Annotated in this window: 47 protein-coding genes and 4 other RNA genes (1 of these 51 only partly in view); 37 read left to right on the top strand and 14 right to left on the bottom strand. The window is 65.9% G+C overall.

Features of this window, described 5'->3' with window-relative positions; translation table 11 throughout:
- Window positions 1–222 precede the first annotated feature (222 nt).
- Window positions 223–687 carry a hypothetical protein gene (locus XdyCFBP7245_RS14160; RefSeq protein WP_146091676.1) on the top strand — a complete coding sequence of 155 codons (465 nt, stop codon included), beginning with the start codon at window positions 223–225 and terminating at the stop codon, window positions 685–687.
- A 394-nt stretch (window positions 688–1,081) separates the two neighbouring features.
- Complete coding sequence (locus XdyCFBP7245_RS14165) at window positions 1,082–1,381, top strand: hypothetical protein (RefSeq protein WP_104616225.1); 300 nt, start codon at window positions 1,082–1,084, stop codon at window positions 1,379–1,381.
- Between the two features lie 62 nt (window positions 1,382–1,443).
- Here the strand turns inward: XdyCFBP7245_RS14165 and XdyCFBP7245_RS14170 are convergent, their stop codons facing one another.
- Window positions 1,444–2,430: a rhamnogalacturonan acetylesterase gene (locus tag XdyCFBP7245_RS14170; RefSeq protein ID WP_104616226.1), complete on the bottom strand. Its 987-nt coding sequence runs from the start codon at window positions 2,428–2,430 to the stop codon at window positions 1,444–1,446.
- 83 nt (window positions 2,431–2,513) lie between these two features.
- On the opposite strand from XdyCFBP7245_RS14170, the gene XdyCFBP7245_RS14175 reads away from it, so the two are divergent.
- A non-coding RNA gene (locus XdyCFBP7245_RS14175) (sX9 sRNA) lies at window positions 2,514–2,588 on the top strand.
- A gap of 150 nt (window positions 2,589–2,738) precedes the next feature.
- Here the strand turns inward: XdyCFBP7245_RS14175 and XdyCFBP7245_RS14180 are convergent.
- Entirely contained in the window at window positions 2,739–4,358 is a 1,620-nt protein-coding gene (locus tag XdyCFBP7245_RS14180; RefSeq protein WP_104616283.1) for a carboxylesterase/lipase family protein, read from the bottom strand.
- Window positions 4,355–5,407 (bottom strand): alpha/beta hydrolase, encoded by a 1,053-nt coding sequence (locus XdyCFBP7245_RS14185; RefSeq protein WP_104616227.1) that lies wholly within the window; start codon window positions 5,405–5,407, stop codon window positions 4,355–4,357. The genes XdyCFBP7245_RS14180 and XdyCFBP7245_RS14185 overlap by 4 nt, the downstream gene beginning before the upstream one ends.
- A 138-nt stretch (window positions 5,408–5,545) precedes the next feature.
- Between XdyCFBP7245_RS14185 and XdyCFBP7245_RS14190 the strand changes: the two genes are divergently transcribed.
- From XdyCFBP7245_RS14190 to XdyCFBP7245_RS14245, 11 genes are all read left to right on the top strand, one after another.
- Window positions 5,546–6,367 carry a 2-keto-4-pentenoate hydratase gene (locus XdyCFBP7245_RS14190; RefSeq protein WP_104616228.1) on the top strand — a complete coding sequence of 274 codons (822 nt, stop codon included), beginning with the start codon at window positions 5,546–5,548 and terminating at the stop codon, window positions 6,365–6,367.
- Window positions 6,368–6,404: 37 nt separating this feature from the next.
- Window positions 6,405–7,403, top strand: coding sequence for a TRAP transporter substrate-binding protein (locus tag XdyCFBP7245_RS14195; RefSeq protein ID WP_104616229.1), 999 nt, complete (start codon window positions 6,405–6,407; stop codon window positions 7,401–7,403).
- Window positions 7,404–7,413: 10 nt separating this feature from the next.
- Complete coding sequence (locus XdyCFBP7245_RS14200; RefSeq protein ID WP_055853860.1) at window positions 7,414–7,935, top strand: TRAP transporter small permease; 522 nt, start codon at window positions 7,414–7,416, stop codon at window positions 7,933–7,935.
- A complete protein-coding gene (locus XdyCFBP7245_RS14205; protein ID WP_064507995.1) occupies window positions 7,935–9,218 on the top strand; it encodes a TRAP transporter large permease in 1,284 nt (427 codons plus the stop codon). Before XdyCFBP7245_RS14200 ends, XdyCFBP7245_RS14205 begins: the two co-directional genes overlap by 1 nt.
- 216 nt (window positions 9,219–9,434) lie before the next feature.
- Window positions 9,435–11,018, top strand: a complete 1,584-nt coding sequence (locus XdyCFBP7245_RS14210; RefSeq protein ID WP_104616230.1) for a family 43 glycosylhydrolase — start codon at window positions 9,435–9,437, stop codon at window positions 11,016–11,018.
- A 141-nt stretch (window positions 11,019–11,159) separates the two neighbouring features.
- Window positions 11,160–12,218, top strand: a complete 1,059-nt coding sequence (locus XdyCFBP7245_RS14215; RefSeq protein ID WP_211287704.1) for a LacI family DNA-binding transcriptional regulator — start codon at window positions 11,160–11,162, stop codon at window positions 12,216–12,218.
- A 586-nt stretch (window positions 12,219–12,804) separates the two neighbouring features.
- A complete protein-coding gene (gene kduI / locus XdyCFBP7245_RS14220) occupies window positions 12,805–13,659 on the top strand; it encodes a 5-dehydro-4-deoxy-D-glucuronate isomerase (protein WP_104616232.1) in 855 nt (284 codons plus the stop codon).
- 181 nt (window positions 13,660–13,840) lie between these two features.
- Window positions 13,841–14,596: a 2-dehydro-3-deoxy-D-gluconate 5-dehydrogenase KduD gene (kduD, locus tag XdyCFBP7245_RS14225; protein ID WP_055853846.1), complete on the top strand. Its 756-nt coding sequence runs from the start codon at window positions 13,841–13,843 to the stop codon at window positions 14,594–14,596.
- Between the two features lie 285 nt (window positions 14,597–14,881).
- Window positions 14,882–15,538 carry an RpiB/LacA/LacB family sugar-phosphate isomerase gene (locus XdyCFBP7245_RS14230; protein WP_104616233.1) on the top strand — a complete coding sequence of 219 codons (657 nt, stop codon included), beginning with the start codon at window positions 14,882–14,884 and terminating at the stop codon, window positions 15,536–15,538.
- A gap of 658 nt (window positions 15,539–16,196) precedes the next feature.
- Window positions 16,197–17,321, top strand: a complete 1,125-nt coding sequence (locus XdyCFBP7245_RS14240) for a GDSL-type esterase/lipase family protein (protein WP_170068652.1) — start codon at window positions 16,197–16,199, stop codon at window positions 17,319–17,321.
- Between the two features lie 201 nt (window positions 17,322–17,522).
- Window positions 17,523–19,259 carry a M61 family metallopeptidase gene (locus XdyCFBP7245_RS14245; RefSeq protein ID WP_104616236.1) on the top strand — a complete coding sequence of 579 codons (1,737 nt, stop codon included), beginning with the start codon at window positions 17,523–17,525 and terminating at the stop codon, window positions 19,257–19,259.
- A gap of 222 nt (window positions 19,260–19,481) precedes the next feature.
- Here XdyCFBP7245_RS14245 and XdyCFBP7245_RS14250 read toward each other — a convergent pair whose 3' ends face one another.
- Both XdyCFBP7245_RS14250 and phhA read right to left on the bottom strand, forming a co-directional pair.
- Window positions 19,482–20,126 carry a DMP19 family protein gene (locus tag XdyCFBP7245_RS14250; RefSeq protein WP_104616237.1) on the bottom strand — a complete coding sequence of 215 codons (645 nt, stop codon included), beginning with the start codon at window positions 20,124–20,126 and terminating at the stop codon, window positions 19,482–19,484.
- A 310-nt stretch (window positions 20,127–20,436) separates the two neighbouring features.
- Entirely contained in the window at window positions 20,437–21,327 is an 891-nt protein-coding gene (phhA, locus tag XdyCFBP7245_RS14255; RefSeq protein WP_104616238.1) for a phenylalanine 4-monooxygenase, read from the bottom strand.
- Between the two features lie 129 nt (window positions 21,328–21,456).
- On the opposite strand from phhA, the gene XdyCFBP7245_RS14260 reads away from it, so the two are divergent.
- Window positions 21,457–21,939, top strand: coding sequence for an Lrp/AsnC family transcriptional regulator (locus tag XdyCFBP7245_RS14260; protein ID WP_104616239.1), 483 nt, complete (start codon window positions 21,457–21,459; stop codon window positions 21,937–21,939).
- 353 nt (window positions 21,940–22,292) lie between these two features.
- Window positions 22,293–24,494 carry a TonB-dependent siderophore receptor gene (locus tag XdyCFBP7245_RS14265; RefSeq protein WP_104616240.1) on the top strand — a complete coding sequence of 734 codons (2,202 nt, stop codon included), beginning with the start codon at window positions 22,293–22,295 and terminating at the stop codon, window positions 24,492–24,494.
- Window positions 24,495–25,105: 611 nt separating this feature from the next.
- Here XdyCFBP7245_RS14265 and XdyCFBP7245_RS14270 read toward each other — a convergent pair.
- Both XdyCFBP7245_RS14270 and XdyCFBP7245_RS14275 read right to left on the bottom strand, forming a co-directional pair.
- The gene (locus tag XdyCFBP7245_RS14270; protein WP_104616241.1) at window positions 25,106–26,143 is read right to left on the bottom strand and encodes a patatin-like phospholipase family protein; all 1,038 of its coding nucleotides are present in this window, start codon (window positions 26,141–26,143) and stop codon (window positions 25,106–25,108) included.
- A gap of 561 nt (window positions 26,144–26,704) precedes the next feature.
- Window positions 26,705–27,724, bottom strand: coding sequence for a TIGR00266 family protein (locus XdyCFBP7245_RS14275; RefSeq protein ID WP_104616242.1), 1,020 nt, complete (start codon window positions 27,722–27,724; stop codon window positions 26,705–26,707).
- Between the two features lie 315 nt (window positions 27,725–28,039).
- On the opposite strand from XdyCFBP7245_RS14275, the gene XdyCFBP7245_RS14280 reads away from it, so the two are divergent.
- A non-coding RNA gene (locus XdyCFBP7245_RS14280) (sX9 sRNA) lies at window positions 28,040–28,116 on the top strand.
- A 4-nt stretch (window positions 28,117–28,120) separates the two neighbouring features.
- Here the strand turns inward: XdyCFBP7245_RS14280 and XdyCFBP7245_RS14285 are convergent.
- Window positions 28,121–28,957, bottom strand: a complete 837-nt coding sequence (locus tag XdyCFBP7245_RS14285; protein ID WP_104616243.1) for an ABC transporter ATP-binding protein — start codon at window positions 28,955–28,957, stop codon at window positions 28,121–28,123.
- A gap of 150 nt (window positions 28,958–29,107) precedes the next feature.
- Between XdyCFBP7245_RS14285 and XdyCFBP7245_RS14290 the strand changes: the two genes are divergently transcribed.
- The 4 genes from XdyCFBP7245_RS14290 to XdyCFBP7245_RS14305 all read left to right on the top strand — a co-directional run bounded on the left by XdyCFBP7245_RS14290 (window position 29,108) and on the right by XdyCFBP7245_RS14305 (window position 32,953).
- Window positions 29,108–30,313: a DesA family fatty acid desaturase gene (locus XdyCFBP7245_RS14290; RefSeq protein ID WP_104616285.1), complete on the top strand. Its 1,206-nt coding sequence runs from the start codon at window positions 29,108–29,110 to the stop codon at window positions 30,311–30,313.
- 67 nt (window positions 30,314–30,380) lie between these two features.
- Window positions 30,381–30,698, top strand: coding sequence for an EF-hand domain-containing protein (locus XdyCFBP7245_RS14295; protein ID WP_104616286.1), 318 nt, complete (start codon window positions 30,381–30,383; stop codon window positions 30,696–30,698).
- 48 nt (window positions 30,699–30,746) lie between these two features.
- On the top strand, window positions 30,747–31,484 hold the full coding sequence (locus XdyCFBP7245_RS14300; RefSeq protein ID WP_104616287.1) for an ATP-binding cassette domain-containing protein: 738 nt from the start codon (window positions 30,747–30,749) through the stop codon (window positions 31,482–31,484).
- Complete coding sequence (locus XdyCFBP7245_RS14305; protein ID WP_104616244.1) at window positions 31,481–32,953, top strand: ABC transporter permease/substrate-binding protein; 1,473 nt, start codon at window positions 31,481–31,483, stop codon at window positions 32,951–32,953. Before XdyCFBP7245_RS14300 ends, XdyCFBP7245_RS14305 begins: the two co-directional genes overlap by 4 nt.
- 117 nt (window positions 32,954–33,070) lie before the next feature.
- Here XdyCFBP7245_RS14305 and XdyCFBP7245_RS14310 read toward each other — a convergent pair whose 3' ends face one another.
- Window positions 33,071–34,252 (bottom strand): aminotransferase class V-fold PLP-dependent enzyme, encoded by a 1,182-nt coding sequence (locus tag XdyCFBP7245_RS14310; protein ID WP_104616245.1) that lies wholly within the window; start codon window positions 34,250–34,252, stop codon window positions 33,071–33,073.
- Between the two features lie 65 nt (window positions 34,253–34,317).
- Here XdyCFBP7245_RS14310 and egtB point away from each other — a divergent pair, with 65 nt between their 5' ends.
- The gene (gene egtB / locus XdyCFBP7245_RS14315; protein WP_104616246.1) at window positions 34,318–35,607 is read left to right on the top strand and encodes an ergothioneine biosynthesis protein EgtB; all 1,290 of its coding nucleotides are present in this window, start codon (window positions 34,318–34,320) and stop codon (window positions 35,605–35,607) included.
- Entirely contained in the window at window positions 35,604–36,590 is a 987-nt protein-coding gene (egtD, locus tag XdyCFBP7245_RS14320) for an L-histidine N(alpha)-methyltransferase (RefSeq protein WP_104616247.1), read from the top strand. The genes egtB and egtD overlap by 4 nt, the downstream gene beginning before the upstream one ends.
- Window positions 36,591–36,648: 58 nt before the next feature.
- Here the strand turns inward: egtD and XdyCFBP7245_RS14325 are convergent, their stop codons facing one another.
- The 3 genes from XdyCFBP7245_RS14325 to XdyCFBP7245_RS14335 form a co-directional block, all read right to left on the bottom strand.
- Window positions 36,649–37,926, bottom strand: coding sequence for a type II toxin-antitoxin system HipA family toxin (locus XdyCFBP7245_RS14325; protein ID WP_104616248.1), 1,278 nt, complete (start codon window positions 37,924–37,926; stop codon window positions 36,649–36,651).
- Window positions 37,923–38,540: a helix-turn-helix transcriptional regulator gene (locus tag XdyCFBP7245_RS14330; protein ID WP_104616288.1), complete on the bottom strand. Its 618-nt coding sequence runs from the start codon at window positions 38,538–38,540 to the stop codon at window positions 37,923–37,925. Before XdyCFBP7245_RS14330 ends, XdyCFBP7245_RS14325 begins: the two co-directional genes overlap by 4 nt.
- A 143-nt stretch (window positions 38,541–38,683) precedes the next feature.
- The gene (locus XdyCFBP7245_RS14335; RefSeq protein ID WP_104616249.1) at window positions 38,684–42,376 is read right to left on the bottom strand and encodes an indolepyruvate ferredoxin oxidoreductase family protein; all 3,693 of its coding nucleotides are present in this window, start codon (window positions 42,374–42,376) and stop codon (window positions 38,684–38,686) included.
- 195 nt (window positions 42,377–42,571) lie between these two features.
- Here XdyCFBP7245_RS14335 and XdyCFBP7245_RS14340 point away from each other — a divergent pair, with 195 nt between their 5' ends.
- From XdyCFBP7245_RS14340 to XdyCFBP7245_RS14400, 11 genes are all read left to right on the top strand, one after another.
- Window positions 42,572–43,207 carry a tetratricopeptide repeat protein gene (locus XdyCFBP7245_RS14340; protein WP_104616250.1) on the top strand — a complete coding sequence of 212 codons (636 nt, stop codon included), beginning with the start codon at window positions 42,572–42,574 and terminating at the stop codon, window positions 43,205–43,207.
- A gap of 585 nt (window positions 43,208–43,792) precedes the next feature.
- Window positions 43,793–44,710: an AEC family transporter gene (locus tag XdyCFBP7245_RS14350; RefSeq protein ID WP_104616252.1), complete on the top strand. Its 918-nt coding sequence runs from the start codon at window positions 43,793–43,795 to the stop codon at window positions 44,708–44,710.
- 66 nt (window positions 44,711–44,776) lie between these two features.
- Window positions 44,777–45,841: a hypothetical protein gene (locus XdyCFBP7245_RS14355; protein ID WP_104616253.1), complete on the top strand. Its 1,065-nt coding sequence runs from the start codon at window positions 44,777–44,779 to the stop codon at window positions 45,839–45,841.
- Between the two features lie 152 nt (window positions 45,842–45,993).
- The gene (locus tag XdyCFBP7245_RS14360) at window positions 45,994–46,626 is read left to right on the top strand and encodes a ParA family protein (RefSeq protein WP_104616254.1); all 633 of its coding nucleotides are present in this window, start codon (window positions 45,994–45,996) and stop codon (window positions 46,624–46,626) included.
- A 15-nt stretch (window positions 46,627–46,641) separates the two neighbouring features.
- Window positions 46,642–47,118 (top strand): SixA phosphatase family protein, encoded by a 477-nt coding sequence (locus XdyCFBP7245_RS14365; RefSeq protein WP_104616255.1) that lies wholly within the window; start codon window positions 46,642–46,644, stop codon window positions 47,116–47,118.
- A 3-nt stretch (window positions 47,119–47,121) separates the two neighbouring features.
- Complete coding sequence (locus XdyCFBP7245_RS14370; RefSeq protein WP_104616256.1) at window positions 47,122–47,694, top strand: YceI family protein; 573 nt, start codon at window positions 47,122–47,124, stop codon at window positions 47,692–47,694.
- Window positions 47,691–49,706, top strand: coding sequence for a phospholipase D family protein (locus XdyCFBP7245_RS14375; protein ID WP_104616257.1), 2,016 nt, complete (start codon window positions 47,691–47,693; stop codon window positions 49,704–49,706). Before XdyCFBP7245_RS14370 ends, XdyCFBP7245_RS14375 begins: the two co-directional genes overlap by 4 nt.
- Before the next feature lie 73 nt (window positions 49,707–49,779).
- A non-coding RNA gene (locus tag XdyCFBP7245_RS14380) (sX9 sRNA) lies at window positions 49,780–49,855 on the top strand.
- A 269-nt stretch (window positions 49,856–50,124) separates the two neighbouring features.
- Window positions 50,125–50,553: a hotdog fold thioesterase gene (locus XdyCFBP7245_RS14390; protein WP_104616258.1), complete on the top strand. Its 429-nt coding sequence runs from the start codon at window positions 50,125–50,127 to the stop codon at window positions 50,551–50,553.
- Between the two features lie 21 nt (window positions 50,554–50,574).
- Window positions 50,575–51,474, top strand: a complete 900-nt coding sequence (locus tag XdyCFBP7245_RS14395; protein ID WP_211287705.1) for a lysophospholipid acyltransferase family protein — start codon at window positions 50,575–50,577, stop codon at window positions 51,472–51,474.
- Between the two features lie 63 nt (window positions 51,475–51,537).
- Window positions 51,538–52,524, top strand: coding sequence for a YheT family hydrolase (locus XdyCFBP7245_RS14400; RefSeq protein ID WP_104616260.1), 987 nt, complete (start codon window positions 51,538–51,540; stop codon window positions 52,522–52,524).
- Window positions 52,525–52,526: 2 nt separating this feature from the next.
- Here XdyCFBP7245_RS14400 and XdyCFBP7245_RS14405 read toward each other — a convergent pair.
- A non-coding RNA gene (locus XdyCFBP7245_RS14405) (sX9 sRNA) lies at window positions 52,527–52,603 on the bottom strand.
- Between the two features lie 133 nt (window positions 52,604–52,736).
- Here XdyCFBP7245_RS14405 and XdyCFBP7245_RS14410 point away from each other — a divergent pair.
- The 3 genes from XdyCFBP7245_RS14410 to XdyCFBP7245_RS14420 all read left to right on the top strand — a co-directional run bounded on the left by XdyCFBP7245_RS14410 (window position 52,737) and on the right by XdyCFBP7245_RS14420 (window position 56,179).
- Window positions 52,737–52,955, top strand: coding sequence for a hypothetical protein (locus XdyCFBP7245_RS14410; protein WP_244907817.1), 219 nt, complete (start codon window positions 52,737–52,739; stop codon window positions 52,953–52,955).
- Window positions 52,956–53,104: 149 nt separating this feature from the next.
- Window positions 53,105–55,183: a tetratricopeptide repeat protein gene (locus XdyCFBP7245_RS14415; RefSeq protein WP_104616261.1), complete on the top strand. Its 2,079-nt coding sequence runs from the start codon at window positions 53,105–53,107 to the stop codon at window positions 55,181–55,183.
- 384 nt (window positions 55,184–55,567) lie between these two features.
- Entirely contained in the window at window positions 55,568–56,179 is a 612-nt protein-coding gene (locus XdyCFBP7245_RS14420) for a YbhB/YbcL family Raf kinase inhibitor-like protein (RefSeq protein WP_104616262.1), read from the top strand.
- A gap of 673 nt (window positions 56,180–56,852) precedes the next feature.
- Here XdyCFBP7245_RS14420 and XdyCFBP7245_RS14425 read toward each other — a convergent pair.
- Window positions 56,853–57,042: the 3' portion of an META and DUF4377 domain-containing protein gene (locus XdyCFBP7245_RS14425; RefSeq protein ID WP_104616263.1), read on the bottom strand. It continues 617 nt past the right edge of the window; only the last 190 of its 807 coding nucleotides appear in the window; the start codon falls outside the window, past its right edge; it ends in the stop codon at window positions 56,853–56,855.

Here is a 57,042-nt window from a genome sequence, read left to right on the forward strand (position 1 = left end):
GAAATGGCGAAACTCCGAAGATCCAAACGAGACTCTCCGGAACGATGCGGACATTCCGCACTCTCAGGCATCGTTATTCAGACCTTCCCTAGCGTGGCGGGCGCCGCCATGCGATGGTAATACCATCGGTTCTCGGGATGATCGATGCGCATTCTGATCAAACTATTGAAGCGTCTTGTGCTGGCATGTGGGGTCGTCGCAGCAGCGGGCGTGCATCTGTGAATGGTATTAGGACTACAGCAACGCCTTGATGCCATCGTCAGCATGCACGAACAGTTGCAGCGCAGTGGACTCGGGCAGGTCACGTCCTTGCGCGGGATACCGCAAGTCTGCGGGAAAACCGATTACTTTTTCGGAGACATGTACTACTTCTACGCTGTCGATGTGGCAAGCATTCCAGACACGTTCTGGGAAAGTCACGCGGCGCGCGGGATTTGGTTCCGAGGCCTTGACAAGTATGACGAATTTTATCTATTTAAATTTGAAATGCCGTTCGATGACTTGCAGGGATGTCCGAAACCCCCTGAAATGAATTCCTCACGCTTTGTCTTCGCCCGGGTGTCGAACCCAGCGGATTATGCTGGTCCGAACTTGCCATCTTCTTTGAATGCAATTAACGTCATGGCCTACGACACCGAGACGTCAAGGCTTTACTGGGTGTACCAGCGTTTCTCCGGTTTTCCGTAGCGCCGCCCCAGGTGTGGGGTCCATTCCCCGGCTGGAGAGGATTGGCCGCGACGATGGATTTTTCGAAGAAAAATCATCGGTTCCCCACGTGAAGCCCTAGCAGACGCCGCGACCAGGAGCCTCCGCCATCGACTTGCTGACAAACCAACACTGTGCTCGATGGAGATTGTCTCGGTTGTCGGCTGAAATCTCACGGAAGCGTTGCTCAGATCTTTCCTGGAGCGTGTTACGACTGTTGAGAGAGCGTTGCTGCATTCTGTGCCCGCTCCTGGCCGGTATAGCCCTGATCTACAAAAGCAATCTTGATCGCTTCGCCAGCGTATCGATCGCCATGCGTGCATCAAGTCGGAGCCACCGACGCTTCACGTAAGAGTCCGCAATCGCGGCGGGCGCCATGATCGACCTTGAGGACACGCGCCATGTGCAGCGCACGCAGGCCGATGCTATCGCCGAAGCCATGATGCTGCCGGAGACGCGTGCGCGGCTGCAGCGCGAACACATGCATGCCGCGCAGGCACGCGGCGCTGCCCAACGCCGCGTGGCGGCGGGAATCTCGCTGCCATGCATGGCGATCGCTGCGCTGGTGGCTCACTTCAACGGCCAGGGTGTTGCCCATGGCATCGTGGTGGGAGCTCTGATCGGCGGGGGGCTCGGCTTGGCGCTGTGCTGGTTTCGCGAACGGCGTACCGGCTGAGCGCCACGCCGGGTCGGGCAGTCGGTGTGCAGATGCGGGTTCGCCCTGGCTGGTTTGACGCCCTAGGGAATCAACAACGGCCGCAGCGCAGGCAGCTGCTGCGCCAGTTCGTCGGCCACGATCGCGGCAAATAGATCCGCGCCGTCCGGGCCGAGATGGGTGTAGTCGAACGCGAGCTTGGCCTGGCCCATCGGCTCGACGCTGGCGTTGTCCTGCGCGGTGGCGGACACCTTGGCCATTGCGGTGCTCTTCGATGCTGACGCTGAGGCAGGCGCCGCAGATGGCGCAATCGCTTGCGCCGGCGTCTTGCCGATCGTGGTGCCCGATTGCGCGGCGACGATCTGCGCCGGTTCGGCGGGGCGCTGCGCCAGCCGCATCGCCAGCACCGGCCCCATGCCCTGCACCAGGGCGCGGCTGCGCGCATGCAGATCCACCAGCGGCACCTGCAGCTCGCGCGCGACCGCACGCGTGGCCTGCGCCCAGGGGCCCAGGTCGTCCACCAACTGGCCGGCCTCGAACTGCCGCCGCGTCAATGGCGTCACCAGCACCGGCACCGCGCCGGCGGCCCGCGCTTCGGCCACGTAGCGGCGCAGGTTGGCCGGAAACTCGCTGGCCAGGTCGGTAGAGCGCCCCGGCTTGCCGGGTTGATCGTTGTGACCGAACTGGATCAACACAACCACCTGCCGATAGCCGCCACTGCGCAGCTCCTTCAGCGCGATGTCCCACGCGCCTTCGGCGCGATAGTTGGAGGTGCTGCGTCCCCCGCGTGCCAGGTTGAGGCAGCTCAGAAACGAGGTCACATGCTGCGCGCAGAAGCTCGGCCCCCAGCCGCCTTGCACGGCCGTGGTGGAGTCGCCCACCAGCACGATCTTGCTGGCCGCAAACGCAGGTGTGGTGGCCGGCGCGTTGCTGCTTAAGGTGTTGGTGGCGGATGCCGTGGAGGCGAGCGTTGTGTCGACCACGGCGGCAGCGGTGGCATCAGCGAACGGAAGGCAGCTAACTGCCAGCGCAGTCAGCAGCAATGATGGGGCAAAGCAATACCTACGCATGGATCACCTCAAGATCGAATAAGAGCAGCTAACAAACCGACTGTGCTCACCGCCAAGCGGGTGCAGCTGGTGCTCAGTGCGGCATTTACCACTCGGACACTCCGGTTCCTCCGCGCCGTCCACACCCACCTGACACCTGCTCGCGACGTTTTTTAGCCGCTGTAAAGACTGCAGCGCGATCGCAGCAAGCGTGCGGGCGGTGCCCGAGTCGGTCTGTAGCGCTCGGATCCCGGTGTACCGAGCGCGCCATACGAATCCGAATGGCGACTGCCTGGCACGCCCTGTTTGTTGCTCAATAGAACAAGCGCTCAAAACGTGCCACGTTGGATAAACGGTGCTTGCTGATACAGCCGACGTTCGCCACCGCGCGGGTCGTTTTCCATCCGGCTCGGCACATCGAACAGCAACGTCTCGCGGCGCTGCAACGAGTACTGCCGCCAGCGCGGGGCACCGCGATGCGTGGGGTCGCCATGCCGCGCGAATGCGATCAACGCAGCGCTCATCTGGTCGGCCATGCGCTGCGCATCGGCGCTGCTGCCGGTGCGCGAACCGGGCTGGCCGATGGTGTCGAACACCAGCGGAATATCCAGCGTGTGGAAGGCGCCGAACTTGCCGCCATCCAGCGGCGAGCCCCAGTCCAGTTGATACACCCAGGTCGGTGCGCCCTGGCGTGCGCGCGCTTCGGCTTCTTCCACTGCGCCGCGCCACGAGCGGCCGGCGGTGGTGGCGGCAAAGAACACCTCCGATGGCGAATAGTGCGGATACAGCCGGCGGTATTCGGCAATCACCACCTGCGGCAACAGGTCCACGTATTGCTGCGCTTCCAGCTTGGCCGGCAGCGTGTCCCAGGTGAGTGCGAAGTTGGCCGCATCGTTGCCGAGAAACGCGCGCGTCTCATCGCGGGTATTGCCGATCACCATCGGAATCGTCGCCGACTGCAGCGGTGCGCTCGGCCAGAACGGATGCACCGGCAGGTTGCGCGCATCCAGCACCGGGCCGAAATACAACGCGCTGTTTTCCACCCGCGACGGGTCGCGCACCTGCGCGGCGGCCAGCAGCTGCGCCACCGGCACGCTGCGCAGGCGCGCGAGATCGGCCGGCGCAATCTTCAGCGCCTCCAGCAGCAATTGCGCGCGCTGGGTGGCCGCGCGCGGCCCGGCCGCGGTGACCTGCTGCCCGCTCATGGTCCAGGCGCGATGGAACAGGCCGCGCGCGGCGGGCATGGCCATCAGCGTGGCGATCTTGGCGCCGCCGCCGGATTGCCCGAACACGGTGACATTGCCGGCATCGCCGCCGAATTCGGCCGCGTGCTGGCGCACCCAGTGCAGCGCCTGGATCAGATCCAGCTGGCCAGCATTACCGGAGTCGGCAAAGCCGGCATCGCCTAGCTGCGCCAGCGACAGATAGCCGAACAGGTTGAGCCGGTGATTGACGGTGACCACCACCACATCGCCGCGCCGGCACAGGCGCACGCCGTCGTAGAGCGGGTCGCTGCCGGAGCCGGTGGTGTAGCCGCCGCCATGGATATAGAACAGGATCGGCCGCCTGCCGCCATCGCGCAGGCCGGGCGTCCAGACATTGAGGAACAGGCAGTCCTCGCTGGTGGGTTCGCTGGCCTTGGGCTGCGGGGCGGCGGCGCCGACGCCGGTGGCATCGCGCACGCCGCTCCACGCGGTCTCCGCCACGGGCGCCTGGAAGCGCCGCGCGGCGGTGTCGCCGCCGTACGGAATGCCCTTGAACACGCAGATGCCCTGCTCGCGATACCCGCGCAACGCACCGCAACGCACCTGTGCCAGCGGTGCGCTGTCCTCGCGCGGCGGTGGCGCCACGGCCGCGGCGACAGCGGGTAACGCGACGGCGGCACTGGCGAGCAATCCACTGCGCAGCAGCGTGCGTCGGCGCGCGTCGGGCGTGGATGGCGCCGTCATCGCGCCGCGTCCTGCGCGGCAGCCGATGGCTTGCTGACGTGCGCAATCCACGCCTGCGCCAGCTGCGGCCACACCGCCACGGTCAACCCGCTGGCGGCGGCGATGCCGAAACCATGCCCGCCCTGCGGAAAGACATGCAGTTCGCTGGGCACGCCGGCGCGCAGCAATGCGTCGTGCATCAGCAGGCTATTACGCACCGATACCACGGTGTCGTCCTGGGCGTGCAGCAAGAATGTCGGCGGGGTGCGTGCGTCCACGTGCAATTGCGGCGAATACGCACTGACCTGCGCAGCACTGGGCGTCTTGCCGAGCAGGCGCTCGCGCGAGCCCATGTGCGCATTGGCGCTGTCCATGTCGATCACCGGGTAGATCAGCAATGCGAAGTCCGGCCGCGCGCTCAGCGCATCGGCGGCGTCCTGCGCCGGGTACACCTGCGCGGCGTAGCGCGTGTCCAGGCTGGCGGCGACGTGGCCGCCGGCCGAAAACCCCATCACCCCGACCCGCTGCGCATCGATGCCATAGCGGCCCGCATTGGCGCGGATCAGCCGCAGCGCGCGTTGCGCATCGGCCAGCGGCACGTCGGCGCCATTGGGGTGGCCTTCGCCGGGCAGCCGGTAGCGCAGCACGAACAAGGTGATGCCGGCCTGGTCGACGAAGCCTGGCACCAGCGCGCTGCCTTCGTTGTCCAGCACGATGCGCTGATAGCCGCCGCCGGGGGTGACCAGCAGCGCGGTGCCGTTGGGCCGCTTGGGGCGGTAGACCACCAGATAGGGCTGGCCGATGTTCTGGATATAGCGGTCGGGCAGGGCGGCATCGCTGCTGCGGTCCACGATGCGCTGCGGCTGCGGCAACGGCGTGTCTCCCGGTGCCATTGGCTGCGGCCAGAGGGCGATCCGGCTGGCCTGCTCGGCGGCGGTATCGGTGCTGGGGCGCTCTGCCGACCGGGCCGGCGCACCAGCCAGTGCCAGGGCGGCGACGGTGACTGCCAGGCAGCGGCGCAATGCCTGCAATGCCCGGTTTCCAACATGTTTTTGGCGTGTCTGCTGCATCTACCCCTCCCAGGGCCACTTCGGTATCGCGGTCACAATGTCGCACTGCACATTGCCAATGACACCGGTTTACCATATACAGCACACCGTGCCGCTGTCGATTGGCAGTGCAACAAAACACCTATCAGGGAGACACCCTTGAGCAACGACGCCGCCACCCCGCAAACGTCCACATCCACGCTGTCCGACATCGCCCAGCGCTTTGTGGAGGCACGCCGTGCAGGGGCCTCGCTTCCCGACTTTCCCGGGCAAATCCCCGACGATCTGGTCACCGCCTACCAGGTGCAGGATATTGCCATCAGTCAGTGGCACGACCACGTGGTCGGCTGGAAGGTGGGCTATATCGCCGCCGAGCGCCGCGACGCCTCCGGCGACGAGCGTCTGCTCGGCCCGATCTTCTCTCAGAAGCTCTGGAATGCTACCGGTGGAACAACCGAGTTTCCGATCTATGAAGGCGGCTTCGGTGCGGTCGAAGCCGAGTACGTGTTGCGCCTGGACGCCGACGCGCCGGCCGACCAGAGTCACTTCACCCCGGAGCAGGCCGCGGCCCTGCCGGCGACGCTGTTCATCGGCGTGGAGATTGCCAGCAGCCCGCTGGCGACCATCAACAAGCTGGGCCCGCGCGTGGTGATTTCCGATTTCGGCAACAACAACGGGCTGATTCTGGGCCCGGAAGTGAGCGACTGGCTGGGCCGCGACGAAGCTGCGCTGAGCGCCGAAACCCTGATCGACGACCAGGTAGTGGGCACCGGCGGCGCCACCACGCTGCCCGGCGGGTTGCGCGCGGCCTACGCATTTGCGCTCAGCCGTTCTGCCCAGCGCGGGCGTCCGCTCAAGCGCGGTGATCTCATTGCCACGGGCAATGCCACCGGTATCCATGACATCGAAGTGGGACAGCGTGCCCTGATTCGCTTCGCCGGCATCGGCGACATTTCCTGTACGGCTGTGTCCGCCAAATAACGGTGGACCCCGTGACCAGACGCTTGGGAGGGCGCCAATGATCACACGCAGACATTTCCTCGGTGCCGGGTTTGGCGCCGCCGCAGCCGCTCCTTGGCTGGGCGCTGGCGCCACCACACCGATTCCCGGCGGGCAGTTGCTCACCGCTACCGACGTCCACGTCGGCGATTACCCCACCGTGGAGGCGGTGCGGTGGTTCGGCAAACAGCTCGAAGCGCGCACCAATGGCCGGCTCAAACTGCGCCAGTACCACTCCGGCCAGCTGGGCCGCGAGTCGGAGGCGATCGACATGGCGCGCTTCGGCGCCATCGACATCACCCGCGTGTATTCGGGTGCGTTGAACAACGCCTTTCCGCTCACCCAGGCGCTGTGCCTGCCGTATGTGTTCGACTCGGTGCCGCATCTGCGCCGCGTCATCGACGGCCATGTCGGCGACAGCATCCTGCGCAGCTTCGAGCAGCGCGATCTGGTGGGGCTGGCGATCTACGATTCGGGCGCGCGCTGCTTCTACAACACCAAGCACCCGCTGCATCGCCCGGAAGATCTCAAAGGCCTGAAACTGCGTGTGGCCTCGTCGGACATCTTTCTCAAGCTGATGCGCATGCTGGGCGCCAACCCCACGCCAATGTCGTTGGGCGAGACGTTTTCGGCGATGGAAACGCACATGATCGACGGTGCGGAAAACAATATGCGCAGCTTCCAGTCCAGCCGTCATTTCGAAGCGGCGCACTACTGGTCGCAGAGCGAGCATTCCTACGCGCCGGACATTCTGGTGATGTCGCGCAAGAGCTTCGAATCGCTCAGCCCGGCCGATCGCGGCCTGGTGGTGGAACTGGCGCGCGCGTCGGTGCCGGTGATGCGCAACCTCTGGGATGCGTCGGAGGTGGTCGCACGCAAGCAGGTGATCGATTACGGCGTGAAGCTCAACCAGGTTGACATGCCGGCGTTCCGCGCCGCCGCCGCCCCACTGCTGGCCGAATACCGCAAGCAGCCGGAGATCGAAGCGCTGTACCGCCGCATCCGCGATTTCGCATAGAGGTATCCCGATGACCGTACCCGAGACCGTCGCCGTCCCGGCCGCGCCGTTGCAGCGCGCGCTGGACCGCGTTTCCGATATTGCCATTGGCGTGGCGTCGCTGGCGCTGCTTGGCCTGGTGGTTGTGCAGGGCTGGCAGGTATTCACCCGCTATGTGCTCAACAATTCCCCGAGCTGGACCGAGCCGGTGACGCTGTTGCTGCTGAGCACCGCGCTGAGTCTGGCGGCCGCCGCCGGTGTGCACACCAATCGCCACTTCGGCTTCTATCTGCTGGGCGACCATGTGCCACCGCTGGTGCGCAAACTGTTCGATCTGATTCGCCCGTTGATGATCATGGCCATCGGCGCCGTGCTGGCGTGGTGGAGTGCGGCGCTGCTGATCGATGGCCTGGACATCAAGATGGCCGGCGCGCAGATGCCGCAGAGCATCAACTACCTGCCGTTGTCGGTTGGCGGTGCGCTGATGGTGGTGTTTGCCTTGTACAAGTTGTGGCGTGTGCTGCGCCCGATCCACACCGGAGGAGTGCGCTGATGGGCATCGCCATGTTGTTGGGAACCTTTGTGGTGCTGCTGCTGATCGGCGTGCCGGTGGCCTACGCCTTGGGCGCGGCCGCACTGGCCACGTTGTTGTACCTGGACCTGCCCACCGTGGTGCTGGTGCAGCAGATTTCCGCCGGTAGCGGCTCGGCATCGTTGATTGCGATTCCGCTGTTCATCTTTGCCGGCGAGCTGATGTTGCGCGGTGGCATTTCCGAGCGCTTGATCGCGCTGGCGTCGTCGTTGGTCGGGCGCGTGCGCGGTGGCCTGGGGCAGGTCAGCGTGCTGTCGTCGCTGTTCTTCGGTGGCGTGTCCGGCTCGGCGATCGCCGACGTGTCGGCGGTCGGCGGCACCATGATTCCGCAGATGATCAAACGCGGGTACGACCGCGATTACGCGGTGAACGTGAGCATGACCGCCGCACTGGTGGCGTTGCTGGTGCCGCCCTCGCACAACCTGATCCTGTTTTCGGCAGCGGCCGGTGGCGGCCTGTCGATTGCCGATCTGTTCGCGGCCGGCATCGTGCCCGCGCTGCTGATGACCGCCGCGATGATGGTCACCGGATATGCGGTGGCGCGCCATCGCGGCTACGGCACCGAGCCGTTCCCGGGCTGGCGTGCGGTGGCCTTGCGCCTGTTCGGCGCATTGCCGGGCCTGGGCCTGGTAGCGTTGATCTTCATCGGGATCCGCGCCGGCATTTTCACCGCGGTGGAAAGCGCCGCCATCGCTGTGGTCTATGCGTTGATCGTCACCGCGCTGCTGTATCGCCAGTTGCGCTGGGCCGAGTTCTTCGCCGCCGTCACCCATGCCGCGCGTACCACCGGCGTGATCCTGTTCGTGATCGCCACCGCGGCGGTGTTCGGCTGGTTGCTGGCCTATTTGCAGGTGCCGGCAGCGGCAGTGAAGTTCCTGCAGGCCATCGCCGACAGCAAGAACACCGTGCTGCTGATGATCGTGGTGATGCTGCTGTTGCTGGGCATGTTCATGGACCTGGCACCGAAGATCCTGATCTGCACGCCGATCTTTCTGCCGGTGGTCAAGGCCTACGGCATCGACCCGATCCACTTCGGTCTGGTGATGGTGCTGGCCGGCGGCATCGGCCTGATCACGCCGCCGATCGGCTCAGTGCTGTTCATCGGCACCTCCATCGGGCAAATCACCGTTGCCCAGAGCATGCGCACCATCTGGCCGTTCTGGCTGGCGGCACTGTGCGTGCTGTTGATCGTGGCGTTTTTCCCGGAGCTGTCGTTGTGGCTGCCACGCGCGCTGCGCGCGTGAGGGCATGACGCACTGAGCGATCCGGTGCCTGGTGGACGGGTGTGATGGATGCGGCAGGCGATGCCGCGTCGATCGCCTCACCTGCCGGGCGCGTGCGACGCCTTGCCGAGCGTGCAGGACGTTGCTGCTGGCGGGAGGTTTCCGCCTCATTCGGTTAACCGGTGGCATTGCCTGCCGGTGACCGCATCGCCCCACTTCCGGGGCCTAGGAGACAGCATGCGTGTCCGTATCACTTCGCCCCGTCTGCGCTGGTTGGTCGCCGCCGGATTGCTGCTGTGCGCCGGCCTGAGCGGCGCGGCCGACTGGAAGCGCGGCATTGAACATCAGCGCATTGCCGACCAAGGCAATGGCACCTTCCTCAACCCGGTGCTGGCCGGCGATCACCCCGACCCGTCGGTGCTCAAGGACGGCGACGATTACTACCTCACGCTGTCCTCGTTCGACGCGTATCCGGGCCTGCCGATCTGGCATTCGCGCGATCTGGTCAACTGGCAGCCGCTGGGCCACGCCATCACTCAAAACGTCGGTGCGATCTGGGCGCCGGACCTGATCAAGCATGGCAAGCGCTATTACATCTATTTCCCGGCACGGCGCGGCGACCAGGGCGAGCGCAGCAACTTCGTGGTGTGGGCCGATGACATCACCGGCCCGTGGAGCACGCCGGTCGACATCGGCCTGGGCAAGTACATCGACCCCGGTCATGCGGTGGGCGAAGACGGCAAGCGTTATCTGTTCCTGAGCGGCGGCGATTACGTGCAGCTGTCCGACGACGGCCTGACCGTGGTCGGCACGCCCAAGCACGTCTACGACGGCTGGAAGTACCCGGAAAGCTGGGACGTGGAAGGCTACGCGCAGGAAGGCCCCAAGATCACCCGCCACAACGGCTGGTACTACATGACCACCGCCGTGGGCGGCACCGCCGGCCCGCCGACCGGGCACATGGTGATCACCGCGCGCTCGCGCTCGATCCACGGTCCGTGGCAGAACGCGCCCAACAACCCGATCACCCGCACCAAGAGCGCCGACGAGCCGTGGTGGTCGCGCGGCCACGCCACCCTGGTGGAAGGCACCGACAAGCGTTGGTGGATGCTCTACCACGGTTACGAACACGGCTTCTGGACGCTGGGTCGGCAGGCCTTGCTGGACCCGATCGAATGGACCCCGGACGGCTGGTTCGTCGCCAAGGGCGGCGATCTGGGCACCCCGCTGAAAAAACCCAGCGGCCAGGCGCTGGCCCACGGCCTGGCGTTGTCGGACGACTTCCGCGCCAGCACGCTCGGCCCGCAGTGGGCGTTCTTCAACCCGGCGGCCGACGAAGCCAAGCGCCTGCAGGTGGGCGATGGCGTGTTGCGCCTGCAGGGCAAGGGCACCGCCCCGCGCAACGCCTCGCCGCTGACGGTGATCGCCACCGACCAGGCCTACCAGTTCGAGGTGCAGATGACCGTGGCACCGGGCGGGCAGGGCGGGGCGCTGCTGTTCTACAGCGACAAGCTCTACGCCGGCGTGGGCAGCAATGGCGAACACTTCGTCATGCACCGCTACGGCGAAGAACGCCCCGGCACGCTGGCCCCCAGTGCTACCGGTGGCACCTTGTGGCTGCGGGTCACCAACAACCGCCACATCGTCACCATCCACAGCAGTACCGACGGCAAGACGTGGACCAAGTACCCGGTGCAGATGGAAGTGTCCGGTTACCACCACAACGTGGCCGGCAAGTTCCTGGCATTGAAGCCGGCGCTGTATGCCGCCGGCCCGGGCCAGGTGGAGTTCCGCAACTTCCGCTACCGCGCCCTGGACTGACCGTTCTGCATCGCCGGGCATGCCGCCGCGATGGCCGCTGCGGCGTGCCTTGCGCGGCGGGTCCGGGGTGGCGGCAGGCTTCGCTCAGGTCTGCCGGCCGTCTGGCCGGTAGAATCCAATCAACTTCACTGGTTGACCGCTATGCCCGCCCGCAAGATGCCTGAAGAGGGAATGCCCGGCCTGCCGAAGGGCAAGGTAGCCACGATCAACGACATCGCGCGGATGTCGGGCGTGTCCAAGAAGACCGTGTCGCGGATCATCAACAACTCGCCGCTGGTGCGCCAGGACACCCGCGAGAAGGTCGAGACGTTGATGCGCGAGGTTGGCTACTCGCCCGACCCGCTCGCGCGCGGGCTGGCGTTCCGGCGCTCGTTCCTGATCGGCATGGTCTACGACAACCCCACCGCGCAATACATCGTGGACATGCAATACGGCGCGCTGGACGCGCTGCGCGGCTCCAGTTTCGAGCTGGTGGTGCACCCCTGCGACAGCCGTAGCCCCGGCTACATCGAAGGCGTGCGGCGTTTCGCCCAGGCGCAGAAGCTGCACGGGGTGATCCTGGTGCCGCGCGCGTCCGAAGATCAGGCGCTGGCCGATATGCTGGCCGAGATCGGCTGCCGCTACACCCGTATCGCCTCGGTCGCGCTGGATACCACCTCGCAAACGGTGATCACCCACGACCGCGACGGCGCCGCCGAGGCGGCCGACTACCTGCTCTCACTCGGCCACCGCGACATCGCCCTGGTCACAGGCCCCAGCGCCTACCGCTCCTCGATCGAACGCACCTCGGGATTTGCCGACGCGCTGACCCGGCGCGGCATCGAACTGCCGTCCGAGCGTATCGTCGAAGCCGGCTACACCTTCGAATCCGGCGTGGCTGCCGCCGAAAAGCTGCTGCTGGGCAAGAAGCGCCCCACCGCCATCTTCACCGGTAACGATGAAATGGCCGCCGGTATCTACAAGGTCGCCCTGCGCGCCGGCATCAACATCCCGCGCCAGCTGTCGGTGATCGGCTACGACGACAGCTCGCTGGCCTCGCGCCTGTGGCCGCCGCTGACCTCGGTGCGTCGCCACACCCGCGACACCGGTCGCACCGCCGCGGCCATGCTGATCCAGCCCGACAACGCCCCGCAACTACCCACCGCCAGCGTGCGCCCGCACCTGATCGTGCGCGACTCCTGCCAACCGCCGGAAGATTGAGCACCGCGCGCCGCGACCCCAAGCGGCGCGGGCCTTCCGCTCCACCTTGCAGGACGTTGTGCCGGTCAAGGTGAGAACAGCTGCCTCGATCGGCCAACGGCTGGCCCCCATCCGCCCTTCGGGCACCTTCCCCCGCAGGCGGGGGAAGGGAGTGCGCCGATCGCTGCGGTGAAGCCCCTCTCCCGACGCCCCTCTCCTGCTTGCGGGGGCGAGAAGGCATGGCTTGCGCGCCACGGGCGCGCGTGCCTTGGAGCGCCCGCGCCGCACGCGCGGGCCGGGGCGCGGAGCCGGGGTTGGGGTGAGGGCATGGCGGCAGATAGGCACCTGAGAACAACGTAGGCATGCGCAAAAAAACGCGGTAGGACACCACTTACCACTCAGGCCGCGTCTCCAAACACTGCGCGCCGCCTCGCACCCTCATCCGGCGCTGCGCGCCACCTTCTCCCGGTGGGAGAAGGGAGCAGGCAGTCCCTCAGACCCACCCACCCCCACTATCGTGCACTGCGCAATGACACCGGTTAACCAGAGCCGGTAGACTACCCACGGAGCAAGCCCTCTTCCCCCCCGCTTGCCACGGAGATCGCGCATGTCCCTGTACTGCAAGACCCACTACGCCACCCACCCGGATGCCATCAAGGGCGCCAGCAACGACGACCTGCGCGCGCTGTATCTGCTCGACGGCCTGTTCGTCGATGGTGCGGTGACGCTCAAATACACCCATTACGAGCGCTTCGTGCTCGGGGGCGCCGCACCGCTGGGCACCGCGCTGGAACTGCCCAAGCAGACCGAGCCGGCCTCCGCCGCCGGCCACCCGTTCCTGGAGCGCCGCGAGCTGGGCGTCATCAACGTCGGCGCCGGCACCGGCACCGTGACCGTGGATGGCACCGCCTACACGCTCGGTCCCAAGGACGGCCTGTACGTGGCGATGGGCAGCACCGATGTCAGCTTCGCCTCGGACGATGCCGCCAACCCGGCCAAGTTCTATCTGGCCTCGACACCGGCGCATGCGCGCTTCGAGACCAAGCAGCTGTCGATCAAGGATGCGGTGGCGCTGGACCGTGGCGCACTGGAAACCAGTAACGAGCGCACCATCTACCAGTACATCGTGCCGGCCACCTGCCAGTCCTCGCAGCTGCTGCTGGGCTTGACCGTGCTCAAGCCGGGCAGCGTCTGGAACACCATGCCGCCGCATCTGCACGACCGTCGCAGCGAGGTGTATTTCTATTTCGACCTCGGCGCCAACGACCGCGTCTATCACTTCATGGGCGAGCCCGAAGCACAGCGTCACATCGTGATCCAGAACAACGAAGCGGTGGTGTCGCCGCCGTGGTCCATCCACATGGGCGCCGGCACCAGCAACTACGCCTTCATCTGGGCGATGGGCGGCGAAAACCTGGATTACACCGACATGCACGTGCTGGATATCTGCCAGCTCAAGTAAGCCCGGTTTCGATCCATTGTTCGCTCCAGTGACGCTGTCTTTCCAGGCGAGCGCCGGCAACGTCAGCGCGCCCCGACGCGGCGTTGGCGAAGCACCAGTTCAAACAGCACAAACGCACTCTGCCGCGCACTGCGCGGCTCACTCATCACAACGTGGCACATCCAGCAGGAGCGATAAGGTAATGAGCAATCCGTTCAGTCTCGAAGGCAAGGTCGCATTGGTCACCGGTGCCAACACCGGCTTGGGCCAGGGCATCGCGCTGGCATTGGCCGAAGCGGGCGCGGACATCGCCGCCGCCGGCATCCAGGCGCCCACCGAGACCGAAGAAAAGGTCAAAGCGCTGGGCCGCCGTTTTATCGCCATCGAAGCCAACCTGATCAGCATCGAGCCGGTGCAGCGCATCGTCGATGCCACCATCGCCGGTCTGGGCGGATTGGACATTCTGGTCAACAACGCCGGCCTGATCCGTCGCACCGACGCGGTCGATTTCAGCGAGCAGGATTGGGACGACGTGCTCAACGTCAATCTGAAGTCGGCGTTCTTCATGGCGCAGGCCGCCGGCCGTCATTTCATCGCCCAGGGCCGCGGCAAGATCATCAATATCGCCTCGATGCTGTCGTTCCAGGGCGGCATCCGCGTGCCCTCGTACACCGCCAGCAAGTCGGGCATCGCCGGCATCACCCGCCTGCTGGCCAACGAATGGGCCAGCAAGGGCGTGACCACCAACGCCATCGCGCCGGGCTACATGGCCACCGACAACACCGCGCAGCTGCGTGCCGATGAAGACCGCAACAAGTCGATCCTGGATCGCATCCCGGCCGCGCGTTGGGGCGTGCCGGCCGATCTCGGCGGCACCGCGGTGTTCCTGGCCAGTAGCGCCTCGGACTACGTCAACGGCGCCATCATCCCGGTCGATGGCGGCTGGCTGGCGCGCTGATCCAGATCGCATGGCGATGGCGCGCACTGTCAGACGCGCGCAGCCGCCCCTGGCGTCCCGCGATACCACGTCCTTCTCCCGCGAGCGGGAGAAGGTGCCCGCAGGGCTGATGAGGGCAGTAACTCGTCCGGGACGGTCATCAAGGGGTGCGCAGAGTCTTGGTCACGTCTTGTTCGTTTCGCGCCGAAAGCCCCGGATGGGGACCGCAATCGAACGCACCACGCGGCAGTCCCTAGCCTCCATCCTTTTCCGAACCACTCTTCCCCAACCAATCGGAGCATTCCCATGAAAATTGCACTCATGAATGAGTTTAGTCAGGCCGCCAAGAACCCGGTGATCCTGCAGCAGCTCAACGACGTCGCCGGCGAACAAGGCCACAGCGTGTTCAATGTCGGCATGGACGGCGACAACGATCACCGCCTGACCTACATCCACCTGGGCATCGTCGCCAGCCTGCTGCTGAACTCGAAGGCGGTCGACTTCGTCGTCGCCGGCTGCGGCACCGGCCAGGGCGCGATGATGTCGCTCAACGCCCACCCGGGCGTGTTCTGCGGCTACTGCATCGAGCCGACCGACGCCTACCTGTTCGCCCAGGTCAACAACGGCAACGCGCTGTCGCTGGCATTCGCCAAGGGCTACGGTTGGGGCGCGGAAATCAACGTGCGCTACATCTTCGAAAAGGCCTTCAGCGGCGAGCGTGGCCTGGGCTATCCGGCCGAGCGTCGCGAATCGCAGGCGGCCAACGCCGGCATCCTGACCCAGGTCAAGCAGGCCACCGCCAAGTCCTACCTCGACGGCCTGCGCGCCATCGACCCAGAACTGATCAAGCAGGCCATCGGCGGCGAGCGCTTCCAGCAGTGCTTCTTCGACAATGCGCAGGATGCGGAGATTCGCAACTTCGTCGCCGGCCTGCTGGGCAAGAGCGAAGCCGCTGCTGCCTGAGTGCAGCCGCATGCGCATGCCTGTGTTGCTGCACCGGGAGCAGGCATGCGCCGCAAGGTGAGTGCGTGAGACGTCGCTGACGCGTCAGGCATCGCACGGCGTCACCCACTGCTGAGAGAAGCAGTGGGTTACAGTCGCTGCACACCCTGCCGTGACTGACTCCGATGCAGGCGCCCCAAAAGCGTCAGTGCATCCGCTGCGAATAAAGAGCGTGCGTGGACGCGAGCAGAAACACATGTGCATTCGTCCAGAAGCACTCGTGCATTTAACCGAAAGCGCGCGTGCATCTAGCCCCTCTCCCACCGAGGCGAGAAGGCACGGCTTACGCGCCATAGGCGCGCGTGCCTTGGAGCGCCCGCGCCGCAAGCGCGGGCCGGGGCGCGGGGGTTGGGGTGAGGGTACGGCGGAAGGCAGCCAACCGGCAGTCAAGCGCAGGCATCGGACCCGCTCAATAATCAGCAAGTGCCGATGTTGACGATGACCCACCGAAGCATCACGCCACCCGTTCTGGATCCAGCCAACGCGCGAAGTACGGATGCCAGTCGCATCGAAATCACGCATCAAGCGTGCAGCCATGCGTCGGTACCGCACTGCAGATAGCAGCAAAACCAGATCCAAAAGCAACAACAACAAACACCGCACTCACCAGGAGCTCCACATGCGTCGACTGCTCATCGCCATGCTGCTGCTCTGCACCGGCATCCCCCACGCCCATGCTGCGCCCCATCGCATCTTTATCGCCGGCGATTCCACTGCGGCCGAGTACGGCGCCGATCGTGCACCGCAAGCCGGCTGGGGCCAGATGTTGCAAGCGTGGTTCGACCCCGCGCAGTGGCAAGTGCACAACCACGCTAAAGGCGGCCGCAGCACCCGCAGTTTCATCGCCGAAGGGCGCCTGGACGCCATTGCCAAGGAGTTGCAACGGGGCGACATCCTGCTGATCCAGTTCGGGCACAACGATGCCAAACGCGAAGACCCCACACGCTATACCGACCCGCAAGGCGACTACGTGCGGTTCCTGCGCCAATACATCGCCACCGCGCGCGAGAAGGGCGCCACGCCGATCCTGATCACCCCGGCCGCGCGCCTGCTCTACGATTTCGGCGCATTGCTCGATACGCACGGCCGCTACACCCTGGCCATGCAGCAACTGGCGGCCGACCAACACGTCGGCCTGATCGATCTCAACGCCAGTTCCAGCGACTGGATTCGCGCACTTGGCGAACAAGCCGCCAAGCCGTATTTCCTGTTCGTGCCCGAGCAGAACAAGGCAGATGGCACCCATTTCAGCCGTGCCGGCGCCACCGCAGTGGCCTGCCTGGTCGTGCACGGCTGGGTGCAGCTACAGCCTGAGTTAAAACCCCAGCTGCGTCGCGACGCCGATTGCGGCGCAGCGCCCGATACCGCTACGCAACGCGCCACACAGGCGCATCCGTCGCTGGTTGTGCACGAGCGCGATCTCGCTCGCGAACAACCCGGTCCGCACGGCGGCGCCGGCCCCACTACGGCGTACCCGTTCTTCGCAGACACGCCGGAGCTCAAGTTCGTGCTGCGCAAACGCGTGTTGCACAAAGGTGCCGGCATCGGCCTGCATCTGCACGACAAGGACGAGATCTATTACATCGTCAGCGGCCGCGGCCTGTATGCGCTGGATGGCAAGCAGTACGACGTCGCAGCGGGCGATGCACTGCTGACGCGCCCGGGCAGCACCCATGCATTGCAGCAGACGGGCGATGCACCATTGGTGCTGTTGTTGGCCTACCTGCCAGCGCCGGCAGGGTGAACCGTCGGCGCGATGCAGCGCAGGTATGGGCGCCGCCGACGCGCCACCCAAGCGATGCCCCGCCGACCTTTCGCTGCAACCCCGGTGTCACTCTGCCCAGGCCCGCAGACAGAGCCGTGCATTGCGCCGCATGACCTTCGGCATGCTGGCAGGCGGTCTCGACCGGCGGCATGATCGGCGATCCCAAACCGCTCGGCGCGCATGAAAACTCCCTGGTTGCTTCTGTGTGTGCTCATCGCGCTGGCACCTGGCGCACTGGCCAGCCCGGCATCGGCCGTCCCTGCTCCGATTGCGCTGGACCTGGAGCTTGCACCGCATGCAACCAAGGGCGAGGTGGACACGTTAGAGGTGCGTCTGCGCCTTGCCGCGCTGACCGTGGCCCGCGGCGGCATCGTGGCGCAGCTGCCGATGCAAGAGGGAAACGTGGATAGCGCTGCCGAGCACATCGTCTCGATCGAAGCCACCGATGCGCAAGGGACGGTGCAGCTCGCCGGGCGCGCGGCCACCGCGCAGGAACGCGGCGATCAAGGCCCGTTGCGCGTCTGGACTGCGCCACGCGCGCTCGGCGGCCCGCTCAGCCTGCACTACAGTGTCCCGGCCAATGCGACTCGGCCGCCACGCGGCCCGGCGCCGCCCATTTCGTTCCGTAACGATGCGCATGCGTTTTCTGCAGTGTCGAGCATGTTTCTGGTGCTGCCGCCGCAGACACAGATGTACGCGCTGACGATTCGCTGGGATCTGTCGCGGCTACCCGATGGCGCCAAGGGGGTGAGCTCGTTCGGCGAAGGGACGGTGCAGGTCGCGCAGATCGACAACGACAGTTTGTCCGGGGTGTTCTTCATGGCCGGGGAGGTCGGACGCTGGCCGCGCGTGCCGCGTGCGGACGGGTTTTCGGTCGCCTGGCAGGGGCAACCGCCCTTCGATGCCAATGCGTTATCCGCGTGGGTGGGCAAGCTGCACGAGCAGTTCGAGCTGGCGTTTCCGCAGCCCGCGTCCAGGCCCTACACGATCTTCCTGCGCTACAACCCGGTCAACGCGGGCGGCGGCACCGCACTGAACCAGTCCTTCGTCACCACCTATGGCGCAGGGGGCGGCGCCGACGTGAACCTGATCAAGCTCACCTTGTCGCATGAAATGTTCCATACCTATCAGCCGCGCCTTTCCGGGCACGGGCCCGAGTCCACGACCTGGTTCAGCGAAGGCTCGGCGGTGTTCTACGAGGCGTTGCTGCCGTTGCGATTCGGGCTGCTCACCCCACAGCAGTTTCTGGATTCGCTCAACATGACCGCGGCGCGTTACTACACCAATGCGCTGGGAAATCTGCCCAACGCACGCATCGATGAGGGATTCTGGAAGGACACCCGCATCCGCACGCTCGCCTACGACCGCGGCATGTTGTATCTGGCCACGGTGAACGATGCGCTACGCAAGCGATCGCAGGGCCAGCGTTCGCTGGACGACCTGCTGCGTGCGCTGCTGGCGATCGGGCAGCAGCGCGAGGCGACGCAGGCCGATTGGGAGGCTTTGTTGAAGGCAGAGCTGGGCGCGGCGGCGGTGCAGGACTTTCATGCCTTCCTGGCCGGCACGCCGCCGCTGCCGGCGTCGGACGCGTTCGGGCCGTGCTTTCGCAGGACCAGCAAGCCGCTGCGGCGGTATGTGCTGGGATTCGAGCCGGCGGTGCTGGCCGAACCCAAGCGCGTCGTGCGCGGGCTGATGGCAGCGTCGGCGGCCGCGCAGGCAGGAGTGCGCGATGGCGATGAGATCGTGCGTCCGGTGCCGCAGGACGGTATCCAGGGCAATCAGACCGAGCGCCTGCAGTTGCGCCTGCGCCGCGACGGCAAGGAGTTCGATGTGGACTATCTGCCACGCGGCGAGCAGGTGGACGCCTGGCAATGGGAGCGCGTGCCTGGGGTGGACGATGCGCAATGCCGGCTGTGAGCCGGCGCTGATGCGCGCAGGCGTGCCTGTCTGCGGATAGGCACCCGGCCATCCGGTGCGCCGTTGCGCACGTGCAGCTATCGGTTCCGCTGCCGGATCACTGCGTTGCTGAGGTGGCCGCATGCGCGACGGGGATTGCATTCGCATCCCGCGGTCGCGGCGCGTTCGTCTGCAACCTTGCGTGGCCAGTGGCATCTGCGGCGGCAGCGCATGAATGAAAGCTCAGGCCTTATCCACCCCGTAATGCACCAGGCCCAGCCGCGCCAGGTCGCTGGAGCGGCGGTAATAGACTTCTTCCCAGCCTTGCACGCGTTGGCGGTCGGCCTCGTTCATGGCATCCAGGATGTCTTCGATGCTGAGCAGGTCGGGGTCTTCTTCCAGCCGTTCGAACACCGCGCCCAGGCCTTCGATGGCCTGCCGGGTTTGCGCTGCGCCCATGGCCGCCAGACCGCGCACCGCGTCGCTGCGGGTCGCGGCATCCCACTGGTCGAAGTAGCGGGCGTAGCCGCTCTCAAGCATGTCCGCATCCAGCCGGGCGAGCGCGACCAGCTCGCGTTCGCCCGGCGATAGCGCGTCCAGACGTCCGCGTAACGTTGCCAGTTTTGCCTGCGCGCGTGCGGTGCGACGGCGCCACAGCAGCTCGGGCATGTTGAGCAGCCCTTCCGCTGTGGGCGGTGCGATCGCGGGCCAGTTCACGCCATGGCCGTCCTCGGTGATCTGCCAGTGCGCGCGCTGCGGCGGGGTCGCCTTGAGCAACAAGCGATGCGCCTGGATCGGCTCGTCGATGCGGATGCCGTTGGCCAGGGTGAACAGCAGGCGGGTGTCGTCCAGCTCCAGGCGCCGGATGCGCAGATGCGTCAGTTCCATTGAGCGAAGGCGATGTGGGGAATCTCGACCATAGTCCGCGCTGGCAGTGGTGTCGAGTCGCTGCGCACTGCGTTGTCCCGCAGCGCGAACGGCACGTGCGTCGCATCGCCTTGCCAGCGCGACGCCGCCGTCTGGCCAAGGCACAACAGGGCAGCGCAATGCAGCGAAGTACCACGGCGCGTGGCTTTCAGCCTCGCATCTCACCGTGTCCGACACGCAGCGCAGGTCACACGAACGTACAGTCCTTCGTGGCGTTAATCGCGTTGCACCGCTGCATTGCACCGCGGCGGGCAGCGCCAACGTGGCTGCTTTACACGTCGCCCTCGCGGCTCCAGCCTTCGCCACTGCCGCGCTGGATCACCGCATCGCTGCTCAGCACATCGCCGGCCGGCACCTGCGCCTGTTGCGCCAGTGCCGCGTAGATCGGCGTGAAGTCCGGGCTGGTCGCGTCCATCAACTGCGCAAAGCTGCCGATGACGAAATAGGTCTTCTGAAAACTGTCGATGCGGTAGCGCGTGCGCATGATGCGCTGCAGATCGAAGCCGATGCGGTTGGGTGCGGGCGAGTCCAGCGAATACAGCGATTCGCCTTTCGACGACACGATGCCGGCGCCGTAGATGCGCAGACCTTGCGGCGTGGTGATCAGGCCGAATTCCACCGTATACCAATACAGCCGGGTGAGGTTCTGCAGCGCGTCCGGGCCGATGCCGTGCGCCTTGACCCCGCCACGGCCATAGGCCTGCATGAAGTCGGCAAACAACGGGTTCATCAGCAGCGGCACATGCCCGAACAGGTCATGGAACAGGTCCGGCTCGGCGATGTAATCGATCTGATCGGGGCGGCGGATCCACCAGGTCACCGGAAAACGCTTGTTGGCCAGGTGATCGAAAAAATCCAGTTCCGGCAGCAGGCCTTCCACGCCCACCAACGTCCAGCCGGTGGCCGCCTGCAGCACCGCGTTGAGCGCGTCGAAGCGCGGGATCTGGCCGTCGTCCATGCCCATGGCGTCCTGCGCCTGCAGGAACTCATCGCAGGCGCGGCCCACAAGCAACGCACGCTGGCGGCGATACAGCGTGCCCCAGGTGGCATGGTCGTCGCTGCTATAGCCGTCCCACGGCTGGTCGACCACGGCCGTGGTGTAGACCGGCACATACCCCTTGTCGGTAAGCTGGTTTTCGACGCGGCGCGGGGCAGTGTTCATGCGGCAGGACTTCCGTAGCGACCAAGGATTCACCTTAGCCGGATCGCTGCGCAACAGGATTGCGAATCTTGCGCAGTGCCGGCACTTACGCGCAAGATTTGTGCGTCTTAATCTGATGCTGCGCAACATATGGACCAACCAATCGCCCTGGACCGCACCGATCTGCGGTTACTCGCCCTGTTGCAGACGCAGGGGCGCACCAGCAACGCCGAGCTCGCCGTGCAGGTGAATCTGTCCGCGTCGGCCTGCCTGCGGCGCACGCAACGGCTGGAGGCCGTCGGCATCATCGCCGGCTACGGTGCGCGCCTGGATGCGCGCGCGCTGGGGCTGGGGCTGCAGGCTTTCGTGCGGGTGCAGCTGGAGCAGCACGGTCAGGCCGATATCGCGCTGTTCGCCGACGGTGTGCGCGGTTGGGACGAAGTGGTGGCGTGCTGGGCGCTGACCGGCGACATGGATTATCTGTTGCAGGTGCAGGTGCGCGATCTGGAGCATTTTTCGCGGTTTCTGCTGGATCGCTTGCTCAATGCTACCGGCGTGTCCGACGTCAATTCCAGTTTCGTCCTGCGCACGGTCAAGACGCCCGAAGGCCTGCCGCTGTCGCATCTGGCGTGAGGCGTCAGTCGCCTGGGCCGGCTGCGAAACGCGTTCTGCCGGCGGAATCGGGCGCACCCGGTCGCGCGTACAGCCTGTTGCGATCAACTGATCTGGCTGACCTGCGAGGTCCGGCAGCGGGCGCCGTCGCGCGGATCGCGCCGGCAGTAGCAGACGCTCCCAGGTAGACCGCACTTGCTCGCCAAACGATAACGATTTACATTTACGTAACGTCTGGCCGGCTCCGGCCATGTCCTGTTCGTCGATCCGCCAGCCTTGCCAGGCCAGCCAGCTCGTCGCCCGAGCAGCACGCCGACGCCTGCCTGCTTCCTGTCGCCACGCCCTAGCGTGCGCCCACGATCGATGAGAGACCGATGCCTGCACTGACCCACCCACTGACCACCCTGTCTGTCGCCCTGTTTTGCGCATTGACCTGGCCTGCCGCTGCGCGAGCAGCCGACCTGGCCGATGCCAAGACGCTCGACCAGGTCACCGTCAACGGCACGGTGAGCCGCGCGCAGCCGGCCACCACCACGCGCCTGCCGCTGACCCTGCAGGAGACGCCGCAGTCGGTGAGCGTGATCGGATTGCAGCGCCTGGAGGACGAGTCGCTTTTCAGCATCGATGACGTGATGCGCAACGTCACCGGCGTCAACGTGTCGTTCTACGACACCCAGCGGCCGCTGTATTTTGCGCGCGGTTTCCAGATCACCGACTTCCAGGTCGATGGCTTGCCCACCTATAGCGGTGCGACCAATCAGGAATACGACACGGTGTTTTACGACCGCATCGAAGTGATCCGCGGCGCCAACGGCCTGCTGACCGGTGCGGGCATTCCCTCGGCCACGGTGAACCTGTTGCGCAAGCGCCCGGGCAAGACGTTCGACGCCTCGGTTGCCGCAAGCGCCGGCACCTGGGATTTCCGCCGCACCCAGGCCGACGTCAATGCACCGCTCACCGACGACGGCCGCTTCCGCAGCCGCGTGGTCGCGGCCTGGCAAGATCGCGACTACTACTACGACCGCTACCACGACAACAAGATGTCCGGCATGGCGGTGCTGGAAGGCGATCTGACCGACAGCACCACACTCACCGTGGGCTACCAGCGCCAGGACAACAGCCCGGTCGGTTCGACCTGGGGCACGGTGCCGTTCTTTGCGGCCGATGGCAGCTTTGCCAATCTGTCGCGCTCGACCAACATGGCACCGGAATGGACACGCTGGCAGCGCGAAACCAGCACGGCATTCGCCAATCTGGAACAACGCTTCGGCGAGGACTGGTTGCTGCGCGTCAACACCGCGCACACCAAGGGCGATGTGCAAAGCATTCGCGTCTACGGCACCGGTTACCCGGCCGCCGATGGCAGTGGCGTGTTCCTGCGCACCGGCACCGGCGAAACCAGCGACACCCGCGATGGCGTGGATGTGTATCTGTCGGGCGGGTTCTCGCTGTTCGGCCGCCGGCACGACGTGGTGCTGGGTGGCAGCTGGCAGGATCTGCAATCGACCACCTACGGCATTACCCAGCAGTACCCCAGCGGCTGGGGATCGTGCATCAACGAAAGCGGTGGGTCCGAGCGCTGCTATCGGATTCCCGACATCCGCAACTGGGATGGCGATGCCCCCGAGGTGAGCTACAGCCGCACCGGCGCACGCCGTGAAGCGCGCACCACCCAGCGCGGCGTGTACGCCTCTACACGCCTGCGCCTGGCCGACCCGCTGTCGCTGATCGCTGGCGCGCGCTTGAGCACCTGGCAGACGCGCACCCAGGGCTTCAACGTCAGCGGCGGCTACACCGGCACCACCGGCCGCTACAAGGTGAGCGATGAAGTCACCCCGTACGTGGGCCTGGTCTACGACATCGTGCCGGATGTGTCGGTGTACGCCAGCTACACCGAAATCTTCAATCCGCAGAACTACCGCGACAAGGACAACAACCTGCTCGCACCGGTGGAAGGCTCCAATCTGGAAGCCGGCGTCAAGGCGCAATTACTCGGTGGCCGCGCCATGGCCACCGCCGCCGTGTTCGAAGCAAAGCAGGACAACTACGCGGTGCGCGACATGACCCAGCCCGAATCGTCGCTGCCCGATGGAACCTCGGCGTATATCGGCGTGAACGGTACCAAGAGTCGCGGTTGGGAGATGGATATCAACGGCGAGATGCTGCCGGGTTGGACGGTCAATGCCGGCTACACCCACGTCAAGGTCACGCGCGCACCCACCGATGCGATCTACGCCAACCTGCCGGAAGACTATCTGCAGCTGTCCACCCAGGTACGCCTGCCCGGCGCGTGGGATCGCCTGAGCATCGGTGGTGGCGTGAGTTGGCAAAGCGCGGTGCGCGGCTTCAACATCGCACGCCCCACCGGCGATGGCAGCGGCGCCACCACACCGGTCACCGTGGTGCAGAACCCGTATGCGTTGGTGCACTTCAACGCCAACTACCGCATCAGCGACCAGTGGACCGCCACGCTGGCGGTACGCAACGCGTTCGACAAGACCTACTGGGCCAACCTGGATTACCAGAACTACGGCGAACCACGCTTTGTCAGCGTGTCCCTGCGCTGGCGGTACTGAGGAAACAGCGATGCCGGCCGATCACCTCGCAGTGCATGCGCCACGATGGTCGGCCCGGCATCGCAACCAAGGTCCTACGGCAGCATCCAACGTATCTGCCGTTGCGTAGGAGCGGACCTGGCCGCGACGCCGTCCCGACACAGCATCGGTACTTCCGCAGCAGGCATCGAGCAACGCAAAAGAGTTCATTCGCCTGGATCAACGCCTCGCACGCCACAGCGTGCGATGTGCGAACGGCAGACAGATAACCTCGTAACCCATGCGAGCGGAAAACGCGCATAAGGCGGTAAATCAAGCGAGCGAGATGCCGCATTTCGTAGGAGCGGACCTGGCCGCGACGCCGTCCCGATAGCGCCGATGCGCAAAAAACGTTTTACACAACAACAGAAGAACCCGCTCATCCGCGCCCAAGTGAGCACATGCAACTCTCCATTGCACACACCCCGCCACATGCAGGCGCTCGGTTTCTTGCTTGACCTTGCGGACCGCGGCTTACCGTGAGCAGTAGAACCGCAGCACCTGCCTGCCACATGCAAGCCCCGCAATCACCCTGCACCTCCAATCCAACAAAGCGTCGTGCGCAACGCAGATCGCGCCGCACCACAACCGCTTTACGGTGCCACGCATTCCTCGTCCTTGCCGCGCAGTTTTTGCCAGCGCGACCGTTGTTCCAGGCAGCGCTGATAGGCCTGCTGCTTTGCCGACGCGGCCTGGTCGGCGGCGTTACGCGTGGCACTGCTGCGCGCGGCCTGCAGCTGCGCGATCTTGGCGCGGATCTGCGGCATCACGGCCATCGCCGCGCGTTCGCCTTCCAGGATGGCGACACTGCGCTGATTGAAATCGGCCGAGCCGATATCGTTGACCTTGGGGCGCACCACCACATCTGCACGCTTTAGCTCGGCTTCGCCAAGACGCTGCCCCATGATCGAGATCGACTGGTTCACCGTGCCCAGCAGATCGCCCGGATTCTTGCCGCTGGCCTTGCTGGAAATATCCACCGCCACCACGAATTCGGCGCCGAGCTGACGCGCCGCATCCACTGGCACCGGGCTGACCACGCCGCCGTCCACGAAATGGTACTTGCCGATGGTTACCGGCTCGAACACGCCGGGAATGCTGCTGGACGCGCGCACCGCCTGGCCGGCGTTACCGCGCACGAACACGGTGCGCTCGCCGTCTTCCAGGCGCGTGGCCACCACCGCAAACGGCTTGCGCAACTTCTCGATGGGCTTGCCGCCGAGCTGCTCGTTGACGTAGTCCTGCAGCTTCTGGCCCTGCACCAGGCCACCGGAAAACAGCCGCACATCGCGGATGCTGGTCTGGTCGAGCGCTACCGCTTTTTCCTGCATTTCGAACGCGTCCATGCCGCTGGCATACAGCGCGCCGACCACGCTGCCGGCGCTGGTACCGGACACCACCACAGGCGCAAACCCGTTGGCTTCGAGCATCTTGATCACGCCGATATGCGCAAAGCCTTTGACTGCGCCGCCGCCAAGCGCGATGCCGATCTTCACCGGTTTGGCCGCAGCGGCCGAAGGCGCCTGCACCACCGGCGCCGGCGTTGCCGGGCGCGGCTCGCCACCGCAGGCCGAGAGCAGACCGAGCATGGACAACAGGGTAAGCGAGCGGGGGCGGCGGAGCGCGGTCATGGGGAAAACGTCGATGGGAAAGGCGAGGGAGAATACACGCGTGCCGTCACGGTCGCTGCTGTGCTGCGGGGTGGTCGATGGTGGAGGTGATCGAGAACTTGCACAGGCTGTTGGTGGTGCAAGCCTCTGCTGCACTTTCTATTGGCGGGAAAACGCTGGCGCGCAGCGCCGGATGAGGGTGCGCGAAACCTGGTGTCCTGCCATTGCAGGTGTGGCTTCGCGTCGTCCCCTCACCCCCCCTTCTCCCGCACGATGGAGAGGGGCTAGTGCGCGTGCGATGGCGACGTTCCTACGCCGGAGTGCGACATCCCGATTCCCCGGAGCAACGTCCCGACTTGCGCGCGACGTCCCTTTCTCCCGCGTGCGGGGGAAGGGACACGTAGGGCGGATGGGGGGAATCGCCGGCAGTCGATCAAGACAGGCGTGCTCCCGAAGCGCGCCGGACCTGGACCTACCGCAGTGGGGCGTCTCCGGCATGTATGCGGCGCTCCACACCAGCCACCACACTGGCCTGGCCGCAAAAAAGCCGCGAACATCGACACGGCCTCGCCGCGCCAACCATCAAAACCGGTTATCGCCATCCAGCAGCCGTCCCAGGCCGCCGAGCACCGAGCCTTCGCCGCGTTGCTGGCCGCCGGCTTGCGGGGCGGCCTGCAGCATGCGCCCGGCCATGCGCGAGAACGGCAGCGATTGCAGCCACACCTTGCCGGGGCCGGTGAGGGTGGCCAGGAACACGCCTTCGCCGCCGAAGAACATGCTCTTCAATCCGGCCACGCGACGCACGTCCATGTCCACGCCGGCGTGATAGGCGACCACGCAGCCGGTGTCCACGTCGATGCGCTCGCCGGGGCCGAGGTCGCGTTCGACCACGGTGCCGCCGGCGTGCACGAACACCCAGCCGTCGCCTTCGAGTTTCTGCATGATGAAGCCCTCGCCGCCGAACAAGCCGGTGAGGATTTTCTTCTGGAAGGCGATGCCCAACGACACGCCGCGCGCGCCGGCCAGGAAGCTGTCTTTCTGGCAGATCAGGCGCCCGCCGTGCTCGGACAGGCGCAGCGCCAGCACCGTGCCGGGGTAGGGCGCGGCGAAGGCCACCTTGGCCTTGCCGCTGCCGGTATGGGTGAACACGGTAGTGAACATGCTTTCGCCGGTGACCACGCGTTTGCCGGCGGAAAGCAATTTGCCCATCAGCCCGCCGCTGCTGCCGCCCTGACCATCATGCGAGCCGTCGCCGAACACGGTGTCCATCTGTACCGCCGCATCCTTGTACATCAGCGCGCCGGCTTCGGCGATGGCGCTCTCGCCCGGGTCCAGTTCCACTTCGACAAACTGCATGTCGTTGCCGACGATGCGGTAGTCGATCTCATCGGCGCGCCCGGCGCTGGCGATGCTGCCAAGCGGTGGCGGTGCGCTGCCAGCGCCCTGCAGGTCGACCAGCTGACGGGCCGGCGTCCAGCCATCGAGTCCATCGCGCCAGGCCAGCGCATCGGGTTGGCGCTGGGCATACGCGCGGGCGCTGGCATCGTCGAGCGGGCCGATACGGTCGGCCTGTCCGGGAATATGGAAATACCACTGGGCCATCGGGACGACTCCTGTCGGTGTGTGCGGCGAGTCTAGCCGCAGCAACGGCCACCGCGTCCCGTGTCCAAGGTCATGCCGTGCAAGGCGGTCAGGCGGGGTTGCGGCCGCTAGACACCCCACGCGTGCCATCGGGCCGGCATGCTGCCGAGGCGGTCGTGGTCAGGCGGTTGCGCTGAAGTAGGCCGCAGTAGCGAGCGCTTGCATCCGGAAACGGCGTCACGTTGACTGCAGCATTGGCGCCGCCGGCTTAGAGCAGCTCCCAAAACGACTGTGCTCACTTACCGCCAAGCGGGCGCGGCCGGTGCTCGGTGCGGCATGGTCCACGCGTCCACTCCGGTGCTGAGTGTGCCGCCCGCACCTACCCGGCGACAGCTCGCCACGTTGTGTCAGCCGCGCTTATTCCCCCACCGTCGCCCAATAGCGCTCGCCATCGCGGTGCACACGCACCGGGCCGTCGAACGCTGCCGACAGGCTGGCATCGGTCAGCAGCGCATCGCGCGGACCATCGGCGATCACCGTGCCGGCGCGCAGCAGAATCACCCGCGCAATTTCCGGCACGATCTCTTCGATGTGATGGGTCACAAGCACCAGCGTGATGCCTTGCCGTGCAAGGTCGCGCAAGGTGTCGAGCAGGTGCTGGCGCGCCACCAGGTCCAGGCCGGTGGACGGCTCGTCCAGCAACAGCGCCTGCGGGCGGTTGACCAGGGCGCGTGCGATCAGCACGCGGCGGGTCTCGCCGGCCGACAACTCGGCAAACGGTCGATCCAGCAACGGCAAGGCGCGCGCCAGCGCCAAGGCCTCACGTGCCCGCGCGCGCATGTCGTCGCTGACCTCGTGATGCGGCGGCACCACGTAGCTGGCGAAGAAGCCGGACAGCACCGCGCTTTCCACATCCAGCCCCGGCATGTCGGCCAGGTTGACGCTCAGATCGCCGCTGACGATCCCCAGCTGCGAGCGCAATCGCTCCACCTGCCAGCGCGCCTGTCCCAGCACCTTCACCGCGGGCTGGCCATCGCCACGCGCCAACGGATACAGCTCGCGCGTGATGAGCTTGATGAACGAGGATTTGCCGCAGCCGTTGGGGCCGAGGATGGCGGTGTGCTGGCCAAGCGCAATGCGCAAACGCAACGCGTGCAACACACGGACCTGGCCGCGCATCACACTTGCCTGGTCGAGTTCGATCAGCGCAGGCGCATCGGCAAAGGTATCGGCAACATCGGTGGAAACAGTCATACGCAAGACATCAGGCAGCGGGAGAAGAGCAGGAGTGAACCGCTTTAGAAAAGCAGGCATCACCCTACGCATCCGAAGGGTGAAGTTTGCCGCGATCGCCCCCATCATGTCTGCATCGACCAACGAGAAACCGCTGCCGTGGAACTGCCGATGCTGTCCGATCCGATCATCGACTTCCTGACCGCCGGCATGGCCGGGCTGGGTGTGTGGGGCATGCTGGCAGTACTGCTGGTGTTCACCCAGCTCACCATCTTTGCGGTGACCTTGTACCTGCATCGCAGCCAGGCGCACCGCGGCGTGGATTTCCATCCGGTGGTGGCGCACTTCTTCCGCTTCTGGACCTGGCTCACCACCTCGATGATTACCCGCGAATGGGTAGCCATCCATCGCAAGCACCACGCCAAGGTCGAAACCGAGGACGACCCGCACAGCCCGCAGATCAAGGGCATCAAGCAGGTGTTCTGGCGCGGCGTGGAGCTGTACCGCGAGGCGCGCACGCAACGCGCCGACATCGAGCAGTACGGCAAGGGCGCGCCCAGCGACTGGATCGAGCGGCATCTGTACACCCCGCACGCCAATGCTGGCCCGATCGCGCTGCTGGTGCTCAACGGCGTGTTGTTTGGCTTGCCCGGCATTGCGCTATGGGCGATCCAGATGGCGTGGATTCCGTTCTGGGCGGCGGGTGTGGTCAATGGCCTGGGCCATTGGTGGGGGTATCGCAATTTCGAATCCGCCGACACCTCCACCAACCTCACCCCGTGGGCGCTGTGGATCGGTGGCGAAGAACTGCACAACAACCATCACGCGTTTCCGAGTTCGGCACGGTTTTCGATGCGGCGTTGGGAACTGGATATCGGCTGGATCGCGATTCGTGGGTTGCAGGCCATGGGGCTGGCCAAGGTGCTGCGTGTTGCCCCGTCGCTGGATATCCGCCCCAATATCGCCGTGCCCGATGCCGATACGCTGAAAGCGCTGTTGTCGCATCGCTTCCAGGCCATGACCGATTACCAGCGCAACGTGCTCAAGCCGGCCTTGCGCGAGGAAGCCGCCGCCACCGGCGCCAAGCTGCGCGAGTTGTTGCCGCGGCGTTTGCGCAAGGGCCTGGTCGATGACGGGCGCTGGCTCAAGCCGGATGCGCGCGCGCAGTTGCAGGCCTGGGTGGCGCAGCGTCCGCGCATGCGCACGTTGGTCGAGTACCGCGCGCGCCTGACCGCGGTGCTGGAAGCGCGTAGCCATGATGCGTCCGAGCGTCTCAAGCAGTTGCAGCAGTGGTGCCATGAGGCCGAAGCCAGTGGCAACGCCGCGCTGCAGGCATACGCGGCGCGGCTCAAGGGTTATGCGCTGAGTGGCGCGTAAGCGTAGCGGCACGCGTGCTGCGGTGGGCGCACGCGGCTGGAAACGTTCGGTGACGCGCGCGTTGCTGATGGTCTGCATCGTCTGTGCGTGCGCGTCTGCGGCGCACGCACAGGTGCAGGACAGCCAGGACTATCTCAAACGCATGGACACCGATGGCGATGGCCGTGTCAGCCGCGATGAATATCTTGCCTGGATGAGCTACGCCTTCGATCAGCGCGATGTCGATCACGACGGTGTGCTGCAAGGCGACGAACTGCCGGGCCGGCGCGGCAAGCCGATCACCCGCGCTGCGCATCGCGCCAGCTTGATCGAGCGCTTCGCACGCCAGGACGCTAACGGCGATGGCACTCTGAGCGCGCGCGAACTGCTGGCGCCGCCGCGCTGATGCGCACCTTCGCGCGTGTCTGACGTCGCGTTCGGCAAGCTCGCGCGCATGTTCACTCTCGACCAGGTCAGCCGCCGCTACGGCCAGGCCATTGCACTCGACACGGTCACGCTGGGCTTTGCCAGCGGCGTTACGACGGCGTTGATCGGCCCCAGCGGCGCCGGCAAGTCCACCGTGTTGCGCATGCTGGTGGGGCTGGAATGGCCTGACAGCGGCACGGTCGCCTTCGACGGCATGCCGCTGCAACGCGCCAGCCTGCAGGCGCAACGCCAACGCATTGGCTACGTCATCCAGGAAGGTGGGCTGTTTCCCCACCTGGACGCGCGCAGCAATGTGGTGCTGCTGGCGCAGACCCTGGGCTGGACGCGACAACGCATCGATGCGCGCTTGGATAGCCTGTGCACGTTGTGCCAATTGCCGCCGCAGTTGCTGGCGCGCTATCCGGCCGAACTCTCCGGTGGGCAGCGCCAACGCGTGGGCTTGATCCGCGCCTTGATGCTGGACCCGCCCGCGCTGCTGCTGGACGAACCGCTGGGCGCGCTCGACCCGATCGTGCGTTACGACCTGCAGGCGCAGATGCGCGCGCTGTTTGCGCAGCTCGGCAAGACCGTGGTGCTGGTCACCCACGATGTCGCCGAAGCGGCGTATCTGGCCGACACCCTGGTGCTGATGCGCGCTGGCCGCGTGGTGCAGCAGGGCAGTGCACGCGAGCTGCTTGAGCAGCCGGCCGACGCGTTCGTGCAGCGATTTCTCACCGCACAACGCAGCATCGGCGACACCGCATGATGGCGCGCATGTTTGCGGCAATGCTGCTGCTGATCTGCAACCTTGGCGCGCAGGCCGCGCCGGTGACGGTCGGCTCGAAGAACTTCACCGAGGCAGTGATCCTGGGCGAAATCGCCACTGCGGCCGGTCGGCGCGATGGTGTGGACGTACAACACCGCGCCCAGCTCGGCGGCACGCGCATCCTGTGGCGCGCGCTGGAAACCGGCCAGATCGATGCCTATGCCGAATACACCGGCACCCTGGCACAGGAACTGCTGCAGTTGCCCAAGGCCAGCCATGCCGAGCTACGCGCCGCGCTGGACGCACGCGGTCTGGCGATGACCGAGTCGCTGGGGTTTCAGGACACCTATGCGTTTGGCATGCGTCGTGCGCGTGCGCAGGCGCTGGGCATCGCATCGCTCTCGGATCTGGCCCGCCACCCGGCACTGAAGATCGGTTTGAGCAATGAATTCATGCAGCGCGCCGACGGCTGGCCCGGCGTGCGTGCGGCCTACGGCTTGCCGCAAACCGCCACCGGGCTGGATCACGATCTGGCCTATCGCGCGCTGCAAAGCGGGGCGATCGAGGTCACCGATCTATACAGCACCGATGCGGAGATTCCGTATTACCAGCTGCAGGTGCTGCGCGACGACCGCCAGTACTTCCCGGAGTACCAGGCGGTATTTCTGTATCGCAAGGATCTGGCGCAGCGCGCACCGGCAATGCTCAAGGCTTTGCAAGGTCTGCAGGGACGGATCGACGAAGCCACCATGCAGCGGCTCAATGCGCAGGTGAAATTGGAGCGGCAGTCCGAGGCGGCGGTGGCCGCGCAATGGCTGGGCGTTGCGGCCACGGCGCAGGCGGACTCGCGCATCGGCCGGTTGCTGCGTCACACCCGCGAGCATCTGGCGCTGGTCGGCATCTCGCTGGGCTTCGCGTTGCTGATCGCGCTGCCCTTGGGGGTGCTCGCAGCGCGGCGGCCGCGGCTGGGCCAGGTGGTGTTGTCGTTGACCGGTGTGTTGCAGACGCTGCCCTCGTTGGCTGTGTTCGTCTTCATGATTCCGCTGTTCGGCATCGGCGCAAAGCCGGCAATTGCCGCGTTGTTCCTGTATAGCCTGCTGCCGATCGTGCGCAATACCCATGCCGGGCTCACGTCGATTCCGCGCGAGTTACGCCAGACCGCCGAAGCGATCGGGTTGCCGGCCTGGACGCGATTGTGGCGCGTGGAATTGCCGCTGGCCCGCCGCACCATCGTGGCCGGTATCCAGACCGCTGCGGTCATCAACGTGGGCACCGCCACCTTGGGTGCGCTGATCGGCGCCGGTGGGTATGGCCAGCCAATTCTCACCGGCATCCGTCTGGACGATATCGGCTTGATTCTGGAAGGCGCGATCCCTGCCGCCGTCCTCGCCCTGCTGGTACAGGCGGCATTCGAAGGGCTGGAGCGTTGGGCAACCCCACGCGGCCTGCGGCTCAGTCGGCGCGATTGAGCAGCGGACAAATAATCCTCCATGAACTCGTAGGTGCGGACCCGGCCGCGACACCGCCTTACTCGGATCACGCCCCGTCGCGGCCAGGTCCGCTCCTACATGCGCTGGGGTACCGCGTCATTCGCCCGGCAGCGCAGCAATCAAGCGTAGGAGGGCATCGTCGGCGACACTCAGGTGCGGTGCGATACGTAAACGTCCATGCCGCCGCGTGCAGATCGCCCCCTGCTCGCCGAGCGTCTTTGCCACCGCATCCAATTGGGTGGCCGGCGGCTGCAGCGCGGTCAGATGCGGCGCATGGCCGGGGGTGCACCAGCTGCCGAGCCCGCGCGCGGATAACGCCGTATCCCACTGCGCGGTCAGTGCGCCGAGCGCCGCAGCGATACGCGCGGGTTGCCAGGCCGTCACCTGCTGCAGGGCGGCCGTTGCCATCGCAATCCGCAACGGGTCGGCAACGCCGCCGGCATCGAACCGCCGTGCACCTGCGCGATACTGCGGCGCCTGCGCCACCGGAAACTCCCAGCTGCTGCCGGCATCCCGGCCGATCCAGTGTTCTTCGATCGGCACGCCCCGCGTGCGCCACTGCGGCGCCACCCATAGCCAGGCCAGGCCCATCGGCCCCAGCAACCATTTATGGCCGACACTGACCACGAACTCCGGCTTCCAGCGCGGCAGGTCGGTCGGCATGACGCCCAGGCTCTGGCTCAGATCCAGCACCAGCGCCGCACCGCGCGCATGCACCGCCGCGCTGATCCGGTCCAGGTCCAGCTGCCGCCCGTCCAGCCAGTACGCATGCGGCAGGCTGACGATGCGCAGCGCAGGCGTGTGTTCAACCGCCTCCAGCACCGCATCGGTCAGCACCGTGCCGGCAGTGGTCGGCACCGCCACAAGGTGTGCACCGACCTCGGTGCAGCGCCGTTGCCAGATCAGCAGGTTGGACGGGAATTGCCCGTCCAGCAGCAGCACCGCATCGCCGCCATGCAGTGGCAGATTGCGTGCAGCCGTGGCCAGCCCATGCGCGGCCGACGGCAGCAACGCCACCGCATCGACATCGTTGTCGAACAGACCCGCGGCCAAGCGGCGCAGCTGCTCAATGTCGTGCAGCCATGCATCGAACGGCAACTGCCACGGCGTGGCCATCGCATCGACCGCCTGATGCGCCACGGCCTGCACCGCAGTCAGCAACGGCCCGCGCGAAGCAGCGTCCAGATAGATGACCTCATCGGGTAGCGCAAATGCGCGGTGCCGGTGTTCCCAGGCGACAGGGGTGGGGAGCGAACTGGGCAGCGAAGACGATGGCATGCCAACAGCTTACCGCTGGCTGCCATGCCGCCGACACGGCGCGTTCACGGACGCTCCCCAAGCATATGGGGATGTCTGCACTCTCCCCCCTGGCGGTCGACCGCCAGCAACAGCAGCTGACGCTGCTGCAACGCTACGCGCAGACCCGCGCGTTGAGCGACCGCCTTGCCGCACCCCTGAGCGCGGAAGACGCGATGGTGCAGAGCATGCCCGATGCCAGCCCCAGCAAATGGCATCTGGCGCACACCACCTGGTTTTTCGAACGCTTCGTGTTGCAGGCCGACCCTGCGTACCGCGTCTTCGACCCGGCGTGGGACTTCTTGTTCAATAGTTACTATCAAAGTGTGGGCCCGATGCATGCGCGCACACGTCGCGGGGTGTTGTCCCGGCCATCGCTGCAGCAGGTGCGCGACTATCGCGCGGCCGTCGACACCCATATGCAGCAGCGCCTGCACGATGGCGCGCTCGACGCGCAGGCCTGCACCATCGTGCAACTGGGCATCCAGCACGAGCAGCAGCACCAGGAGTTGTTGCTGACCGACATCAAGCACGCGCTGTGGAGTAATCCGCTGCAGCCGGCCTACCGTGATGCGCCCGCCCCCGAAGCTGCATTGCCGAGTGCACTGCGGTGGCATGCGCGCGATGAACAGATTGCGCAGATCGGTGCAGCCGCATGGCCGCAGTGCGACACGTTTGCCTACGACAACGAGTCGCCGCGTCACCGCGTGCTGATCGGGGCGCATGCCTTGGCCAACCGTGTCGTCACCAATGCCGAGTTCCAGGAGTTCATCGACGCCGGCGGTTACCGCAGCGCCGGTGCCTGGCTGAGCGATGGCTGGACGATGGTGCAGGCGCAGGGTTGGCAGCATCCGCTGTACTGGGATGCAGATGGACGCGAATTCACCCTGGATGGCTGGCGCTCGCGCGATGCGCACGCGCCGGTCTGTCACCTGAGCCTGTTCGAAGCCGATGCGTTCGCCCGCTGGGCTGGTGCGCGTCTGCCCACCGAAGCCGAGTGGGAACAGGCGGCCGCCGGGGTGCCGGTGCAGGGCAATTTTGTCGATACCGACGCACTGCATCCGCGCGCCGCGCAGGCCGTGGATACCGGCATGCAGCAGCTATTTGGCGATGTCTGGGAATGGACCGGCAGCGCCTATCTGCCGTATCCCGGTTTTGCGCCGTGGCCCGGTTCGTTGGGCGAATACAACGGCAAATTCATGAATGCGCAATGGGTGCTGCGCGGTGGCAGCTGCGCCACGCCGGCTAGTCACATCCGCGCCAGTTACCGCAACTTTTTCCCCTCCGATGCGCGTTGGCAGTTTGCCGGCGTGCGCCTTGCCAAGGATCTGCCTTGAACGCCGCCGCCCATGCCATGCAACGCGCCCATGCCGCGCTGACCGATCTGCGTCCGCAGCCGGACGACATCACCGCCGATGCACTGGCCGGCCTGTCGCAAACACCCAAGACCCTGCCGTCCAAATACTTCTACGATGCCCGTGGCTCGCAGCTGTTCGAAGCCATCACCCGGCAGCCGGAGTACTACCTCACCGGCACAGAATTGACGTTGCTGGAAGCCAGCATGTCCTCGATCGCGCAGGCGATTGGCCCCGACGTGCATGTGGTCGAGTACGGCAGCGGCAGTGGCCGCAAGACCGAGCTGCTGCTGCAAGGCCTACGCGATGTGGTGGCGTACACGCCGCTGGAAATTTCGCGCACCGCATTGCTGGAAAGCACAGCGCGGTTGACCCAGCAATTTCCGCAGATCCAGATGCTACCGGTCTGTACCGACTTCACCAAGCCGTTGCGCCTGCCCGATGGGCAGCGTCCTTCGCGTCGCCACGTGGTGTTTTTCCCCGGTTCCACGCTAGGCAACTTCACCGACACCGCCGCCATCGCCTTGATGGATGCGATGCGCCAGACCATGGGCAGCGATGGCTGCGCGTTGATCGGTATCGATCTGGACAAGGACGCCGGCCTGATCGAAGCCGCCTACAACGATGTGGCCGGCGTCACTGCCGAGTTCACCTTGAACCTGTTGGCGCGGCTCAATCGCGAGATCGGCAGCGATTTCGATCTGGACGGCTTCCGTCACCACGCGGTGTATGCGCGCGAACGCGGCCGCATCGAAACCTTTTTGATCAGTCAGCGCGACCAACGCGTGCACGTGGGCGGAAAGGAATTCGCCTTTGCCGAAGACGAAGCCATGCAGGTCGAATATAGCTACAAATACACCGATGCGCGTTTTGCCGAACTGGCCGCCGCCGCCGGGCTCAAGGTCACGCACGGCTGGAACGATGCGAAGGATTGGTTCGGGCTGCGCTTGCTGCGCCCGGTGTAAGCGAACCGGATGGACACCATGGCCGAGTGCGGCCTGGCGATACGGTTCCAACCAACGATCAGTTCGATTGCAACAGGGTGCGCATGCGTTGGCACGACGCGGCGATGGCATCCACCAGCGCATCCAGGACCGGATGCGCGAGGCCTTCCTGTCGAAGCACGACGGCAAGATCACGCGCCTGATCGGGCAGGTCGCTTGCGGCCATCTCCATCCAGGCGAGGCAGGTCATGGCGTCCAGGCGCAGCGTTTCGGCCAATTGCCGCCAGTCGCCTGGACCAATGTCCCACCAGCGATAGTGGCTGCCGACTTTCATTGCCATCTTGATTTTGCGCTGTTGCAGTTGCGGATGCGGCAGGGCGCTGGAGATGTCGTACAACGGTGCCAGCCGTACCTGCCGGTGTTGGCCGAGCAGCAGCGAATAGTTCTTTGCGTGCGCATCGGTGCCGCCGATCAGGTGATTGAAGACCAACGCCTGGAACAGGGTTTCGACGTCCTGCCGCGCCCGTGAGGAGTGCGTCCACAACAGCTGCGACAACGCAGCCGGTCCCGGGCCACCCTGGTTCTGGTATTTGATCTGCGGCATCACCCCCAGCGCTTGGCAGACGTCTTCCTGGTGTATGCGCAGCAGCCTGCCGTCGCTGCCGATGCGGTCGTAACGTTCGACGCAAATGGCGGTTTCATCGCCGAAGCGCATCGCCTGGGCGGATGCGGTCGGCAGGCCGATGCTGCGCGCCAGGCGCAGGCAGAACAGCTCGTTCTCGACGAACCCGTCGTATTCCCCGCTCGGTGGTTTGAGGATATGCGTGGTCGGGATGCGTCCGGCCGGGATGGCCCACTGCTGCCCGTCGTGCAGCAACGCGATCTTGGCCTGCGCGCCGGCCAGGCTGAATTGACCGACGTCATCGACCTGGCGTGCTGCACCCACATCCTGGCGCAGCCTGCGCAAGCGTGCTTCCAGTTCGCCATCGGTGAGCGGTTCGATGGCGTCGCTGGCGCCGGACAGCACATCCTCAAGTCGGGCTTCGGTGACGAACTGCACTGCACCAGCGCAATCCTCGCCGACGTGCGACAACAGGGCGAGCGGGTTGCGCGGAGAGACCTGGAACCTGGAGGCCCAGCGTTGCAGTGTGGCTTCGTTGTCTGGCAGCAGGCCCCACAGCACTGCGTCGACCGCCTCTGTGCGGTGATCCTCCTTGCTAAGCGGAAGATTCAACGACAGCGGTATCGCACTATTCGAATGCTGCCAGTCCGGCGTGTAGGTAAATCGTGGAAGCCCATGCGGGTCGGACGCAAGATGACCGATCACCTGGTGTTCGATCAGTGCGAGCAGTCTCACGGATCGCCCTTCTTTTTAGAAGATGCCGATATGACGTTGGAAATTTTCGCTGCCTTGCCAACCTTCGAACGATCACGTGCGGAGACCTGGTTCTGCAAGACTTCATTCACTCCATGTTTTTCATTCGGTGCATCGATCAGCGAGGGATATTTATTCAGTGCTGCAGCTAATGCTGCCTGCGCCGGAGACTGTTTTAGAGCATCCAATGCCGGAAATGGTCTGTGCAAGCCAGCGTTTTTCAGCCTATCGAGCGACGAGAATTGAGTCTGGATAGTGTTGTTGAACGCATTGAGAACGTTGGTTCCCAATGGCGGATTGGACCGGTTATGTTCAACGATCGCATCGAGATTGATCGGCGTCACGGTGCCGCGATCGGGCACGCTCGCCTGCGGAACCTGAGCAACGCCTGGGCCCAGCATCAACTCCAGTCCCAACGCCTGCAGCGCTCTCAGGATCAATTGCAGTTCCGCACGCGGCTTGCCTTTCTCGATATCGACGACCCATTGCCGGCTCACACCGATGTCGTTGGCCAGGCGAGCCTGATCCCAGCCCAGGCGCTTGCGCCTGGCGCGGATGATGTTACCGATATCGGAAGGTGTGCGGACAGTATCCATGGCTGCAATGTAAGCGATCGGCGACATTGGCGCAATGTCGCCGATCGCTTACATTCGAAAGGCCAATCGCGCCGAACCACCCAATGTCTCCAATAAAATGTCGTCGAGCGATGACATGAAAAAAATGTCATCGTTCGGCGACATCAGGCGGCCTGCACCACATGCAGCACCTTGGGATTGCGCCACTGCGCCAGCAAGGTCGCTTCGCGCGCCTTGGCCTCACGCAGATGCGCCTCCTTGACGTGCCCATAGCCGCGGATGTGTTCGGGGATGCTGGCGATCTGCGCGGCCAGGCCCACGTTGTCGGCATCCAGACGCTCCAGCAGCCCGTCCACGGTGGCGAGATAATCGACAATCAGCTGCCGCTCGCTGCGGCGCTCTGCGGTGTAGCCGAACACATCGAGCTTGCCGCCGCGCAGGAATTTCAGCCGTGCCAGCAGCTTGAAAGCGCTGAACATCCACGGCCCGTATTCGCGCTTGATCGCATGGCCGTGTGCATCCTTCTTGGCCAGCAGCGGTGGTGCCAGGTGGAAGCGGACCGTGTAGTCGCCTTCGAACTGCTGCTGCAGCCGGCGCTGGAAATCGCCACGCGTGTATAACCGCGCAACTTCATATTCGTCCTTGTAGGCCATCAGCTTGAAGGCGTAGCGCGCCACCGCTTCGATCAACGCCGTGCTGCCGGGGACGCGTTGGGCCTCGTGTCCACGCACGCGTTCCACCAGCGCGCGATAGCGCTGCGCGTAGGCAGCGTCCTGGTAGTCGGTGAGAAACGCGATGCGGCGGGTAATCGCTTCGTCCAGCGACTGCGCCAGCTGCTCATCGTCGAGTGGATGCACCGGTGCATCCACATCGCCATGCAGTGTGCTGCCATCGGTTTGCGCCAACGCACGCGGTGCGTTTTGTCCGCTGAGAGTGTGGTCTTCCCAGCTACCGGGCGCACGTGCGGCGGGTGTGTCACCGTGTCGATGTGCAGACGCGTCAGCGTTGGCCAGACCTGCAGCGCGTTGCACCGCCGGCAGATCCACCGCCGCCAGCCGGCCCCAGGCGAAGGCCTGCTGATTCATCGCCACCGCTGCGCCATTGAGTTCGATCGCGCGCATCAATGCCGCATGCGACAACGGCACCAGTCCGTGCTGCCAGGCATAACCCAGCACGAACAGATTGCTGGCGATCGCATCGCCCAGCAATGCAGTGGCCAGTTGCGTGGCATCCAGCAATAACGGCTCCTGTCCGCCAAGCGCGGTACGCACGCCGGCAATGATCTCGTCAGCCGGGAACTGCAGATCCGGCTGCGTGGTGAAGCTGCCCGGCATCGCCTCATAGGTGTTGAGCACCACCTGGGTGCGGCCATCGCGTACCTTGGACAGCGCCCAATAATCGTTGACCACCACCATGTCGCAGCCCACCACCAGGTCGGCTTCGCCGGCGGCAATGCGCACCGCATGGATATCGCCGGGCGTGCGCGCGATGCGGATATGCGTGGTGACCGCGCCACCTTTTTGCGCCAGGCCGGTCTGGTCCAGCACCGTGGCGCCCTTGCCTTCAAGGTGCCCGGCCATGCCCAGCAGCGCACCGATGGTCACCACGCCAGTGCCGCCGACGCCGGTGATCAGGATGTTCCAGGGCTGCTCCAACGTGGTGCGCTGCGGCGGTGCGGGCAGGTTATCCAGCAATGCGCTGGCATCGCGTTGTTTGCCCTTGCGCGGCGCACCGCCATGCACGGTGACAAAGCTCGGGCAGAACCCGGAGACGCAGGAATAATCCTTGTTGCAATTGGATTGATCGATCTGCCGCTTGCGCCCGAATTCGGTTTCCTTCGGCAGCACCGACACGCAAAAACTTTTCTCGCCGCAATCGCCGCAGCCTTCGCAGACCAGCGAATTGATCATGACGCGCTTGGGCGGGTCGACCAGCTTGCCGCGTTTGCGGCGCCGACGCTTTTCGGTGGCGCAAGTCTGATCGAAGATCAGGATCGACACCCCCTTGACCGTGCGCAGGTGCTGTTGCACTGCATCCAGCTCGCCACGATCATGAAATGCCACATCGGCGGGAAACAGATCGCGCCGCCGCGTCCACTTGCCGATGTCGTCGCTGACGATCGCAATCTCGTGGATACCTTCGGCGCGTAGCTGATGGGCGATGTCCGGCACGGTGAGCGTGCCGTCCACCGGCTGGCCGCCGGTCATGGCCACCGCATCGTTGTAGAGAATCTTGTAGGTGATGTTGACGCCGGTGGCGACCGATTGGCGAATCGCCAACGAGCCGCTGTGGAAATACGTGCCATCGCCCAGGTTCTGGAACACGTGCGGGGTGTCGGTAAACGGCGCCTGCCCCGACCACGTCACGCCTTCGCCGCCCATGTGGGTGAAGGTGTCGGTGGAGCGGTTCATCCAGGTCACCATGTAATGGCACCCGATGCCGCCCAGCGCGCGCGAGCCTTCCGGCACCACCGTGGAGGTGTTGTGCGGGCAGCCCGAGCAGTAATGCGGCACGCGCGGGAACTGCGCGCGCGGCAAGGCCATTTCCGCTTCCTTGGTCTCCATCCAGCGCAACCGCTGCTCGATCGAATCGGCAGTGAAAAAGCGCTGGATGCGCTTGCCGATCACCGCGGCGATCGTGGCCGGGGTCAGCTCGCCGGTCGACGGCAAAATCCATGCGCCGTGTTCGTCGTACTTGCCGACGATGCTCGGCCGCGCGCCGGCGTTGGCCGGCCAGTTATAGAACAGTTCCTTCATCTGGCGCTCGATGAAGGCCTTCTTTTCTTCCACCACCACAATGTCGTCGAGCCCCTGCGCGAACGCGCTGATGCCCACCGGTTCCAGCGGCCAGGTCATGCCGACCTTGTACACGCGGATACCGATCTGCGCGCAGGCCTGCGCATCCAGGCCCAGGTACTCCAGGGCCTGCAATACGTCCAGATAGCTCTTGCCGGTGGTGACGATGCCCAGCCGCGCGCGCGGCGAATCCAGCACGATCCGGTCGATCTGGTTTGCCCGTGCGAATGCCTGCGCCGCCGCCACCGCATAGCGATGCAGGCGCATTTCCTGATCCACCGGCGGGTCCGGCCAACGGATGCTCAAACCGCCCGGCGGCAGCGCGAAATCCTCCGGCAGCACGATGCTGCGCGCGAACGGGTCCACCTGCACCGACGCGGACGATTCCACGGTCTCGGCGATGGTCTTGAAGCCGATCCAGCGCCCGGTGTAGCGGCTCATCGCCCAGCCCAGCAGGCCCATGTCCAGGATGTCCTGCACCCCGGCCGGGTTGAGGATGGGCATCATCGCGCTGACGAATTCGTCTTCCGACCCATGCGGCAGCGTCGAGCTGCGGCAGGCATGGTCGTCGGCGGCCAGCGCCAGCACGCCGCCAAACGGTGAGGTGCCGGCGGCATTGGCGTGTTTGAACACGTCGCCGCTGCGGTCCACGCCCGGGCCCTTGCCGTACCACATGCCGTATACGCCCTGCACCTTGGCGCCGGGGAACAGGTTGGTCTGCTGGGTGCCCCACACCATGGTGGCGGCCAGGTCCTCGTTGAGGCCCGGGGTGAAGGTCACCCTGGCGGCATCAAGATGCTTGCGCGCGCGCCACAGTTCCAGATCCAGCCCGCCCAAGGGGCTGCCGCGGTAGCCGCTGATGAAGCCGGCGGTGTCCAGGCCGGCCGCGTCGTCGCGCAGGCGTTGCAGCAACGGCAGCCGCACCAGGGCCTGCACGCCGGACAGATAGATGCGCCCATCGGTGCGCGTGTATTTGTGGTCCAGTGTGTAGTCCGCATCCACCCGGCCGAGCTCCGGCGTGTTGGCAGAGTCGGGAGAAGAGAGTGCAGCGGTACTGGTCATGGCGTGCCCGGAAAGGGTGGCTGGGACCCGGTGCGTGTCATTTGAAACCAATGACGCGCCCGACGGATTCCAAAACGGCGGTGCAAAGTGTAACAGTCAGCCTTCACGCGCCCGTTCGCATGCGGATGCGCAGCCGTCGCGCTGCGGGTAGGATGGGGACGGGAAGGGTCGTTTGCTGTTTCAGGGGAAAATACAGTGAAAAGGAAATACGCATGGGCCGCCTTGGTCCTGCTCGGAGGCGTGTGGTCGCTGGCGCAGGCGCAGAGCCTGCCCAAGCCCAAGGAGTTCTATTTCGACGAAGACCGCAGCACCACCAAGGCGGTGGTCGCTGTGCCGGGGCAGGGCGATGCCGTGGTCGACCGTCTGGCCGCGATGGTGCAGCGTGACGCACGCGCTGCCGAACCGCGCGCCCAGCTGGCATCGCTTGCGTATGCCGGCGGACGCACGCAACTGGGCGATGAGCTGTACCAGGGCGCATTGGCACTGGTCTCCAATGGCAGCCAGCAATATCGGGCCATCAGCTGGAACTACGGCTGGGACCTGCTGCGCGCCGACAAGCCCGACAAGGCGTTGCAGCAGTGGGCCAACCTGGCCAATGGTCGCCCGGCCACGCCGGAATGGTTGCCCACCACCGCCGCCTTGACGTTGTGGCGGGCAGGTCGCAAGCAGGAGGCTACCGAGTGGTATGCCGCCGCGGTGCGCACCTGGCCCGATCGTTGGGGCAGCACTGCCAATTACGCCAGCCTGCTGCCGGATTGGCGCGAGGCTGAGCGCACCAGCCTGGCCGAGGTCTTTGCGGCATGGCAGGCCAACCCGCCAGCGTTTCCGTAAGCGGTACGCCGCGCTGCAGGGATTGCCTGCAGCGCATGCCGTGCAGTGGTCTGCAGGTTTGCTGCAGGGTCCTGCCCGCCGACCATCGCGGGACACGCTGCAAGGACGTCCATACCAGCTCTTGCACGGCATTCACGGCGCGTCAGGTCCCGCGAAGGTGAGCGAGCAAGGACAGTCGCGATGGTCGTTGCGCACAGGGTTCAATCACGCAGCCGGCAACCTGTCTGCTGCGGTGTCCTCGCCGATTGCAGGACCGTTGGCGGCATGGATACCGCCATCGAGCCCCCAGGGACGGGGTCACGGCGTGTCCTGCGAGCGGCGAGGGCACCGCGCCCTCCACAGACTGGCTTCGGAATAGGCAAACGAGGGAAGTCTCGCTGCGCACCGATGGCGCGCCCTCTTCGTGCAGGGATCCAATGGAGCGCGCGACCGCTTGTTCCGGCTCGATCTGTTGCGCCGTAAAGTGCTTGGCCATCGGGCCGACGCGTTCTTCGCGCGAGCGCGACGCCAAGCCAGCCTTCCTCCAATGCCTGGGCCCGGCGCTGTGCGATCCTGTGCATCGCTCTCCAACAGACACGATCAGCCATGGCGGTGGATGCATTTGCGTTGATCCTGGCGATGCTGGGGCTTGGCCTGGTATTCGCGCGGCTCAAGGTGCTGCCCGACAACAGCGCCGATGTGCTCAATCGCATCGTGTTGTACATCTGCCTGCCTGCCTCGGTGCTGACCTACGTGCCGCGCCTGCATCTGGACGCCTCGCTGGGCGGGGTGATCGCCACGCCATGGCTGCTGACCGCCATCATCGTGCCGCTGCTGTGGGGCTGCAGCCACGTGTTGCGCTTCGGCCGTGCCGAGTACGCCGCGCTGCTGATGTGCGTGGTGTTCACCAACTCCAGCTTCATCGGGTTTCCGATGGTGCGCGCGCTGCTGGGCGACCAGGCCCTGCCGTACGCGGTGGTGTACGACCAGTTCGGCACCTTCGTGCTGTTGTCCACCTTCGGCCTGTACGTGCTGGCGCGCTACAGCGGCGATACGCCGCCCACCGCAAAAATCATACTGACCCGTGTCCTCAAGTTCCCGCCGCTGTGGGCGCTGCTGTTTGCGCTGACGTTGATGCCCGCGCAGCCGCCGGCCTGGATCGGCGCAGGCCTCAAGAGCCTGGCCGATGCGATGTTGCCGCTGGTGATGCTGGCGGTGGGCTTTTCGCTGCAGTTGCGTCTGCCCGCCGACGAACTCAAGCCGCTGGCGGTGGGGCTGATCTTCAAGCTGGCGGTGATGCCGATCCTGGCGCTGCCGCTGTCCTGGGCGCTCGGCCTGCGCGGGCTGATGCTGCAGACCACCGTGCTCGAATCGGCCATGCCCACCATGATCACCGCCGCCGCGCTGGCGATCTCGCATCGGCTGGCCCCCAGGCTGGCGGCCGCCATGGTCGGCTACAGCATCCTGCTCTCGCTGCTGACCTTGCCCGCCTGGTCCTGGTTGCTGGCGCGCCTGGTGGCTTGATACGCCCGCAGCGGCATGAAATGCTGGCCTGCGGCATGGTGCCGCGCTCACACGGAAGACAAGCACATGCAGGGATATCGTCAGATCGCAGTTGCGCTGCTGTGCCTTGGCACCAGCCTGTCGGCCTCTGCGGCAACAGCGCCTGCCACACCCGATCCCGCCAATGCACCCGAGGTGCAGCAGTGGGCACAGCAAGTTGGCCAGGCCATGCAGGCGCGGCTGCAGACCCTGGCCGCCAGCGAACAGCCGCGTCAGCGTTATGTTGCAGGCCTGCTGCGGCTCAGCGATGACGCGCAGACTGATACGCAGGCCGCCGCCACCGGCGATGCGCCAGCCCAGCGGGCAGTGCTGCAAGGCGCGCTGGATGCACGGCCCCGCGATCTGCTGGTCGCGCGTGTAGAGGCCAACGACTGCCCGGCGGAGCTGCGTTGCGACCCGGCCGGCGCAGTGGTTTTTCTGGAACAGGCCGATGCCGGCAACGCCGATGCGCCGTTGCGGGCCTTCAGCGCCGCGCAGCGACGCGGCGATCGGCTCGCCGCCGAATCCGCCTGGCAGGCCGCCGCACGCGCGGACCATTTCGACAGCGGCGCGGTTGCGCTGGGGCAGGCCTTGCACGCGGCCTATGCCGGGATGCAATGGCCACACCTGCAATCGTCGCAGCTGCGCGCGCAATTGCAGGCACAAGGTCTGCCGTCCACTGGTGCGGAGATGGCGATGGGCTACGTGATGGGCGCCTGGGCGGCGCACGCACTTCCGTCGCTGGTTGAGGTCACGCGCCGATGCACCCCGCCCATCGCCGCACCTGCATTGCGCGATGAGTGCATGGTCATCCTCGGCAACCTGGGCAACGACGACGCAATGCTGGTAACGGCGTTGATCGGCTCCGAGCGCATGGCAGCGCTGAGCACCGGCCGCGATGCTGCGTATTGGCACGCGCGGGTACGCGAGTTGCGGTGGTTGCAGCAGCATCAACATCGCCGCACGCCCAGTGTTGCCACTGCCACTGCCACTGCTGAGGTTGAGATCACTTTGACGCAAGGTGAAATCCCCGCATTGCGCGCGTCCTTGCAACGCAGCGGCGTTACCGCCTTGCCACCGGCGGGCTGGCATCCCGTCGCCGCAATTCGCTGAGACACAAGGTGCGCAGCAAATGTGCGCGGCTGAACCGTGCGCGTTTGCTGCACTGCGATGACGAACGCACGCATCGCGTTTAACGCGTTTCGACTACTCCCTCACCTTGCCGCGGTGTACGCTGCCGGCTTGCTCCCGGAAGCGAGGCGTGCATGAAGACAGTCCTGGTGGCCGCTTCCAAAGGCGGCGTCGGCAAGACCACGATCGCCACCAATCTGGCCGCATACGCGGCCTTGCAAGGCCAGCGCACCGTGCTGGCAGATGCCGATCCGCAGGGCTCGTCCACACGCTGGGCGCAGCGACGCGCCAGCCTCGACAGTGCGGTACTGCCGATCGACGCCACCAAGCGCCGCAACTGGCAGGCGGCAGTCCCCGATGGCACCGACCAGCTGATCATCGACGCGCCGGCCGGTGCGATGGCCGACGACCTGAGCGGCTTTCTGGACCACGTCGACGCCATCGTGGTGCCGGTGCTGTCCTCGGCCCTGGACATCGAAGCGGTGGTGGGCTTTCTCAACACGCTGGCCAAGGTGCCGCGCGTGCATCAGCGCAAGCTCCCGGTCGGCCTGGTGCTCAACCGCGCCCGCCCCTGGACCCAGACCGCCCAGCAGGCCGCCGAGATGATCGGGACCTGGCCTTATCCGCTGGTGACCCAATTGCGCGACACCCAGGCCTACGTGGTCATGGCCGGGCTGGGGCGCAGCTTGTTCGATTACCGCTCGGCGCAGGTGCGCGACCATCAACAGGACTGGGAGCCGCTGTTGAAGTGGCTCAAGAAGTCCTAGAACCGGAAAGTTCTTATGCGCGAATTGATCTTGTTGCGACACGCCCATGCCGAGCCGGCCGATACCGGCCAGGCCGACTTCGACCGCCCGCTGTCCCCGCACGGCATCGCCGAGGCGGAATCTGCCGGGCGTTGGTTGCGCGAACAGCGGCTGGTCCCCGACCGGGTGCTGTGCTCGCCGGCGCGGCGTTCCCGCGAGACCCTGGAGGCAGTGCTCGAGCTCACTGGCTATATCGAACAACGCCTGGACGAACGCATCTACGAAGCGACCCCGGGCACCCTGGCCAGCCTGGTGGACGAACATCGCGAGGCCGAGCGCCTGCTGCTGGTCGGTCACAACCCGGGCCTGGAGCGGTTGGCTGCGCTGATGCATAGCGGGCAGACCGGCGACTACCGCGGTATGCCTACCGCCTCGATCGCCCTGCTGGCGCTGCCGCTGGACGCTAGCATCGAGCCAGGGATCGCCCGCCTGACCGCCTTCTGGTGGCCTTGATCCGTGTCATCGTCGCTGCGCTGGTTCGCCTGGCTCGCGCTCTGGGTCGCGCTCCCCTGCCTTGCGCAGCAGAAAGTGCACGTCATCGATCCGGTGCAGTCGCGCTTCGGGTTCGAGATCAAGACCCGCTTCGGCATGAAGATCGAGGGGTTCTTCCCGCGTTTTCGCGGTGAACTGGTGGAATTGCCGGACCGGCGCATGCAGGTGCGCTTCCGGCTGGACGCCTCCCAGGTGGAGATTCCGGGCAAGGACCGCTACACCAGCTGGATGCGCGGCGAGGATTTTTTCGACGTGGCGCGCTACCCGGTGGTGGAATTCGAGTCGCTGCCTTACGCCGAAGAAGTGGTCAAAGGCGGCGGCGACATCACCGGCAACCTGACCATCCGCGGAATCACCCACATCGAGACCCTGCATGTCGCACCGGCTGAATGCGCGCGGCCGGGCTATGATTGCGACGTGATCAGTCGAGGTACGGTCCTGCGTGGACGTTACGGAATGAATGCGTGGCAGATGGCCCTGGGCGACAGGGTGACATTCATTCTGCGTGGGCGGTTGCTGGAGGCGCGGCGCCCGTGAGGTTCCTGCTGAGGCTGCTTGTGCTGGCAACCCTGTTGCTCGGCACCGGATGCGCCGGCCTGTCGCAAACCGAACGTCATCGTGCTGTCGGCGTTGCCGCTGCGGCGCGCAGCACCGTGGTCAGCTGCACCCAGGCCAATCACTGCGCCCAGCCCTCGCCGCTGCGCACGCTGGGCGGCGAGGCCATCACTGCCTCAACACCGGCCGCGCCGCGGCATTACGCCACCATTGTCGACCACGGCGAAGAATCGCTGGTGGCGCGGCTCAACCTGATCCGCAGCGCCACCCGCAGCATCGACCTGCAAACCTATATCTTCGACAAGGACGACAGCGCGCGCATGATTCTGGACGCGCTGACCGACGCAGCCCAGCGCGGGGTCAAGGTGCGGATCCTGATCGATCAGCTGTCGGCAATCGCCGATCTGCAGATTCTCGGCGCGCTGGCCAGCACCCACGAAAACCTGCAGCTGCGCGTCTACAACCCCACCTTCGGCAAGGTCAAACTCAATTACTTCGATTACGCCGGCAGCGTGGTGTGCTGTTTCCGGCGCTTCAACCAGCGCATGCACAACAAGTTGCTGGTGGTGGACGATGTGCTGGGCGTGGTCGGCGGGCGCAATTACCAGGACGACTATTACGACTGGGACAGCGAATACAACTTCCGCGACCGCGACGTGATTGTGGCCGGCCCGGAAGTGCGCGCGATGGCGGCCAACTTCGATGCGTTCTGGCGCGCGCGGCGCAGCGTGCCGGCCGAGCGCCTGAACGATGTGGGCCGGCTGCTGCTGGAGCAGGGCGCGCCGCAGATGCCGCCCGCACAGTTCCGGCGCCCGGATCGGGTGGCGCGGGTGGACCAGGAAGCGCGCGATCCGCAGTTCGTGCGCGATGCCTTCGTCACCCCGGCGATGCCGGTGCAGCGCGTGCTCTATGTGGCCGACCTGCCACAGAAGCATCGCAGGGAACACGCCGCCAAGGCGGTATCGACGGCGCCGGAACTGGACGGCCTGATCGCCGGCGCGCAGCAGGAAGTGCTGCTGCAAACGCCTTATCTGGTGTTGTCCGACGAGGCCCAGGCGATCTTCCGCGCGCTGCGCAAACGCCCGCAGCCGCCGCGCATCGTGGTGTCGACCAACAGCCTGGCAGCCACCGACAACCCCATCGTGTATGCGCTGTCGTACAAGTTCAAACGCCGCAACATGCGCGAGCTGGGCTTCAATCTGTACGAGTTCAAGCCGTTTCCGCTGGACGCGCCGGTGGATTACGCCAATCTGGTGCCGGACCCGCTCAATCCCGTCTCCGACATCAACGAAGACAGCCGCGACACTCGTTTGATCGGCGGCAGTGCGGCCGGCAATGCGATGCGTGGCAGCCGCGGTGCAGACACCCGCGGTACTGGCGGCAGCGTGATTCGCGGCAGCAGTGGCGCCGGCCGTGCGCCCGGCGGCAGCGAGGTCGATCGCCGCGTGTTGCGTACCGAAACCCGGCCGTCGTTTCTGGGCACCCGCGCGGTCAATAAACCGCTGCCGGTGACCCGCGCCGGTGCGCGCATGGGGTTGCACGCCAAATCGCTGGTGGTGGATCGCCGCATCGGCGTGATCGGCACGCACAACTTCGATCCGCGCAGCGAGAACTACAACACCGAAGCGGCGGTGGTGATCGACGATGCGCGCTTTGCGCAGGCGCTGGCGGCCAGCATCGAGCGCGACATGAACCCGGAAAATGCCTGGACGGTGGCCCCGCGCGAAAAACCGCCGGTGTTGAGCGGATTGAACTACAGCGTGGGCAAGGTGTCCGAAGCGTTGCCGGTGCTGGACTTCTGGCCGTGGCGCTACGCGACCAATTACGAGTTCCAGCCCGGCCCCGACTGCCCGTTCCCGCTCAAGCGGCAGGACCCGCAGTTCCGGAAGTGCTATGTGGCGGTGGGTGACTTCCCCGAGGTCAACGTCGGCCCGAAATGGTTGCTGGTGCGCATGCTGACCGCATTCGGCGCCGGCCTGGTGCCGATTCTGTAATCGACAGCTAAGCGCAGCTGACAAAACCTACTGTGCTCGCCGCCAGCCAGGCGCGGCCTGCGCTCGGTGCGGCATCTACCACCCGTACACTCCGGCTCTGAGCGCGCGGTCCACACCCACGTGACAACTGCTCGCTGCGGTTTTTAGCCGCTCTAGGGCTGCAATCGTTCGACAGCAACAAGCGGCGTGCGCTGCCGGGAGCTGGTAAAACCACCCTGGCACCCGCCGGCGCGACCACTCCCGCCAATCCGGGGCAAGCAGCGACACCGACGATTGCAGTAGCCTTGAATCCACCAGACAGCGGCAGGCGTTGCACCAGCCGCAATCTCGCAGATGCTGTTGCGATTCCCGATTCCCGATTCCCGATTCCCGATCCCCAATCCCCAATCCCCAATCCCCAATCCCCAATCCCCAGCCCATGACCTTCCGCGCTCCCGTCGATCTCGCCGCCCTCAACGCCTCCAGCCGCAACACCCTGATCGAACAGCTGGGCATCGTGTTCACCGACGCTGGCGACGACTGGCTGCGCGCCACCATGCCGGTGGATGCGCGCACCAAGCAGCCGTATGGCCTGCTGCATGGCGGCGCCTCGGTGGTGCTGGCCGAAACCCTGGGCAGCAGCGCCGGCAATCTGTGCGTGGAGATGAGCACCCAGATGTGCGTGGGGCTGGAGATCAACGCCAACCATCTGCGCGCGGCCACCGAGGGCCTGGTCACCGGCACCGCGCGCGCGGTGCATGTGGGGCGCAGCACGCATGTCTGGGACATCGTCATCGAAAATCCGGCCGGCAAGCGCGTCTGCGTCTCGCGTCTTACGTTGGCGGTGGTGGCGCGCACCAATGGCTGAACACGCCTGGCAGCTGCATGGGTGGAACAGCGCCATCCGCTGCCGGCACTGCGCCGCGGCCGAGCTGCTGTCACAATAGCCGTGCCTCCTTCCCCCGTTACCGGTCCCGTTCGTCGAATGAGCGAGTCATCCCTGGACGCCACGCGCGACGCTGGCGGCCCGCTGCGTTGGTTCCGGTACCTGTATCGGGTGCCGCTGCTGCTGCTGCATCTGTGTGTGTTTCTGCCGATCACCATGCTGTGCGTGGTGACGCCGCCGCTGGCGCGCATCCGCACCGGCCCCCAGGACACCCTGGACGAGCTGATGATCCGCTGCTGGCAGGGCAACCTGATGCGTATCTTCGGGTTTCGTCTGCGCCGCTTCGGCACGCCGCTGTCGGGCGCCACCTTGTTCGTGGCCAACCACGTCAGCTGGGTCGATATCTCCATGCTGCACAGCCAGCGGGTGATGGGCTTTGTGGCCAAGCGCGAAATCGCCGGCTGGCCGCTGGTGGGCTGGCTGGCGGCCAAGGGCCAGACCATCTTCCATCAACGCGGCAACACCGAATCGCTGGGCGGGGTGCTGCTGGAAATGCTGCAGCGTTTGCGCAGTGGCAAGCCGGTCGGCGTGTTTCCGGAAGGGCGCACCCGCGGCGGTACCGAAGTGGGTCCGTTCCATGCGCGCATCTTCCAGGCGGCGGTGGAAGCCGGTGTGCCGGTGCAGCCGGTGGCGCTGCGCTACGGCGTGCGCGGCAATGCACAGGCGGTGGTGGCCTTTGGCGAGCGCGAGAGTTTCTTCGCCAACATCGTGCGCCTGCTCGGCGAGCCGTCGCGCCTGGCCGAAATTCATTTCCTGGAGCCGATCGGCGCGTTCGATATCGAAGGACGTCGCCGCCTGGCCGACACCTCGCGTCAACGCATCATCGCCGCGATGGAGTCCTGAGCCGGCGATGCACGCGCTCATCCACCCAGCGGCTGGCGTCCTCGTACCTGGCCCGATGCGCGCATGAACGCCTCCGACTTTCAGCCACCGCGCTGGCTGCGCAATCCGCATGTGCAATCGGTGCTGGGCAGCAGCGCCTTGCGCCGGCTGCGTAGCCGCCAGTTGCTGAGCGCCAGCGGTGCGGTGACCAGCGAACATATTCTCGACGGCGGCGACGGCGTGCGCCTGCAGGGCTGGATGAGCGTGCCGCCCGGCGATGCGCCGGTGCGCGGTACCGTGCTGCTGCTGCACGGTTGGGAAGGCAGCGCCGATTCCAATTACATGCGGCTGACCGCCGCGCGCCTGCTCGGACTCGGCTACCAGGTGTTCCGGCTGAACTTCCGCGATCACGGCGACACCCACCATCTCAATGTGGACCTGTTCCACTCCGATCGCATCGACGAGGTGGTCAACGCGGCCGGCGATCTGTGGCGGCGCTTTCCTGCGCCGCAGCTGCTGGCGGCCGGGTATTCGCTGGGCGGCAACTTCGCGCTGCGGCTGGCCTTGCGGGCACCGGCAGCTGGCCTGCCGCTGGCGCGGGTGGCAGCGGTGTGTCCGTTGCTGGACCCGGCCGCCACCATGACCCAGCTGGAAAAAGGCCCGCAGTTCTACGACTGGTATTTCCGCCGCAAATGGCGCGAATCGCTGCTGCGCAAGCGCAAGCTGTTCCCGGACCAGCACGGCTACGACGACGCCACCCTGGCGCTGGACATGCGCGAGCTGATGGCCTGGCTGGCGGTGCAGCACACCGGCCACGGCTCGCTGGAAGCGTATTTCGACAGCTATTCGATCGCCGGCGAACGCCTGGCCGGACTGCAGGTGCCCTCGGACATCCTGATGGCCGAAGACGACCCGGTGATTCCGTTCGAGGACTTCGCCGGCTGGAAACTGCCGGCGCACGCGCACCTGGAAATCGCGCGTTGGGGCGGGCATTGCGGCTTTCTGGAAAACGCCCGCGGCGACGGCTTTGCCGAACGCTGGGTGGCCGAGCGGCTGGCGGCCGCTCTTTAGGGGGCTAACAAACCGTAGCGAGCAGTCGTCAGGTGGCTGCGAGCGGCGCGCTCAGAACCGGTGTGCACGCGTTGTCCATGCCACACCGAGCGCCGGCCGCGCCCGCCTTGCGGCTGCACAGGAGTTTTTTAGCTACTCTTACAGTTATGTTGAAAAGACATCAGTCTCTCGATGCCCTGGTCGCTGTTCTATCAGCGGTTACAGGCGGGCTGATGGTCTACTTCAGCTCGATCAGGCTCTACGCGTATCTGCAGACCGGCGAGATCCTGTTCCGACCACGACTAGGACCGGCCTTCGTTGGTCCCCACGCTGCGATCTGGTACGCGGGGCATCTGGTCCTCGGGATGCTGTGCGTGGCCTACGGTGCAAGCGTGCTGCGTCGCATGTCGGCACGCGTCCCAACCGCCGACCCGCGCGATCAATCGAGCTGAGATCGGCAATGGCGATGGATGCGGGACCTTGCGTAGAACGCCGGGCAGTCGCAGCGCGGGCTTGGCGATAGATCGCAGCGTCCGTCCCACACCAGGCCGCCGCAGCGCGCATCGTTACAATAGCGGTTTGTCCGGGACACGCCGCCGCCATGCAAGACGCCATTCTTCAAGCCCTGCGCCGCAATGCGGCCGACGATGCGGTGGAGCTGGCCCGCGAGTGGGCGACCACCGCGCCGGATAACGCGGCCGCGCACCGCTGGCTCGGGCTGTCCTTGCAGCAGCAAGGTCAACCGGCGCTGGCGCTGGCCAGTATCGAAACCGCGCTGACGCTGACCCCGGAAGACGCCGACCTGCACCTGCTGCACGCCGGGCTGCTGCTGGCCACGCGCAATTTGTCGGCGGCCGATGCCGCGTTGTCGCGCAGTACCGCGTTGGACCCGAACCAGTTCAACGCCTATGTGATGCAGGCGCATCTGGCGGTGGGGCGCGGCGATCTGGACGACGCCGAGCGGCTGAGCCGTACCGCCGCACGCCTGGCGCCGGACCACCCGCAGCTGCTGGCGGTCGATGGCGTGGTGGAGATGCGTCGCGGCCAGAGCGACCGCGCGCTGTCGCTGCTGACGCGCGCCGCCGAGCAGCTGCCGGACGACCCACGGGTGATGTTCGCGCTGGGCTTTGCGTATTTGCAGAAGGAACATTTTGCGTTTGCCGAGCGCGCGTTCGAGCGCGTGGTCGAGCTCAATCCGCCGGGCACCGCGCTGCGCGCCTTCATCGCCCAGCTGGCCCAGCGCCAGGGCCGCCTGGACGATGCGCTGACCGCGATGCAGGGCGTGCTGGCCCAGCCCGATGGCGACATCCCGGCGATGCGCCGGCTGGCCGGCGAGATGGAATTGCAGGCCGGTCGCCCCGATCAGGCGGCCGCGCATCTGCGCCTGGCGCTGGCCCACTGGCCGGCCGACCGCCGCACCTTGCATTCCTTGCTCACCGCCTGGGAGCGTCTGGGCGCGGTGGACGATGCGCGCGACACCCTGGATGCGGCGCTGGCCACCTCCAGCAATGCGCACGATCTATGGCTGGCGCGGCTGGCGGTGGAGCCGGTCGGCGGGCCGCAGGCGCAGGCGCAGGCGGTGATCGAGCGCTGGCTGCTGGGCATGCCCGAGCACCTGCCGGCGCTGGAAGCGCTGATGCGCGTGCACGACATGCAGGGCCACGCCGAGGACGCGGAAATGGTGGCGCGGCAGATCGTGGCGGTGGAGCCGGGCCGCATCAGCGGCGAACAGCGCATCGTCGAAGCGCTGCTGGAGCGCGACCCGCCGGCGGCGATCGCCTGTGTCGAATCCTTGATCGAGTCGTTGCCCGCACCGCAGCTGACCGTGCTGCGGCCGTGGCTAGGCAATGTGCAGGACCGCGCCGGCCAGCCCGACGCCGCGCTTGCCACCTGGATGCAGTTCCATCGCGAACAGGCCCAGCACCGACTGCCGTTGCCGCCGCAGGCTGCCAAACAACCGATGCAGTGGCCGGCGCTGGGCAGCATTCCTGACACCGTTACCGCGCGTCCGCTGTTTGTCTGGGGCACCCCGGGCTCGCATGTCGAACGCCTGATCGCGGTGATGGACGCCGCCACCCCGCTGGTGCGCGGCGACCGTTACGGCGCCACGCCGCCGTCCGATGCGTTGCAGAGCTACCGCAGCGTCGAGCAATTGGCATCCGGGCAACTGGCGCCGATGGCCTTGGTGGAAGGCTGGAAAGCACAGCTGCTGCGCCGCGGTATCGACGATGGCAATGTCATCGACTGGCTGCTGTGGTGGGACAACACCTTGCTCACCGCGCTACGCCCGCATCTGCCCGAGGGGCGCCTGGCGATTGCGCTGCGCGACCCGCGCGACATGCTGCTGGACTGGCTCTCGGCCGGCGCATCCGCGCCGCTGGCGGTGCAGTCGCCGCAGCAGGCCACCGACTGGTTGTTGGCGGCGCTGGAACAGCTGGCCGTGCTGCACGAACGCGATCTGTACCCGCACCGGATCATCCGCCTGGATGGCATCGAAAGCGATCCGCAGGGCATTTCCACCGCACTGGAGCAGGCGTTCGGGCTGAATTTCCCGCTGGTCGAACCGCGCGGCCCGGCCCGCCTGGCGTCCGGTCGCTGGCGCAGTTATCGCGGCGTACTCGGCGCCCAGTTCGACCTGCTCACGTTGATCGCAGTGCGCTTCGGGTATCCGCAGGACTGACGCACCGCCTGCCGCTTACATCTCGCAGGCGAAGTGCTGTCGTAGGAGCGGACCCGGCCGCGATAAGGCGTTACCGATACCGGTGAAGCCTATCGCGGCCAGGTCCGCTCCTACGATGTCCGGATATCCAGGTATCCGGATGGCGCGGCACGCACGAATGCCGGTGGCGGATAACGATGCCAGCGATCCGTGCCCGGCGAAGTGACATGCCAACGGTTGTCCCATTGCTCGCTCACGCGGCACTGGCCGCTGTGCACAACTAAGCGCGCCTGACGACACGTGCACGCAACCGCGCCAGCCGCGCCACACAAGGTTCCACTGCAGCGGCTTCCGTTGCCGCGCCAATCCAGGCAGGCTGGGCGCTTGGATCCACGGAGACTTTGCATGCGTCTGACCAGCACCAGCATCGAAAACGGTAAGCCCATCGCGGTGGAATTTGCCGCCGGCACGCCGGATGGCTTCGCGCCCAACCGCAACCCGCATCTGGCCTGGAGTGATGTTCCGCAAGGCACGCGCTCGTTCGCGCTGCTGTGCCTGGACCCGGATGTGCCGACGGTGCCGGAAACGGTGGGGCGCCAGGATGTGCAGATTCCGGTCGAGCAGCCACGCGCCGATTTCGTGCATTGGGCGATGGCCGACATCCCCGCCGACGTGCACGAGATTGCCGCAGGCAGCTGCAGCGACGGCTTTGTGGCCAAGGGTAAGCAGCAGCCGGCCGGCCCGGCCGGCGCACGCCAGGGCCTGAACTCCTATACCCAATGGTTTGCCGGCAACCCCGACATGGCCGGCGACTATCTGGGCTACGACGGCCCGTACCCGCCGTTCAACGACCTGCGGCTGCACCGCTATTTCTTCCGCGTGTTCGCGCTGGATGTGGCCACGCTCAGCCTGCCCGCCAGCTTCACTGCAGCCGATGTGCTGTCGGCCATCCAGGGTCACGTTCTGGCCGAAGCGGCGCTGTACGGCACCTACACGCTGAATCCATCGCTGCGCTGAGGCAGGTCGACACGACCGCATGGCCGCCAGGCTGCGCGGTCAGGGCGGCAACGAGTATCCAAGGAAGCTGCAAGCGCCGCATCCGCACCTGTGTCCGGGCGATCCGGCCGCCGTGCGGTTGCGCAAGGCCAGCATAGACGCGCGCAATGATCGACTTCCGTCTAGCGGAGCGCTCCCGGAAAAGGTGCGTAGATGCCCGTCAAGCGCAACAACAGCGCGTATCGATCTGATGCATGCGTTGACTGGCCACTGCGCATCATCCTGGACGCAAGCCGATCCCCCGCACACGCGTGGTATGCGCGGATGTGCTCAGCCGGTAAGTTCTTTGCGGCGGGCCGGGGTGCCGGCGACCTGGTCTTGATGCCGTGCGACGCGCAAGCCAAAGAGCGCATCCGGCATGGCGTCTGCACCAGGCCACGATGACCGGGCCGCTGCTGTGACGGCACCCAGCTGGCCGACCGTCACGCGCATTGCAGCGCCGAGCGCGTCAACGCTGTCGATGCGCCAATCGCATCACCAATCGCGCAACGCTCGACGATTTCCGATTTCCGATTTCCGATTTCCGATTTCCGATTTCCGATTCCCAACTCCCAACTCCCAACTCCCAACTCCCAACTCCCAACTCCCAACTCCCAACTCCCAACTCCCAACTCCCAACTCCCAACTCCCAACTCTAGCCGCTCGCCTCGATCATCTGCTCCAGCACATACACCGGTGCACCCTCCTGACCGGCGGCTGGCCGATAGCGGGTGACGCGCAGCAGGGTGCGGATGCCGGCTTCGTGGTTGAAGCCTTCGATCCTGCCGTCGAAGGGTTGCCAGGATGCGGTCGCCGGCTGTGCATCGGTGCGCTCGCGCAGTTGC

Origin of the sequence: Xanthomonas dyei, from assembly GCF_002939865.1 — a bacterium.
Lineage (GTDB): Bacteria > Pseudomonadota > Gammaproteobacteria > Xanthomonadales > Xanthomonadaceae > Xanthomonas > Xanthomonas dyei.

Bases quoted from the DNA above. Each gene is read 5' to 3' on its own strand.
- XdyCFBP7245_RS14160 (WP_146091676.1), top strand. From the start codon at position 223: ATGGTATTAGGACTACAGCAACGCCTTGATGCCATCGTCAGCATGCAC.
- XdyCFBP7245_RS14165 (WP_104616225.1), top strand. From the start codon at position 1,082: ATGATCGACCTTGAGGACACGCGCCATGTGCAGCGCACGCAGGCCGAT.
- XdyCFBP7245_RS14170 (WP_104616226.1), bottom strand. From the start codon at position 2,430: ATGCGTAGGTATTGCTTTGCCCCATCATTGCTGCTGACTGCGCTGGCA.
- XdyCFBP7245_RS14180 (WP_104616283.1), bottom strand. From the start codon at position 4,358: ATGACGGCGCCATCCACGCCCGACGCGCGCCGACGCACGCTGCTGCGC.
- XdyCFBP7245_RS14185 (WP_104616227.1), bottom strand. From the start codon at position 5,407: ATGCAGCAGACACGCCAAAAACATGTTGGAAACCGGGCATTGCAGGCA.
- XdyCFBP7245_RS14195 (WP_104616229.1), top strand. From the start codon at position 6,405: ATGATCACACGCAGACATTTCCTCGGTGCCGGGTTTGGCGCCGCCGCA.
- XdyCFBP7245_RS14200 (WP_055853860.1), top strand. From the start codon at position 7,414: ATGACCGTACCCGAGACCGTCGCCGTCCCGGCCGCGCCGTTGCAGCGC.
- XdyCFBP7245_RS14205 (WP_064507995.1), top strand. From the start codon at position 7,935: ATGGGCATCGCCATGTTGTTGGGAACCTTTGTGGTGCTGCTGCTGATC.
- XdyCFBP7245_RS14210 (WP_104616230.1), top strand. From the start codon at position 9,435: ATGCGTGTCCGTATCACTTCGCCCCGTCTGCGCTGGTTGGTCGCCGCC.
- XdyCFBP7245_RS14215 (WP_211287704.1), top strand. From the start codon at position 11,160: ATGCCCGCCCGCAAGATGCCTGAAGAGGGAATGCCCGGCCTGCCGAAG.
- kduI (WP_104616232.1), top strand. From the start codon at position 12,805: ATGTCCCTGTACTGCAAGACCCACTACGCCACCCACCCGGATGCCATC.
- kduD (WP_055853846.1), top strand. From the start codon at position 13,841: ATGAGCAATCCGTTCAGTCTCGAAGGCAAGGTCGCATTGGTCACCGGT.
- XdyCFBP7245_RS14230 (WP_104616233.1), top strand. From the start codon at position 14,882: ATGAAAATTGCACTCATGAATGAGTTTAGTCAGGCCGCCAAGAACCCG.
- XdyCFBP7245_RS14240 (WP_170068652.1), top strand. From the start codon at position 16,197: ATGCGTCGACTGCTCATCGCCATGCTGCTGCTCTGCACCGGCATCCCC.
- XdyCFBP7245_RS14245 (WP_104616236.1), top strand. From the start codon at position 17,523: ATGAAAACTCCCTGGTTGCTTCTGTGTGTGCTCATCGCGCTGGCACCT.
- XdyCFBP7245_RS14250 (WP_104616237.1), bottom strand. From the start codon at position 20,126: ATGGAACTGACGCATCTGCGCATCCGGCGCCTGGAGCTGGACGACACC.
- phhA (WP_104616238.1), bottom strand. From the start codon at position 21,327: ATGAACACTGCCCCGCGCCGCGTCGAAAACCAGCTTACCGACAAGGGG.
- XdyCFBP7245_RS14260 (WP_104616239.1), top strand. From the start codon at position 21,457: ATGGACCAACCAATCGCCCTGGACCGCACCGATCTGCGGTTACTCGCC.
- XdyCFBP7245_RS14265 (WP_104616240.1), top strand. From the start codon at position 22,293: ATGCCTGCACTGACCCACCCACTGACCACCCTGTCTGTCGCCCTGTTT.
- XdyCFBP7245_RS14270 (WP_104616241.1), bottom strand. From the start codon at position 26,143: ATGACCGCGCTCCGCCGCCCCCGCTCGCTTACCCTGTTGTCCATGCTC.
- XdyCFBP7245_RS14275 (WP_104616242.1), bottom strand. From the start codon at position 27,724: ATGGCCCAGTGGTATTTCCATATTCCCGGACAGGCCGACCGTATCGGC.
- XdyCFBP7245_RS14285 (WP_104616243.1), bottom strand. From the start codon at position 28,957: ATGACTGTTTCCACCGATGTTGCCGATACCTTTGCCGATGCGCCTGCG.
- XdyCFBP7245_RS14290 (WP_104616285.1), top strand. From the start codon at position 29,108: ATGCTGTCCGATCCGATCATCGACTTCCTGACCGCCGGCATGGCCGGG.
- XdyCFBP7245_RS14295 (WP_104616286.1), top strand. From the start codon at position 30,381: ATGGTCTGCATCGTCTGTGCGTGCGCGTCTGCGGCGCACGCACAGGTG.
- XdyCFBP7245_RS14300 (WP_104616287.1), top strand. From the start codon at position 30,747: ATGTTCACTCTCGACCAGGTCAGCCGCCGCTACGGCCAGGCCATTGCA.
- XdyCFBP7245_RS14305 (WP_104616244.1), top strand. From the start codon at position 31,481: ATGATGGCGCGCATGTTTGCGGCAATGCTGCTGCTGATCTGCAACCTT.
- XdyCFBP7245_RS14310 (WP_104616245.1), bottom strand. From the start codon at position 34,252: ATGCCATCGTCTTCGCTGCCCAGTTCGCTCCCCACCCCTGTCGCCTGG.
- egtB (WP_104616246.1), top strand. From the start codon at position 34,318: ATGGGGATGTCTGCACTCTCCCCCCTGGCGGTCGACCGCCAGCAACAG.
- XdyCFBP7245_RS14330 (WP_104616288.1), bottom strand. From the start codon at position 38,540: ATGGATACTGTCCGCACACCTTCCGATATCGGTAACATCATCCGCGCC.
- XdyCFBP7245_RS14335 (WP_104616249.1), bottom strand. From the start codon at position 42,376: ATGACCAGTACCGCTGCACTCTCTTCTCCCGACTCTGCCAACACGCCG.
- XdyCFBP7245_RS14350 (WP_104616252.1), top strand. From the start codon at position 43,793: ATGGCGGTGGATGCATTTGCGTTGATCCTGGCGATGCTGGGGCTTGGC.
- XdyCFBP7245_RS14355 (WP_104616253.1), top strand. From the start codon at position 44,777: ATGCAGGGATATCGTCAGATCGCAGTTGCGCTGCTGTGCCTTGGCACC.
- XdyCFBP7245_RS14360 (WP_104616254.1), top strand. From the start codon at position 45,994: ATGAAGACAGTCCTGGTGGCCGCTTCCAAAGGCGGCGTCGGCAAGACC.
- XdyCFBP7245_RS14365 (WP_104616255.1), top strand. From the start codon at position 46,642: ATGCGCGAATTGATCTTGTTGCGACACGCCCATGCCGAGCCGGCCGAT.
- XdyCFBP7245_RS14390 (WP_104616258.1), top strand. From the start codon at position 50,125: ATGACCTTCCGCGCTCCCGTCGATCTCGCCGCCCTCAACGCCTCCAGC.
- XdyCFBP7245_RS14400 (WP_104616260.1), top strand. From the start codon at position 51,538: ATGAACGCCTCCGACTTTCAGCCACCGCGCTGGCTGCGCAATCCGCAT.
- XdyCFBP7245_RS14410 (WP_244907817.1), top strand. From the start codon at position 52,737: ATGGTCTACTTCAGCTCGATCAGGCTCTACGCGTATCTGCAGACCGGC.
- XdyCFBP7245_RS14415 (WP_104616261.1), top strand. From the start codon at position 53,105: ATGCAAGACGCCATTCTTCAAGCCCTGCGCCGCAATGCGGCCGACGAT.
- XdyCFBP7245_RS14420 (WP_104616262.1), top strand. From the start codon at position 55,568: ATGCGTCTGACCAGCACCAGCATCGAAAACGGTAAGCCCATCGCGGTG.